This window comes from Taylorella equigenitalis ATCC 35865, from assembly GCF_000276685.1.
GTDB classification, from domain to species: domain Bacteria; phylum Pseudomonadota; class Gammaproteobacteria; order Burkholderiales; family Burkholderiaceae_B; genus Taylorella; species Taylorella equigenitalis.
Genome location: NC_018108.1, coordinates 1211101 through 1268771 on the forward strand (window position 1 = coordinate 1211101; position 57671 = coordinate 1268771).

60 protein-coding genes, 2 tRNA genes and 1 pseudogene (2 of these 63 only partly in view) are annotated in these 57671 nt (G+C 34.1%); 58 read left to right on the plus strand and 5 right to left on the minus strand.

Annotated elements, in window-relative coordinates:
* From KUI_RS05545 to KUI_RS05750, 43 genes are all read left to right on the plus strand, one after another.
* A protein-coding gene (locus KUI_RS05545) for a VirB4 family type IV secretion/conjugal transfer ATPase (protein ID WP_225972084.1) crosses the window boundary here: on the plus strand, positions 1–2183 show its 3' portion. The gene continues 106 nt to the left of window position 1, outside the view; only the last 2183 of its 2289 coding nucleotides appear in the window; its start codon lies off the left edge, out of view; it ends in the stop codon at positions 2181–2183.
* Positions 2184–2211: 28 nt separating this feature from the next.
* On the plus strand, positions 2212–2922 hold the full coding sequence (locus KUI_RS05550; protein WP_014840491.1) for a hypothetical protein: 711 nt from the start codon (positions 2212–2214) through the stop codon (positions 2920–2922).
* Positions 2913–3530: a hypothetical protein gene (locus KUI_RS05555; protein WP_013521313.1), complete on the plus strand. Its 618-nt coding sequence runs from the start codon at positions 2913–2915 to the stop codon at positions 3528–3530. The genes KUI_RS05550 and KUI_RS05555 overlap by 10 nt, the downstream gene beginning before the upstream one ends.
* Before the next feature lie 43 nt (positions 3531–3573).
* Positions 3574–4371, plus strand: coding sequence for a hypothetical protein (locus KUI_RS05560; protein ID WP_013521314.1), 798 nt, complete (start codon positions 3574–3576; stop codon positions 4369–4371).
* Between the two features lie 37 nt (positions 4372–4408).
* Positions 4409–4717 (plus strand): hypothetical protein, encoded by a 309-nt coding sequence (locus tag KUI_RS05565; RefSeq protein ID WP_126476011.1) that lies wholly within the window; start codon positions 4409–4411, stop codon positions 4715–4717.
* 11 nt (positions 4718–4728) lie between these two features.
* Positions 4729–5331, plus strand: coding sequence for a hypothetical protein (locus tag KUI_RS05570; RefSeq protein WP_013521316.1), 603 nt, complete (start codon positions 4729–4731; stop codon positions 5329–5331).
* A 44-nt stretch (positions 5332–5375) separates the two neighbouring features.
* Positions 5376–6158, plus strand: a complete 783-nt coding sequence (locus KUI_RS08490; protein ID WP_225972085.1) for a HEAT repeat domain-containing protein — start codon at positions 5376–5378, stop codon at positions 6156–6158.
* Positions 6159–6198: 40 nt separating this feature from the next.
* Positions 6199–6681, plus strand: a complete 483-nt coding sequence (locus KUI_RS08325) for a HEAT repeat domain-containing protein (RefSeq protein ID WP_014840496.1) — start codon at positions 6199–6201, stop codon at positions 6679–6681.
* Between the two features lie 113 nt (positions 6682–6794).
* Positions 6795–7454: a hypothetical protein gene (locus KUI_RS05585; RefSeq protein WP_013521319.1), complete on the plus strand. Its 660-nt coding sequence runs from the start codon at positions 6795–6797 to the stop codon at positions 7452–7454.
* Between the two features lie 85 nt (positions 7455–7539).
* A complete protein-coding gene (locus tag KUI_RS05590) occupies positions 7540–8244 on the plus strand; it encodes a hypothetical protein (RefSeq protein WP_013521320.1) in 705 nt (234 codons plus the stop codon).
* Positions 8241–9170 (plus strand): hypothetical protein, encoded by a 930-nt coding sequence (locus tag KUI_RS05595; protein ID WP_013521321.1) that lies wholly within the window; start codon positions 8241–8243, stop codon positions 9168–9170. The genes KUI_RS05590 and KUI_RS05595 overlap by 4 nt, the downstream gene beginning before the upstream one ends.
* A gap of 42 nt (positions 9171–9212) precedes the next feature.
* Positions 9213–9452, plus strand: coding sequence for a hypothetical protein (locus KUI_RS05600; protein ID WP_013521322.1), 240 nt, complete (start codon positions 9213–9215; stop codon positions 9450–9452).
* 30 nt (positions 9453–9482) lie between these two features.
* Positions 9483–9863 (plus strand): hypothetical protein, encoded by a 381-nt coding sequence (locus KUI_RS05605; protein ID WP_013521323.1) that lies wholly within the window; start codon positions 9483–9485, stop codon positions 9861–9863.
* Positions 9850–10479 carry a type IV secretion system protein gene (locus tag KUI_RS05610; protein ID WP_013521324.1) on the plus strand — a complete coding sequence of 210 codons (630 nt, stop codon included), beginning with the start codon at positions 9850–9852 and terminating at the stop codon, positions 10477–10479. The genes KUI_RS05605 and KUI_RS05610 overlap by 14 nt, the downstream gene beginning before the upstream one ends.
* Before the next feature lie 8 nt (positions 10480–10487).
* Positions 10488–11612: a TrbL/VirB6 family protein gene (locus KUI_RS05615; RefSeq protein WP_013521325.1), complete on the plus strand. Its 1125-nt coding sequence runs from the start codon at positions 10488–10490 to the stop codon at positions 11610–11612.
* 36 nt (positions 11613–11648) lie between these two features.
* The gene (locus KUI_RS05620) at positions 11649–12179 is read left to right on the plus strand and encodes a hypothetical protein (protein ID WP_013521326.1); all 531 of its coding nucleotides are present in this window, start codon (positions 11649–11651) and stop codon (positions 12177–12179) included.
* A gap of 51 nt (positions 12180–12230) precedes the next feature.
* The gene (locus tag KUI_RS05625; RefSeq protein WP_013521327.1) at positions 12231–12818 is read left to right on the plus strand and encodes a hypothetical protein; all 588 of its coding nucleotides are present in this window, start codon (positions 12231–12233) and stop codon (positions 12816–12818) included.
* A gap of 137 nt (positions 12819–12955) precedes the next feature.
* Complete coding sequence (locus tag KUI_RS08310; protein WP_014840498.1) at positions 12956–13126, plus strand: hypothetical protein; 171 nt, start codon at positions 12956–12958, stop codon at positions 13124–13126.
* Between the two features lie 6 nt (positions 13127–13132).
* Positions 13133–14098, plus strand: coding sequence for an ArdC family protein (locus KUI_RS05635; RefSeq protein WP_013521329.1), 966 nt, complete (start codon positions 13133–13135; stop codon positions 14096–14098).
* Between the two features lie 39 nt (positions 14099–14137).
* Positions 14138–15505, plus strand: a complete 1368-nt coding sequence (locus KUI_RS05640; protein ID WP_013521330.1) for a DUF2336 domain-containing protein — start codon at positions 14138–14140, stop codon at positions 15503–15505.
* A 68-nt stretch (positions 15506–15573) separates the two neighbouring features.
* Positions 15574–16068 (plus strand): hypothetical protein, encoded by a 495-nt coding sequence (locus tag KUI_RS05645; protein WP_013521331.1) that lies wholly within the window; start codon positions 15574–15576, stop codon positions 16066–16068.
* A gap of 9 nt (positions 16069–16077) precedes the next feature.
* Entirely contained in the window at positions 16078–16788 is a 711-nt protein-coding gene (locus KUI_RS05650; RefSeq protein ID WP_013521332.1) for a VirB8 family type IV secretion system protein, read from the plus strand.
* 24 nt (positions 16789–16812) lie between these two features.
* Positions 16813–17625 (plus strand): P-type conjugative transfer protein VirB9, encoded by an 813-nt coding sequence (gene virB9, locus KUI_RS05655; RefSeq protein ID WP_013521333.1) that lies wholly within the window; start codon positions 16813–16815, stop codon positions 17623–17625.
* Positions 17626–18789, plus strand: coding sequence for a type IV secretion system protein VirB10 (gene virB10 / locus KUI_RS05660; protein ID WP_013521334.1), 1164 nt, complete (start codon positions 17626–17628; stop codon positions 18787–18789). It begins immediately after the preceding gene.
* 57 nt (positions 18790–18846) lie between these two features.
* On the plus strand, positions 18847–19719 hold the full coding sequence (locus KUI_RS05665; protein WP_013521335.1) for a HEAT repeat domain-containing protein: 873 nt from the start codon (positions 18847–18849) through the stop codon (positions 19717–19719).
* A gap of 43 nt (positions 19720–19762) precedes the next feature.
* Positions 19763–20146: a hypothetical protein gene (locus tag KUI_RS05670; RefSeq protein ID WP_013521336.1), complete on the plus strand. Its 384-nt coding sequence runs from the start codon at positions 19763–19765 to the stop codon at positions 20144–20146.
* 3 nt (positions 20147–20149) lie between these two features.
* Positions 20150–20326, plus strand: coding sequence for a hypothetical protein (locus tag KUI_RS08315; protein ID WP_013521337.1), 177 nt, complete (start codon positions 20150–20152; stop codon positions 20324–20326).
* A 3-nt stretch (positions 20327–20329) separates the two neighbouring features.
* The gene (locus tag KUI_RS05675; RefSeq protein ID WP_013521338.1) at positions 20330–20947 is read left to right on the plus strand and encodes a hypothetical protein; all 618 of its coding nucleotides are present in this window, start codon (positions 20330–20332) and stop codon (positions 20945–20947) included.
* Positions 20948–21130: 183 nt separating this feature from the next.
* The gene (gene virB11, locus KUI_RS05680; RefSeq protein ID WP_013521340.1) at positions 21131–22147 is read left to right on the plus strand and encodes a P-type DNA transfer ATPase VirB11; all 1017 of its coding nucleotides are present in this window, start codon (positions 21131–21133) and stop codon (positions 22145–22147) included.
* A 22-nt stretch (positions 22148–22169) separates the two neighbouring features.
* The gene (locus tag KUI_RS05685; RefSeq protein ID WP_014840500.1) at positions 22170–24242 is read left to right on the plus strand and encodes a type IV secretory system conjugative DNA transfer family protein; all 2073 of its coding nucleotides are present in this window, start codon (positions 22170–22172) and stop codon (positions 24240–24242) included.
* A 63-nt stretch (positions 24243–24305) separates the two neighbouring features.
* Positions 24306–24794: a hypothetical protein gene (locus KUI_RS05690; RefSeq protein ID WP_013521342.1), complete on the plus strand. Its 489-nt coding sequence runs from the start codon at positions 24306–24308 to the stop codon at positions 24792–24794.
* Between the two features lie 41 nt (positions 24795–24835).
* On the plus strand, positions 24836–25246 hold the full coding sequence (locus KUI_RS05695) for a HEAT repeat domain-containing protein (RefSeq protein ID WP_013521343.1): 411 nt from the start codon (positions 24836–24838) through the stop codon (positions 25244–25246).
* A gap of 26 nt (positions 25247–25272) precedes the next feature.
* Positions 25273–25572 (plus strand): HEAT repeat domain-containing protein, encoded by a 300-nt coding sequence (locus KUI_RS05700; protein ID WP_013521344.1) that lies wholly within the window; start codon positions 25273–25275, stop codon positions 25570–25572.
* Between the two features lie 11 nt (positions 25573–25583).
* On the plus strand, positions 25584–26003 hold the full coding sequence (locus tag KUI_RS05705) for a hypothetical protein (RefSeq protein WP_013521345.1): 420 nt from the start codon (positions 25584–25586) through the stop codon (positions 26001–26003).
* A gap of 77 nt (positions 26004–26080) precedes the next feature.
* Positions 26081–27088, plus strand: a complete 1008-nt coding sequence (locus tag KUI_RS05710) for a PriCT-2 domain-containing protein (RefSeq protein ID WP_100248698.1) — start codon at positions 26081–26083, stop codon at positions 27086–27088.
* Positions 27085–27969, plus strand: a complete 885-nt coding sequence (locus KUI_RS05715) for a hypothetical protein (RefSeq protein ID WP_014840503.1) — start codon at positions 27085–27087, stop codon at positions 27967–27969. Before KUI_RS05710 ends, KUI_RS05715 begins: the two co-directional genes overlap by 4 nt.
* 167 nt (positions 27970–28136) lie before the next feature.
* Entirely contained in the window at positions 28137–28685 is a 549-nt protein-coding gene (locus tag KUI_RS05720; protein WP_013521348.1) for a plasmid mobilization protein, read from the plus strand.
* A gap of 13 nt (positions 28686–28698) precedes the next feature.
* A complete protein-coding gene (locus KUI_RS05725; RefSeq protein WP_013521349.1) occupies positions 28699–29928 on the plus strand; it encodes a relaxase/mobilization nuclease domain-containing protein in 1230 nt (409 codons plus the stop codon).
* 115 nt (positions 29929–30043) lie between these two features.
* A complete protein-coding gene (locus tag KUI_RS05730; protein WP_014840504.1) occupies positions 30044–30763 on the plus strand; it encodes an MFS transporter in 720 nt (239 codons plus the stop codon).
* Between the two features lie 731 nt (positions 30764–31494).
* Positions 31495–32046 (plus strand): hypothetical protein, encoded by a 552-nt coding sequence (locus KUI_RS05735; RefSeq protein WP_013521351.1) that lies wholly within the window; start codon positions 31495–31497, stop codon positions 32044–32046.
* A gap of 88 nt (positions 32047–32134) precedes the next feature.
* Positions 32135–32353 (plus strand): hypothetical protein, encoded by a 219-nt coding sequence (locus KUI_RS05740; protein ID WP_013521352.1) that lies wholly within the window; start codon positions 32135–32137, stop codon positions 32351–32353.
* A 56-nt stretch (positions 32354–32409) separates the two neighbouring features.
* Positions 32410–32850: a hypothetical protein gene (locus KUI_RS05745; RefSeq protein ID WP_013521353.1), complete on the plus strand. Its 441-nt coding sequence runs from the start codon at positions 32410–32412 to the stop codon at positions 32848–32850.
* Positions 32843–33553 (plus strand): nucleotidyl transferase AbiEii/AbiGii toxin family protein, encoded by a 711-nt coding sequence (locus tag KUI_RS05750; RefSeq protein WP_014840505.1) that lies wholly within the window; start codon positions 32843–32845, stop codon positions 33551–33553. The genes KUI_RS05745 and KUI_RS05750 overlap by 8 nt, the downstream gene beginning before the upstream one ends.
* 866 nt (positions 33554–34419) lie before the next feature.
* On the opposite strand, the pseudogene KUI_RS08155 reads toward KUI_RS05750, so the two are convergent.
* Positions 34420–34557 (minus strand): annotated as a pseudogene (locus KUI_RS08155) (replication protein RepA); the annotation flags it as partial.
* Between the two features lie 185 nt (positions 34558–34742).
* On the opposite strand from KUI_RS08155, the gene KUI_RS05755 reads away from it, so the two are divergent.
* Together KUI_RS05755 and KUI_RS05760 are read left to right on the plus strand one after the other, a co-directional pair.
* Positions 34743–35099: a helix-turn-helix domain-containing protein gene (locus tag KUI_RS05755; protein WP_013521356.1), complete on the plus strand. Its 357-nt coding sequence runs from the start codon at positions 34743–34745 to the stop codon at positions 35097–35099.
* Positions 35100–35776: 677 nt separating this feature from the next.
* The gene (locus KUI_RS05760) at positions 35777–36280 is read left to right on the plus strand and encodes a type III toxin-antitoxin system ToxN/AbiQ family toxin (protein WP_013521357.1); all 504 of its coding nucleotides are present in this window, start codon (positions 35777–35779) and stop codon (positions 36278–36280) included.
* A 33-nt stretch (positions 36281–36313) separates the two neighbouring features.
* Here the strand turns inward: KUI_RS05760 and KUI_RS05765 are convergent, their stop codons facing one another.
* Positions 36314–37147, minus strand: coding sequence for a replication protein RepA (locus tag KUI_RS05765; RefSeq protein ID WP_013521358.1), 834 nt, complete (start codon positions 37145–37147; stop codon positions 36314–36316).
* A gap of 159 nt (positions 37148–37306) precedes the next feature.
* Here KUI_RS05765 and KUI_RS05770 point away from each other — a divergent pair, with 159 nt between their 5' ends.
* Complete coding sequence (locus KUI_RS05770) at positions 37307–37639, plus strand: helix-turn-helix domain-containing protein (RefSeq protein ID WP_013521359.1); 333 nt, start codon at positions 37307–37309, stop codon at positions 37637–37639.
* Between the two features lie 543 nt (positions 37640–38182).
* Positions 38183–38455 (plus strand): helix-turn-helix transcriptional regulator, encoded by a 273-nt coding sequence (locus tag KUI_RS05775; RefSeq protein WP_013521360.1) that lies wholly within the window; start codon positions 38183–38185, stop codon positions 38453–38455.
* On the opposite strand, the gene KUI_RS05780 is transcribed toward KUI_RS05775, so the two are convergent.
* Together KUI_RS05780 and KUI_RS05785 are read right to left on the minus strand one after the other, a co-directional pair.
* Positions 38436–39632, minus strand: coding sequence for a tyrosine-type recombinase/integrase (locus KUI_RS05780; protein WP_013521361.1), 1197 nt, complete (start codon positions 39630–39632; stop codon positions 38436–38438). The genes KUI_RS05775 and KUI_RS05780 overlap by 20 nt on opposite strands.
* A gap of 218 nt (positions 39633–39850) precedes the next feature.
* Positions 39851–39926, minus strand: a tRNA-His gene (locus KUI_RS05785).
* Between the two features lie 121 nt (positions 39927–40047).
* On the opposite strand from KUI_RS05785, the gene KUI_RS05790 reads away from it, so the two are divergent.
* Positions 40048–40124 (plus strand) — tRNA-Arg (locus tag KUI_RS05790).
* A gap of 239 nt (positions 40125–40363) precedes the next feature.
* Here the strand turns inward: KUI_RS05790 and KUI_RS05795 are convergent.
* On the minus strand, positions 40364–40789 hold the full coding sequence (locus KUI_RS05795; protein WP_014840508.1) for an HD domain-containing protein: 426 nt from the start codon (positions 40787–40789) through the stop codon (positions 40364–40366).
* Between the two features lie 1197 nt (positions 40790–41986).
* Here KUI_RS05795 and dapA point away from each other — a divergent pair.
* The 10 genes from dapA to KUI_RS05850 all read left to right on the plus strand — a co-directional run.
* Entirely contained in the window at positions 41987–42886 is a 900-nt protein-coding gene (gene dapA, locus KUI_RS05805) for a 4-hydroxy-tetrahydrodipicolinate synthase (RefSeq protein ID WP_014840509.1), read from the plus strand.
* A gap of 12 nt (positions 42887–42898) precedes the next feature.
* On the plus strand, positions 42899–44227 hold the full coding sequence (gene bamC, locus KUI_RS05810; protein ID WP_013521365.1) for an outer membrane protein assembly factor BamC: 1329 nt from the start codon (positions 42899–42901) through the stop codon (positions 44225–44227).
* 91 nt (positions 44228–44318) lie between these two features.
* A complete protein-coding gene (locus KUI_RS05815; protein ID WP_014840510.1) occupies positions 44319–46271 on the plus strand; it encodes an SrfA family protein in 1953 nt (650 codons plus the stop codon).
* Positions 46272–46288: 17 nt separating this feature from the next.
* Positions 46289–49324 (plus strand): virulence factor SrfB, encoded by a 3036-nt coding sequence (locus KUI_RS05820; protein WP_013521367.1) that lies wholly within the window; start codon positions 46289–46291, stop codon positions 49322–49324.
* Positions 49317–52001, plus strand: coding sequence for a putative virulence factor (locus KUI_RS05825; protein ID WP_013521368.1), 2685 nt, complete (start codon positions 49317–49319; stop codon positions 51999–52001). Before KUI_RS05820 ends, KUI_RS05825 begins: the two co-directional genes overlap by 8 nt.
* Before the next feature lie 11 nt (positions 52002–52012).
* Positions 52013–53215, plus strand: coding sequence for a hypothetical protein (locus tag KUI_RS05830; RefSeq protein ID WP_014840511.1), 1203 nt, complete (start codon positions 52013–52015; stop codon positions 53213–53215).
* Positions 53212–55182: a vWA domain-containing protein gene (locus tag KUI_RS05835; RefSeq protein ID WP_013521370.1), complete on the plus strand. Its 1971-nt coding sequence runs from the start codon at positions 53212–53214 to the stop codon at positions 55180–55182. The genes KUI_RS05830 and KUI_RS05835 overlap by 4 nt, the downstream gene beginning before the upstream one ends.
* Before the next feature lie 4 nt (positions 55183–55186).
* On the plus strand, positions 55187–55888 hold the full coding sequence (locus tag KUI_RS05840; RefSeq protein WP_013521371.1) for an ABC transporter ATP-binding protein: 702 nt from the start codon (positions 55187–55189) through the stop codon (positions 55886–55888).
* The gene (locus KUI_RS05845; RefSeq protein ID WP_014840512.1) at positions 55885–57108 is read left to right on the plus strand and encodes an ABC transporter permease; all 1224 of its coding nucleotides are present in this window, start codon (positions 55885–55887) and stop codon (positions 57106–57108) included. Before KUI_RS05840 ends, KUI_RS05845 begins: the two co-directional genes overlap by 4 nt.
* Positions 57098–57671, plus strand: partial view of a formylglycine-generating enzyme family protein gene (locus KUI_RS05850; RefSeq protein ID WP_013521373.1) — the 5' end (the start) only. 971 nt of this gene lie beyond the right edge of the window; 574 of the gene's 1545 nt are visible here — the first part of the coding sequence; the start codon lies at positions 57098–57100; its stop codon lies beyond the right edge, outside the window. The genes KUI_RS05845 and KUI_RS05850 overlap by 11 nt, the downstream gene beginning before the upstream one ends.

Sequence of the window (57671 nt, forward strand, 5' to 3'; positions counted from 1 at the left end):
AAACAACAGGTAATCGCTTAGCACTTTGGACTACGCTTCAAAGAAAAAAAAGGCAGTTTGAAAGAGAGTACTCGGTTGATAATTTATTCACAAATGAGTTTCTTAGTAAGTATGTTGAGAAATTTAAAGAAAGTAGTTACTTTAGTAATTACTTTTACATAACTGGTGTTTTAAAGATTGATGATATAGACGAAGGTATAAAAGAGGCTAACGAGTTGATTGCTTTAATGCTTAATGGACTTCAAGCTTATACCCCTACTCTTTTAAAAGCGTACACAGAAGAAGATGTAATGTTCTCTGAAATATGGGAATTCTTTGCAACTCTTATAAATTACAAACACGAGCAAATACCAGAGACACACATTTCACAAAAAAATGTTATTGGTAATACGGATTTGCATTTTGGAACTGATGTATGTCAGTTAAGAACCCAAAGTGAAACCTTATATTGCGTATCGTTTGATTTAAAAGATTTTGGGATAAGCAAACCTAAAATCTTGGTAGATATTCTTAATTTGCCATTTGAATTTACACTGACTCAAAGTTTTGTGTTTGTGAATTCTGCTGAAATGCAAGGTGTTATAGATAAACAGCTTAATAACTTAGTCTCAGCGGGAGACTTAGCTATTCATCAACAAGAAGAGTTACTTTACGGAAAAGGGTTTTTAAGTGCGGGCGAATTAATGTTTGGTGAGTATCACTCATGCCTAGTGGTTTATGGTGAATCGCCTTCTGTTGCCTCACAAAATGGTTCAAAAGCGGTATCACGATTTTTAAATGCAGGAGGCTTTAGGTTTACAAAAGCAGGCTTATCCGCCCCCGCAACTTATTTTTCACAAATTCCGAAAAGTCCGCTAAGACCAAGAAAGTATCCGAAGACTACGCAAAATCTTGCCACAACATTCGGAATGCACAATTATTCAGCGGGTAAAGAAATAGGTAATCCGATAGGCGATGGCACAGCGATTATGCCCTTAAAAACTGTATCTAACACAATCTATGATTTTAACTTTCACTACTCTAATGTGAATGAAGATAATCTAGGCGATAAGATAGCAGGCCACACACTGATTTTAGGAGCAACTGGTACTGGTAAAACAACGCTTGAGACATCTCTTCTTACGTTTACAAATAGATTTAATCCTTATTTATTTGTGATGGATTTGGATGAGGGTATGAAAATCTTTTTAAGTGCTTTAGGCGGTACATACTTTACTTTTGAAGAAGGAAAGCCAACTGGGCTAAACCCATTTCAGATAGAGGATACCCCAGCAAATAGAGAGTTTTTATATACACTTGTAGGAGTATGTGGACGTAATGTTGATGGTACAGTTACAGCTGATGAAGAAGGACAGATTAAATTAGCAGTGGATACGCTATTTAACATAATTGATTTTGAAAATCGTAATTTTTCAACTCTTTTGCAGTCAATCCCTTATCAAAACGAAAACCCTAATTCGCTAAGAACAAGGTTATCAAAGTGGTGTAGAAGTACAGATGGACGATTTTCATGGTGTTTAGATAATGAAACCAATATCTTTAATCATCATGAATTTACAAAGATAGGTTTTGATTTAACAGATATTTTGCAAGATAAATATCCCCCTACAGAACCAGTTTTACTTTATCTATTCTATTTAAGATCACTTATGATGGAAAGGGTAGCTAAAGAAGACGGGATTCTTTGTACTGTGATTGAAGAGTTTTGGTATCCATTACGATTTAGCACAACTTCAGAATTAATTTTAAAAATGCTTAAGACAGATAGGAAATTGGGAGGTTGGTGTGTATTAACGTCCCAATCGCCTGAAGACGCAATTACTAGCGATATCTTTCCAGCAATAGTTCAACAAACCCCGACTAAGGTTTTCTTGCCAAATCCAGACGCTGTTTATGAAGGGCGTTATGAGTTTGTAGGAATAACACGAAAAGAGTTTGACGAGCTTGTTAAGCTATCTTTAGATAGTAGAACATTCTTAGTAAAACAATCTAAACAATCGGCTTTTGCAAAGCTAGATTTATATGGCTTTAGTGATGAGATGGCAGTATTAAGTGGAAATAGTGCCAACAACGAATTGTTAGATGAGATTATTAAGAGAGTGGATTCAAAAAATCCTGATGTTTGGTATCCAATATTTAAAGAGACAATTAATGAGAGAAGGAAAGCTAAAAAGCTAATTTAGTATTTAACAATGTAACCCACTCATTTGAGTGGGTTTTTTAATGGGGAATGAAATGCATGTAACTACCAAAAGAGACAGAGAATTGAAAGCCTTAATTTTAGGTAAGGATTTATTTTTTTCATCAAGTCAACTAATCGATTTAAAAATGCTTTATTTTGACAGCATGATTGATAAGGTTGCTGGTGAGCATTCAATTTATTTTTTACACAAAATAGGAGGTGAATTTTTCATCTCACATTTTGATATGGATAGTAGGTGCATAAATTTTATTGCCTATTTAAATGATTTAGAAGAGTTTAGAAATGTACTATTAGAACATTTATTAGAGGGTAATAAATGTGAAAAGAGTGATGAGACAAAGATTAAAACCTTAGGTCAATATTCATTATTAACGACAAACCATCTTAATAGAGTACCCCCTAAATATAAGGGTTCTGTGTATTTATTTTGCAATCCCTATTATGAAGAGTTAATGGTTTTAACTCTTGATAGACAAATTCCCTATTGCTTTAAGCCTTTAGATAAAGGACTACCAGAGGGCATTCTTGAGTTTGAGAAGTTTAAATATGCACTTAAATTTATTAAAGATAATAAGTTATGGGAAAGGTATAAAGAGTGCATAATCGTTTCAGCTGAAAAACCTTTTATATTTTCTAAAGAAGATACGGAACATGATTTAATAACTATAACCTCACCATTTGGTGAGGTTTTTTGTAAGGAGAGGTGGAAATGGAATTAAAACAAAAAGTTAAAGATTGGATAGAAAAAGATTTAATCCCAGACTATAACGAATTCGATGAAGTGGTAGATGAATATTTTAATTTATCAGAATACATCATAGGACCAGAGGATGATCATGAAGATTATCCAGTAGAGTTTAGGTTAATTAATTTAGATAATGAACTTTATGCTACTTTCTATGATAAGAGTGAAAAAAATATTTATACATTAGGAAAAGTAGAAAATGGGATGGATTTTGAAAATCTAGCCAGAATAGAAATTCAAGATTGGGATGGTGATCCAATCCCACATTTATATATGTATGGATTATTTGGGCGTGAACAATTTAATGAAGTAGAAGATAATTACGATAATCCAGTTTTTCTATTTTATGAAAATGATGGTTTTATAAATTTTTATCGTCGTGCTACAAATAAATCCCTAGAAGGATGGGATTACTTAAATGAAATAAACTGTTTAGAAGAAGCATTAGAATTTCCTTCATCTCAAGAAGCATTTGAGTATTTAGAAGATATGGGTGAGAAAATATATTACAACCATTTTGTAGCTACTGCAAAAGACCCTATAAATCTTTCAAGAGAAAGACAATCAGTTTTAACACTATAGCCTCTCTAAATTGAGAGGCTTTTTAATTTAAAGGAGAATGAATATGAAAATTGATGAATTAAGTTATGAAGAAAATAAGCTAGTGTATCAAGCAGTTGATCCCTATTTATCAGATAAGGATATAGAAGAATTATCTCATAATAAATTTTGGGAAGTAAGACAAAATATAGCTAGACGAGAGGATTTGAGTCAAGATCTAGTTGAGAAATTAGCGGATGATGAGCATGAGTATGTAAGACATGCTGTAGCAAGACGTCCTGATTTGCCCCAAGAGTTAGTAGAGAAGCTCTCAAATGATGAAAATGGATATGTAAGAAGTGCGGTAGCGTATCGTATGGATTTGTCCCATGAATTAGTTGAGAAATTGGCTAATGATGAAGATTGGCTAGTAAGAGAAGGGATTGCTAGAAAGGATGTTTTGACCACCTCTTTATTTGAGAAGCTAGCTAATGATAAGGATAGCGAAGTAAGGTGTGCGATTGCAGAACGAGAGGATTTGAGTCAAGATCTAGTTGAGAAATTAGCGGATGATGAATCTTGGTATGTAAGAAGTTCAGTTGCACGAAGAGAGAATTTAAGCCAAAAGTTAATCGAAAAATTATCTAACGATGAAGACGATGATGTCAGATACACCGTTGCCGAACGAGAGGATTTACCCGAATCCGTAATGCAAATTCTAGCAGATGATGAATATTGGGGAGTAAGGCAAGCCGTTGCCTCACGGGAGGATTTACCCTCTTCTCTAATAGAGAAGCTAGCTAACGATGAAGATTGGGAAGTAAGGCAAGCTATTAAAACAAACCGCAACATAGATAGAGAACCCCAAGACTTAACAATGTAACCCTTCCGAAATGGAAGGGTTTTTTATGGAGGCTTTTATGTTTGACTATGTGTATGAAGAAGAACCATTGCAAGATGATCTTTTCACGGTTAATGATTATGAAGAATATACAGCTTTAAATTTATCAGAGAGTTTGAATGAAAATCCAATTGATAACTTTGAAGTAGCAAAAATTAAAACTAATAAAAAGGTTTTTAAACCCAGACTTACGCAAGAGGAAAAAAAGGCTAAGTTAAACAAGGTTATTTTGCGTATTAAAGAAAGATACCCAGAAGCATACAAAAAGTTCCAAAACCAAAAAGACGATGAGAAACAATCTAAATTATTAGATGAATTAATTCTATAGAGAGGTAAGAAATGGCACAAGAAGAAAAAGAGAAAAGTAGCGAGCAAAAGTTAAAAGATTTTCTGCTTAACGTGCATGAGAATAATATAAGTTATATGACCCCAGAGGTAAAAAATAAATATGAGTATGCATATGAAGATTGTTTTACTCAAGGAAAAGATGGCTACTTAGTAGCTTATCTTCACAAAATAGATGATAAGTACATAGCTACAATGCTTGATGAAGCTAGTGATGAATTTAAGGTTATGAAGGTTTCTAATAAAGAGATTGATTTAAAAGAAGCACTAATTGAGTTTTGTATAGATTGTGTTGATGACCCAATAAAAGTATTAAATGATTTCAAAATCAATCCAACATTTTTATTTAATGATGTGGAATTAGATTTTAATGAAGAGGTATTTATCATACATGATGACCCATTAAGAGGAGCAAGAATGGTTGTTGATAACAATGTAACTATTCCCTACTCTTCTTCCCATTTTTCTAAATCTTTAATGTTTGAAAACGCTTCAAAAGCCCAAGAGTGGATTGATAGTAGAGAAGATAAAGGGAAGTATCTCATAATCCCAATAAACAATCCCTACACTTTTAATAATAAAGACTTAGTAATGTAACCCTTCCGAAATGGAAGGGTTTTTTAATGGAGAATATTATGCAAATGACTAAAGAAACAAAAGATTTGTTAAATAGCAAGGGTATGCAAGACCTAAAAGATTGGGAAAATTTAAAAGATAGCGCAATTAAATATGATCTTTCTTTTGATTTTGAAAATGGTGTGTGCATGCACCAATTAGGTGATAAACAAATAGTAGGTATTTTTAATACTAATATTGAAATCTATCAAAAAATAGGTGAGGTAGATAAAGATAATACCTATGAAAGCATTGTGGTTGATTACTTTTTTAAAGAAGTAGAAAACCCAATCGAAGAACTAGCCATTATAAATATAGAGTTTTTAAAAGAAGCAATTAATGAGGGTAAAGTAAACAAATACGCTTTAGCTACTGATAAACTAACTGATGATTTTATCCTTGAATTTTTAGCTAACGATGAAGATCCTTCTATTAGAAGGACACTTACTCTTAGGGAGTATCTTCCAGAAACCATACTTGAAACCCTAGCTAATGATTATCAAATCAATGTAAGAAATGCCGTTGCCTCACGGGAGGATTTACCCTCTTCTCTAATAGAGAAGCTAGCAGAGGATGAAAATAAGTATGTAAGGCGTACGATCGCCCAGCGGGATGATTTATCTCAAGATTTGGTAGCCAAATTAGCCAATGATGAGAGTGAAGTAGTAAGAAGTGCGATTGCAGGGCGTAAGGATTTGAGTGATGAGTTAGTAGAGAAGCTGGCGAATGATAAAAGTGAAGAAGTAAGACAATCAATCAAAACCAATCCCTATATAAAACGTGAAAAAACAAAAGAATTAGTAATGTAAACCCTATCTAAAAAGATAGGGTTTTTTATAGTAGAGATGTATGAACAAAGAATTAAGTTTTAAACAAATAATTAATTTAGCCTATGATTCTAGGACTACTGATGAGATTTTCAAAGTCTTAGCGGATGATGAGGATTGGCGTGTAAGACAACGTGTAGCTAGACGCAAGGATTTATCACAAGACTTAGTAGATAAATTGGCTAATGATGAAGATTGGAGTGTAAGGTGGGAAGTGGCAGAACGGGTGGATTTGAGTCAAGACTTAGTAGAGAAATTGGCTAATGATGAACATGAGGATGTAAGAGCTTCGGTGGCAGAACGGGTGGATTTGAGTCAAGACTTAGTAGAGCAGTTGTCTTGCGATAAAAGTAGTAAAGTAAGGCTTGCGGTGGCGGTAAGAAAGGATTTATCCCAAGATTTGGTAGAGAAGCTAGCCCTTGATGAAAGCATATGGGTCCGTGGTGCTATTAAAAAGTGCTACGGTATAACACAAGAACCAGAACCCCAAGACTTAACAATGTAACCCTTCCGAAATGGAAGGGTTTTTTAATGAAGAAGAGATAAGAATATAAATTAAATAAAACCGATTTTTTAACTGCCCATCTAATTAGATGGGTTTTTTATGGAGGCATATTTATGCAAATTACTATTAATAATGAAAAATTTGATGTAGATACTAAAAATCAGACAATCACATATGATGATAAACAATATCACCAAACTGGAACGTTTGAACAAAGGCAATTTACTGATTCAGAAGGACAAAAGGTAGATGATGATTTAAATAAAAAACTCACCTCTGCCCTTATTAGGGGGTACACAAACGATAAGAAAGCACGTGAAAAAGAACATGGTGGTATGGAAATCAAATCGTATGGAGATACTTTCTATGTGAACACAGCTGAAAAATCAGTACTTTTTAACGATGAGAAATTTACTCAAGTTGGAGATTTTGATAATAAGAAATTTATTGATTCTCAACGCAAAGAAGTTAATCCAAAACTTGAAGATAAACTTAAAGGTGCATTAATAAGTGCTTATGTTAAAGAGAAAGAGGCACGTGAAAGAAAAAACGATGGTAAAGAAATTAGTCTTAAAGGTACTAAATACTATGTAAATCTTGATAAAGGCACAATTAAATCAGACCACATAGATGTTACTCATAAAGATGATGGTTTTTATGACAATAAAACTAATGAAAAAGTGACTGATAAAGACACTCTTGATTGTTTAAATTTTGCTGAAAACATTATAAAAAAGCAAGAACGTAAGCAAACTCAAGACTTAGTAATGTAAGTTTATAAGGCTGATATATCCTTAGTGCATTCCCTCTATCCCCTTACACCTCTAATGTAGGGGGATTATTTTTAGGAGTTAAAAAATGAAAGTACAAAAAAAACTAAGTTCAGAAGCATTTGAATTATTAACAACATACGGAAGAACAATTGATTTATTAATATCAAATGACTTAATAGAAGAATTAAAAGAAACCGCTATTGAATTAAGGGAAGCAAGATTTACTAAAAATCTTGCTTTTTTACATAAGATTGAAGGTAAATACATCGCCTCTTGCTTTTTAAAAGATGATGGATATTTTCAAGTTTTTAGCATTAGTAAAGAAAAACCAAACTTAGATGAAGAGTTAAAAAATTATCTTTCCTTATACACAACACACCCTTTTTATTGGTTTAACGATTTTAAATATGATTCTTTTGAGTTTCTCAATCTAGTTGGTCCGGACTATGAAGATAAGGTAATAATTTGTTCATATGATGAGCATAATGTTGAAATGCTAGTAAAAAAAGAGCAAGAGATATATTTTGATCCTCAACTAGCATTATCTAATGATGAATTTGCTATGCCAATTTACTTTAACACCGCAAAAGAGGCTAAAGACTTTATAAAAAACAGATATTTTGATGATGTAGGTAATAAAAAGTATTACTTAGTAAATGGTAAACACACATTTAGAAATCAAAGAATAGAGCAACTATCTAACCAAAAGATTTTAAAAAAAGCGTGCGAAGAGCGTGAAGAAGAAAACCCCAACCCAAATCAAAGTGAAGGAAGGAGTCAAAGTGTATGAGTAATAGCAAATATCAAAGAAGCATTAAAAACGCCCAAAGTTATGTAGAAGAAAACATTAATCTAACAGACGATGAAAAAAAAGCTATAGACATGTCACAGACAAACATTAAAGATATGGTAGATGATATGTATCGTTTATATTGGCACCATATCAAACATCCTCAGACAGAATCAGATCGAATTGATGTAGATGTTTTCGTAAAGCAAAATGTATTTGAGTTTTTCCTTGATGGAGAAGGAAAATTTAGTTGTCCATGGGAAGAGAATGGGCGTTTACCATGGGTTGAAAATGAAAATGGTGATGAATATCTATATTCAAAAGAAGAGTTTGTTTTAGATAATTTAAAAAATACTTATTTTAAGGTAGCAAATCAAGTATTGGAATTTGAGTATTTAGATACACCAGATTATGAGAAGTTTTGGAAAAAAGTTGATTATCAAAAAGAAGCCTTACCTAAAACTTTAGATGAATTTAGTAAATTAGTTTTGAATTCTAAAGAATATAGTCAATTAAATCCAATAGATGAAGAACAAAAGATATTAGAAAAATTAGAACTTGCTAAAGAGTGTATTGTTAAACCCATAATTGATGAGTATTTTTATAAAAGACTATATTCGGATAAGTATCAATCTATTCCTTTTATTATTACTTCTTATAGAGATAAGGAAATCTATGATTTGATTAACAAACCCCTAGATGAGAAAGTATTCACCGATTCGGATTTGTTTAAAAAACAAATGGAAGATGATTATAGTAATTTATTTGCCCTTGATTTATATACACGGATATCAAACGATTTAACTGATGATGAAATTGACACATTTAAAGAGTTTTGTGCAAAAGCCTCTAAAGTAGTTAGTGATTTTGTATGTGAAACAACTCAAAATCATGTAAATAAAAAACCTAAGGAATTAGTAATGTAACCCACTCAAGAGAGTGGGTTTTGTTGTTTAAAGGAGCTATATATGAATTTAGAAGATATAAAACTTAAACTTGCAAAAAACAATGTAACCCCCTCTTTTCTAATCAAGAAATTATCTAACGATGAAAATACATATGTAAGGCGTATGGTTGCCCAGAGGGAGGACTTGTCGCAAGATTTGGTTGAGAAGCTAGCCCTTGATGAAAGCATATGGGTCCGTGGTGCTATTAAAAAGTGCTACGGTATAACACAAGAACCAGAACCCCAAGACTTAACAATGTAACCCTTCCGAAATGGAAGGGTTTTTTATGAGATGAAAAATGAACAACTAAAACAGTTATTAAACCCAATTAAAGAGTATTTACTATCGCTTAGTTATTCTGAAAGTTTAGAGAAACATAGATTGATATTTAAGAAATATCTAGTTTTAAGAGACGATGTAGGGCTATTTAGAGAACTAGCTAAGAAAGATTGGGGTTTTCTTAGTTATGCAACAGATAGGGTTTTAAAAGATAAAGAGGTGATATTGAATGCCATAGCTTATAACCCTAAAGCACAGAAGTTTATTCGTGAGTATTACGAAAAGGGTTTTGAAACTGATATTGAGTTTCAAATTAAAAAAGTAGAGGCTATTAAAAAGTCTCAAAGTTTAATTAAAAATGACACAAAGGAGGTCAGTAATGAAATTGTCTAAATTATTTTTATATACTGTATTAAGTGTAGGATTTGCCAATGTACACGCTGGAGGTATTCCTGTAATTGATACCGCCCAGTTAACCCAAGAGGCACAAAACTTTCTTAAATCTCTAGCAGAGATGAAAAATCAAGTTGAAAACCAAATTAAACAAATTACCGAACTTAAAGCACAAGTCAGTGCTTTAACAAGCCAAAGAGGCCTAGGTAATGTATTGCGTGATGAGTTAAAGTCTAATATTCCTGATTCTTGGAAAGAAATGTATGGAAAAGTAGGCAATTTAGATATTCTTAAAGGTGAAAACTTTGATCCAGAAGGTTCTGCTAAAAACCTAGTAGCAATGCTTGAGGGGACTGAAAAATCATTCGATTCAATCAAAGAAAGAATGAAGAAAATTGATGAACTTACCAATTTAATTAATACAACTAAAGATATTAAGGAAACTGGTGACTTACAAGCACGTATTCAATCCGAACAATTAGCTATAACTAATGAACAAATTAAATTGGACCAATTAGCAAGAGCTTATGAAATTCAAAAAGAAGTTAATTCAAAACAAAGAATTCGTCAAGAAACTTGTAGCTTAGCTAAATGGGCAGGGCGAACTTGCGAATAGGTGGTTAAATGGAATTTGTTCAAAGAATTTTTGACTTTATTACGACTGCTATGAGTAGCGGTTTGTACAATAGAGCCAATAACATAATTACAAATGTTGTTTACGCTTTCTCAATGGGTTTTACTATATACATGCTTTATGTTATATGGGATTTTTACCAAAGAGGCGTTGACGCTTCTTTAATGGATTTTACTAGGAAAGTTTTTGGTTGGTTATTAATTATTGCTATTGCTTTTAATGGTCCTAATTATCAAACCATTGCAACTTATCTTTATGAATTACCCGAATCTCTTGTTGGTTGGATAAATGGCACACCTATGGACGCAAAATATTTTACTGAAATGGTGACTGTTATTAATCAAAATATATCAAACCTTCAAGCACAACAAGATTCAGCAGGTTGGGCTACAAAAGTTTTGATTGGTATAAGCATGGGTATTGTAATGTTATTAGGTTATGGTGGATTATTTTTAACAATAGGCATGTATTTAATAGCTAAAGCAAGTCTAGCTGTAATTCTAACTTTAGGTCCTATATTCATTGGTTTTCTCTTGTTTAGTAATACTAGACAATGGGGTATGAATTGGATAAGTCAAATATTAAACTACTCTATAACCATAGGATTGTACTCAATAATAATTGTTATTCAACAAGATACAATGAAAGGGCTAAAACTCACAAATAAAGTTGAAAATCATTGGTTTTGGGGTGAATCAACTGCAGTAAATCTAGGCGATATTATGAATTTTACCTTAGCCATAATAGCTATTAGTGCTATTTTAATTCCAGTGATAATGTCAATTCCATCTATAGCAAGTGCTTTAGTAGGTGGTGCCAGTGCTTCTAGTCAAACTGGTGGATTTGGAAGAATGGCAATGGCAGGTGCTACTGGTGCAGGCACAGGTGCTGGTGCGGTGTTAAGTCGTGGAGCAGGTATGGCACTACGAAGTGCTAACTGGACAAGTGGAGGAACTCTTGGTAAAGCTGGTAATGCACTAATAAATTCTGGTTTAGCTCATAAAGCCGTAGGCGTAGCTAAAGCTACTAAAGGTTTCTTTAGGGACGGAGGAGGAAGGCGTTTAGGTCATAAATCCGCCTTAGAGAAATCACGAATGAATAATCCATCTAATTAACCCTTTACCCCAACCCCCCAAATATAAGGAAATTAAATGAAGAAATATCTTGCATTATTACTTTTACCAATATCTATTGCTTGCAATGGAGCTGATAAAGACATTGAAATGGTTAAAGCCTATGTAACTCAAACAAAACTTGAAACAAATGAAATTTGTTCTGATCTACTTTGGTATGAGTTTGATTCAACCTACACTAATGATGGTCAACTTGAGCTGGTTAAATTAGGCATACTAAAAAAAGTTGATTCAAAAAACCCTAGTAAAACAAAGGTAGCCCTAAATGAAGGGGCTAGTGCTTATTTGGAAAGGGGTTTTGGTGATGATAATTTCAGTATTTGTGCAACAGGTAAACCAATTAAAACCATAGAAAAAATAGAACGTGTTGGAACTAATAATGTAATAAAGGTGAGTTTGAAAGTTGATAACTCTAAAGTTAGTAAATGGTTTTTAGATAAATCCTTGGAAAAAACTAAACTTAAAAATATGCAGAAACAGTTTATAGAAGATGAAGTTCTTTATTTTGAAGTTGTTAACGGAATTGTTTGGAAAAGATATTCCGAATAACCCCTACCCTAACTAACAAACCCTCTACTCGTTTATATTAAGGAATTAAAAATGAAAAAACTATTTATTTCATTAGTTTTAGTCCTTCCCTTCGCTCAGGCTTTTGCAGAAGATAAGCAAATTTCAGAAATTAGACAGGATGTTTTAAAAACAATTCCAAAAGTTGAAGAAGTTTGTTCAAATCCAATACCTTTGAATTTTGGAGAAAATATAGTATCAGAATATATTCATCTTGGTTTTTTAAGAAAAACTAATAAGACAAGCCAATCTTCACTAGAGAACGCTGTTTTTAGTGATGGAAAATTAATTGAACTAACAGATGAGGGTAAAAAGTATGCAAAAACTGATTCAAATGGAAAATTAATTTTTTGTGCTGGTAAAGTTGGAATTAAAATCAAATCAATAGAAAAAGAAAAAGAAAACGATAGGCTATATAAAGTTGTTGTAGAAATTGATAAATCCAATCTTGCTGATTGGATTTATGATAAGGGATTTCAACATAGTAGCAACGGTCCATTTATAAAGAATTACACCCCTACAGAAGAAATTCATTTTCTCTTTAGGAGTCGTAAAGATGGTTCTAAAATAATTGAACATTACCATTTAAGTGGACATCCGTTTATATTTAAATATTTCTAACCCCAAATCCCCTCTGATTTAGAGGGTTTTTTGTTGGTATTGATTTTGTATCCCCTCTTATTTAGAGGGGATTTTTTATGGAGAGAAAAATGCGAATGCAGTTTTCGCTTACGGAAAGTGAAAAAAGAGAAAGGCGAATGAAACAGAATAAGGAGTATAAGCTCAAAAAACAAAGGGCTAGAGAGTATTCCTTAGAAGAAGATATGGATCTAGAGATTGAGATACCACTTTCTTATGAAGAGGTTAAAGCAATCGGATTAGATGATCCAGATTATGACACATATTCTGACTTAGTAGAAAAGGAGTAGCAAAAAATGGCAAGTATTAAGGAGAAAAAAGATGACTATATAGATAGACTTGTTGAAGTATTATCTAAGCAGATTGAAAAGAGTAATGCCCCTTGGCAAAAAGAGTGGACAGGCACTGAAAACACAATGCCAGTAAATGCAAAAGAACAAAAGTATAGAGGCACTAATATGCTTAATCTATACGTAATGCAAGATGAAAAAGGCTATACAGATAATAGGTACTACACATTTAATGAGATAAAGAAAAACGGCTGGAAACTAACTAAAGGAGCCAAAGCAGAACAAATCTTTTTTTATAGTGCAATTGAAAAAGAGACTAAAAAAGAAATTGATTCATATAGCCCTAACTATGAAGATAGAGTTAATGAAGAGGGTAAAAAAGAGAGAATCTTTGTGCTTAGGCTATATAGCGTTTTTAATGCTTCTTTAATTGAAGGTGTACCAGAACGTCCCCCAGTAGAAAAGTATGAGTGGGATAAGATTGATGAAGTGGAAAACATCATAAATGGTGCAAAAGAGGATGGATTAAAAATCTTTAATGAATATTCAGATGATTGCTACTACAACTTAAGAGATGATGAAGTGCATATGGCATTAGAGAATCAATTTAAAACACCCCAAAGTTATTATGCAACACTCTTACATGAGATAGGACATTCAACAGGACATCCAAATAGATTAAATCGAGATTTAAGTGGACGGTTTGGAAGTGAAAGTTATGCAAAAGAAGAACTAAGGGCTGAAATAAGTTCATGGCTAGTGAATATGGAGCTTGGCTTAGGTCATGATCCATCAAGGCATGCTAGTTACGTGAAAGATTGGCAAAAATCAATTAAAGATGATAAGAATTTTCTTAAAGAAGCAATAATTGACGCCGAAAAAATCAAACAAAGAGTAATGAAATATGGGCGTGTTTATGAAAGAGAAAACTCAAAAACCCATGAAGAAAAATCCCAAGAATTAGTAATGTAACCCTTCCGAAATGGAAGGGTTTTTTATAAGGAGCTATATATGAGTGTAGATTTAGAGAAACTATCTAATGATTATCAAATCAATGTAAGATACACCGTTGCCTCACGGGAGGACTTATCTCAAGATTTGGTAGCCAAATTAGCCAATGATGAGAGTGAAGTAGTAAGAAGTGCGATTGCAGGGCGTAAGGATTTGAGTGATGAGTTAGTAGAGAAGTTAGCGAATGATAAGGATTGGAGAGTAAGAGAGAAAATCGCCCAAAGGGCTGATATACCAGAATCAATAATTAAACAATTAGCTAATGATGAAGAGGAGGATGTAAGAAATGCCGTTGCCCAGCGAGATGATTTACCCTCTTCTCTAATAGAGAAGCTAGCTAACGATGAAGATGAGTATGTAAGGCGTACGATCGCCCAGCGGGATGATTTATCTCAAGATTTAATAGAGAAGCTAGCTAATGATGAACATTGGTATATAAGAAAAAACATAGCGGAACGGGAGGATTTACCCGCTGAGTTAATAGAGAAGCTTGCTAATGATAAGGATTGGGATGTAAGGTGTACCATCGCCGAACGAGAGGATTTACCTGAATCAGTAATGCAAATTCTAGCTGATGATGAGCTTTGGGAAGTAAGACAAAACATCGCCCAACGCAAGGATTTACCCTCTTCTCTAATAGAGAAGCTAGCAGAGGATGAATATTGGGAAGTAAGACAAAACATCGCCCAACGAGAGGATTTACCCGAATCCGTAATGCAAATTCTAGCGGATGATGAGGATAAATACGTAAGGCGAGCCATCGCCGAACGCAAGGATTTGTCTTCTGAGTTAATCGAGAAGCTAGCTAACGATGAAGATGATGAAATTGCATTTTCAGTAATGTATGAAAATTTTCATTCATTATCTTCTACTTGTCTGGAAAAATTAGCTAATAGTAGGAATGAATACTTCAAGCAAGAAATCGCCTATCATCACGATTTAAGTGCTGAGTTAATCGAAAAATTAGCTAATGATGAAGAGGAGAACGTAAGAGAGGCAATAGCTAAGCGTAATGATTTACCCTCTTCTCTAATCGAGAAGCTAGCTAACGATGAAGACGATTATGTAAGGCGTACGATAGCGGAACGGGAGGACTTATCTCAAGATTTGGTAGAGAAGCTAGCAGAGGATGAACATTGGACTGTTAGAGAGGCAATAGCTAAGCGTAATGATTTACCCTCTTCTCTAATCGAGAAGCTAGCTAATGATGAAGATTGGAGTGTCAGAGGCACCATCGCCCAACGCAAGGATTTATCTGAATCAGTAATAGAAATTCTAGCAAGTGATGAAAACGCAAATGTCAGATACGCTGTTAAAAAAAACCACGGGACAATCCATGAGGAAAAATCCCAAGAATTAGCAATGTAACATTTTTAAAAATAAGTTATGAACGCCCATCTAATTAGATGGGTTTTTTTATGGAAAAGAGAAACTGTATGAAGAAAAAAATAATCTATTTAATGCCCGTTTTAATTAGTGCGTGTGCAACGCATACGCCTGCACCTAAACCAGAAGGCAAGTTATTCCCAATTAATCCAAATCAAGAAAAAGTTACTGAAAGCTATGTAGAACCAGTTAACGAGCAAGCATATAAACCCACTTTTGATTTGGTAACTAAATCAATTGATGTCAAGACGAAAGAAAATATTATTAAGGATAAACCAACAATATATCCAAAACCTACTTTAAGGAAAAAGGTTGAAGTAGTGACTGAACATAAGACAAAAGATGAGGGTAACAAAGAAGTTATCAAAGAAATCGAGACTACTATAACTACAAAACAGGTAGTAGAACCTACTGAATTAAAGCCTACTGTCCCCTTACCTTCTACCCAAATAAAGCCTCTGACTAAGCCAAATCCAGAGGCTGTAGTAGAGACAAAAGTTAAATCAAACAAAGAATCTGACAAATTATTTGAACTTAAAAAGTAAGAGATGAAAATGAGAAAGAGAAAAGATAACAAAGTAACTAACACACCAAATGCCAATGCAAATGCGATAGCAAATAAGATGATTGAAAGTGCTAAGGAATTTGAAAAATCCAAAATCAAAGGCGTAAAAGCAATGAGTAGAGTTGCATGGACGATTACAGCATTAAGCATGGTAATGACGGCACTTGCAATATGTGCGGTTATGCTACTAACCCCTCTTAAAACGGTAGAGCCATATGTTGTTAGAGTTGATAACAACACAGGGCATACGGATATTGTTTATGCCTTAGATGAGCAAAAGATAGACAAAAAAGAAGCAATGGATAGGTACTGGTTGAAAAACTATGTAATTTTCAGAGAGGGTTATGACTGGTATACGGTGCAAGCCAATTACGATACAACAATAGTGTTTAGTGGTGAAAAAGAACAAAAGAGAATACAGCAGTTTTTCTTATCAGATGTAGCCCCTTACAAGGTGTTTAAAAATGATTTTAGGGTAGATGTGAAAATAACCTCTATATCATACGTTGGAGATGTAGCCCAAGTGAGATTTCAAAGGCAAATGTATGATTTGCGAGATCCAACAAAAGAGCCAACAACACAAAAGTTAATAGCAACTATTGGCTATGAGTATGCCAAACGTAAGTTATCCCATGACGATAGCTTAATAAACCCTTTAGGGTTTACGGTTGGGAGTTACACAGTAGATACAGAGAATTAAAAATTAAATAAGGAAAAAGAGAAAATGAAATACTTTTTATCCACTTTTGTAGCGTTTATTTTGCTTATAGCAGGCAATGCATACGCATTAGTTATACCGCAAGGCGGTAAGGGTGATGGGCGTATCCAAACGGCGTTTTACACCCCTACTCAAGTTTATAACATAAAAGCTAGTATTGGACGTGCGGTGCTTATTCAGTTTGAAGAAGATGAGTACTTAGATGAGGAAATGGGATTATTAGGTATGGGAGACGCTACTGCTTGGAACGTGGCAGTAAAAGCAAATAATGTGTTATTTAAGCCTTTATCAGAAAACCCAGATACTAACCTTATTGTTAATACCAATAAAAGAACATATGCGTTTGAATTAAGTGTGTTGCCTAAGGGCAAACAGATGGATACATATGTTTTAAGGTTTACTTATCCTAAAAAACAAATGATTTCAAGAGATGAAGAATTAAGAGATCAAGTATCTAAGGAATTTGCTAATAAATCAGTAAATGTTAAACGCATGAATCAAAACTATTGGGGATATGGTGATGATGAATTGGCACCTACAGCATTATACGATGATGGACGGTTTACGTACTTTGAATTTGATAATAATAAGGACTTACCTAATATCTACAAAATCATGCCAGATGGTACAGAAATGCTTCTTAATTTTACGGTTAAGGGTAATACATTAATAGTTCATCAGCTAAATAAAGAGTTTTACTTACGATTAGGCACGAAGGTATTAGGGATTGTAAATAAAGGATTTGATGTAAACGGAAGGTTTAACTACCACGGTACAGGCAATGAGACTGACGTAAGAGTTCTTAGGGAGAAGAATTAAATGAATAATGGATTTAATCAAGAAACAAATGATTTCACCCTAGCGGATAATATTAATGACCCAACTGTGGAAAGAGGTGAAGTAGATTTAAGCAATTCTAAAAAAGCTAGTTCAAAGGTTAGAAAACTTACCGCTTCTCTTTTGTTTGTAGCAGGCTTAGTAATATTGTTACTTTTATTATTTAGAAGCAACGATAAACCAAAAGTAGTAAATGAGAAGGAACCTGAGGTTGAAGTCAATCCAAGCCGTGATTTTGCAAACGATCAAAGGGATATACTTCAAAAGCAATTGCAAGCCCAAAGAAATCAAATGAAGCCCTCAGTAAAAGAGGAGGCTAAACCTACGGTAATCGGTGAAACACATACAACGGTTGTAGTAAAGCCAACTGAAGAGAATAAAGAGGAGGAAGAGAAAGACCCAGATTTAGAAAGAAGGCTTTCTGGTGAAGTTTTGGTTCCCTTTGATATAAAAAAGCAAGCCTCTAAAGATAGTGAGATTAGTGATAGAGATAATAGAGGGGTTAATACAGAAAGTATTATGTACAATAGAATGACTAGGACTGACACTCATAGCGTGGTAGCAACTTTAAGAGACGATCAAACGTATCTAATGAGAAAGGGTACAAATATAGCATGCACACTTCAAACCAAAATTATTACTACACAGCCCGGTTTCACACAATGCGTTGTAAATCGTGATGTATATAGTGCAAATGGTGAAGTCCTATTAATTGAGCGTGGTTCAATGGTTGTAGGTGAACAAGTCTCTCAACTAACCCAAGGGCAAGCTAGAGTATTTGTGATGTGGAACACAATCGATACACCGTATGGGGTTAAGATTGAAATTGATAGTCCATCAACAGGACCGTTAGGAGAAGCAGGAATAGATTCTCAAGTAGATACGCATTTTTGGAAACGCTTTGGGGGTGCAATTATGCTATCAATGATAGATGATGTAATGGTAAATCTAAGTAATAGATCTAAAAATTACAATAATTTTGAGAATACTACAGAAGCTACAAACGATATGGCTAGTGAAGCCTTACAAAACACAATCGATATACCGCCTACTGGATATGTCAATCAAGGAACACTTATAAATATTATCGTAGCCCGTGATGTTGACTTTAAACCAGTTTATGAAGTCGTTAAGATGAAAAAGTAGATAATAGAAAAAACAATTACCCACTCAAGAGAGTGGGTTTTTTATAAGGAGCTATATATGAGTGAAGAAAAAAGCGTGCGAAGAGCTAATTTGAGAGCAAAACATAAAAGAGATATATATCTACCCTCTTCTCACACACTAATAGAATTAACCGAAAAAGAGAAATTACTTTTAGTTAATTCATCAGTAACAACAGAAAAAACACTAGTAATCCTAGCACAAAATGGAAATTTACGTATAAGAGGCGAGCTATCAATACGTCCAAAATTACCCAAATCAGTAATGGAAATTCTCTCTAATAATGAGCATGAGGAAGTTAGACAATCCATCGCCCTTAGATTAGATTTACCAAAACATTTAATTGTGAAATTAGCAAAAGACCCATACTGGGAAGTTAGAGCTTTTGTAGCCCAACGGGCTGACTTACCCTCTTCTCTAATAGAAAAATTAGCCCTTGATGAACATTGGGCTGTTAGAGAGGCGGTGGCGGGCCGATACGATTTAAGTGATGAGCTTATCGAAGAATTAGCCAATGATGAATATGAATATGTAAGAGGCACCATCGCCCGCAGGGGCGATTTACCGCAACATTTGATAGAGCAATTATCAGAGGATGAAGAATGGATAGTAAGATTTTTCTTAGCCCAACGGGCTGACTTACCTGTATCGGTGATGGAAACCTTATCCCGTGATGAAGATTGGGAAGTAAGGCGTACGATCGCCCAGCGAGATGATTTACTATCTGAATTAATCGAAGAGCTAGCGACTGACGAAGATTGGCGTGTCAGACATACCATAGCCCAACGAGAGGATTTGTCTCAAGATTTAGTCTATAAGTTAGGAAACGATAAATTTTATTTAGTAAGAAGTGTTATTAGAAAAAATTACGTAATTAGCCCTAAGCCTAAAGACGAAACTTTAGAAGTTTAAACCCTTCCGAAATGGAAGGGTTTTTTATAAGGAAATTAAGTAGATGAATATAGCAAAAGAGACAGAAGATTTAATTGGACTAAATGTGAATGTGCATAGAGATAAGGTAGAAATGTGTTTACTTTCTTATTGTGAAAATGAAGAGTTATTACATAATGAAATAGCGGTTGTAGCGGATGAGGAAGGTGTAATTCTATATATCGACTTAGTCGAAGATAAATATTTAGTGGATTTACTTAAAAAAACCGAAGGTGCGGTAAGTGTAGATGTGTATAGATTTCAAGAGAAATCTTCTATTAATTATGAGTTAGACCGTGATTGGTTTTTTCAAGATAAAGAAGATTTAAATAAAAAAGGATACATATACTCAAATTATTTTTATCTAACTAAAGACGGGTTATTGAAATTAGAATTTGAGGAAATTTAGCTAATGAAAATAAATGAGAAGAAAGATAATCAATCCCAAGAAATGGCTACAAAGGAAGAGAGGAAGTGCAATAAACCTTCAAAACCATTTTCAATTATCTTAATGGCGGTGGTTATCGAAGAGCTAGGCTTTTTAGCAATGATTATTTTAATAATCGTCTTAATTATTAAAGGAGTTTAGATTATGAATATAGAAGATTATGGCAAAGAAGTAAGAAGCATATTTGAGAATACCAATGAATATATTCAATATGGGTTTAGTGAAGAGGCAATAGTTGAGTATTTAGATACAGCAATAGCCAAAAAAACTTCTAAATATAGAGATGATGGGTTTTATTTACATCAAGTAGATAGTAAACAATATGTAAGTCATTTTGACCCTACCGATAATTCGATTATTAATTATGGACCTGTATTGGCTGATACATTTGAAGAACAAGTTATGTGGATACTGGAGGAGTGGAATCACCCAGAAGGAAACCTAAGAGATTTTGGATATTCAATAAGAAGTGCATTACGTTCACATGATATAGATGATATAGATTATTTAGATGATATAGAAGACAATGAATATGTAAACCTATTTATAGATGATGGGTATGCGGTTTATGCATATATGGAAAATGAAAAAGGTGAAAGGTTTTTTGATTGTGTAGATACAAGATTACGTAATAGAAATCACAAAATTATTTCTTTTGATAAGTATGAAGCAAAAGAAACTTATGATAATTTGGATAAATCGAAATATGGAGATGTAGAGTATTTTCTAGTAATAGAAAATACACACGATATAACAATGTAACCCTTCCGAAATGGAAGGGTTTTTTATAAGGAGCTATATATGAGTGAAGATTTAGAGAAGCTATCTAATGATGAACATTGGCGTGTCAGGCGTACAATTAGTATTAATTACGGAACTACCCAAGAACCTAAACCGCAAGATTTAACAATGTAACCCACTCAAGAGAGTGGGTTTTTTAATGAGATGAATAATAAAGATATAAGTGTAAGAAATATGCTTGATAAGCTAGGATTGACTAGCTTATTAAGTATTGAAGGAACGACGGAATTAATGATAAACCGCCCTTTTGAGATTTTTTGCGAAAACTCAAAAGGTGTAATTAGGTATGAAATGCCTAATCTTACGCTAGCAAGGTTATATGAATTGGCTAATGTGATGTGTGTGTATAACGGTAAAAACATTATTCCTAAAGATCCAATGCAAAGTGTGACTTTACCAGATGGAGAAAGATGTCATATAGTAATCCCCCCAGCGTGTGAAGATGGAACTGTAGTGTTTTCTATACGTAAGCCATCAGTTAGTAGATTTAGCTTGACTGATTATGTTAACTCTAATAGGTTAAGTGGATTTCAAGATGTGGCTAATGCACAAAGAACTACGGAGGGTATTCTTTTACATCAACATGAACAGCAATTATTGCAATATAAAGAGACACAGGATTTAGGTTCTTTTTTTCGACTTGCTATTGAGAAAAAACTAAATATTTGTATGGTAGGCGGTACTGGTTCTGGTAAGACTACATTTACAAAAGCATTAGCTGATTTAATTCCTCTTGATACAAGAATCATAACAATTGAAGATACACATGAGTTAGATTTACCAAATCATGTAAATCACGTACACCTTTTTTATAAAGAAAACATTACTGCAAAATCGTTAATAGCAACTTGTATGAGGTTAAAGCCAGATAGGATTTTACTTACTGAATTAAGAGGTGATGAAGCGTTTGATTATTTAAGTGCGTTAAATACGGGCCATGCAGGGGGATTAACTTCGGTACATGCAAATGACGCCGAAAGTGTTTTTTACCGTATTACTCAATTAGCTAAAGAAAGCGTGGCAGGGCGGGCGATGGATTATAACTATTTACTTAATATAGTTAGGTCAACTATAGATGTTGTATGTTTTTTTGAAAAAACATACTTAACAGAGCTTTATTACGATCCGATAGCTAAACATACTGCCCTTAAAGGAAGATAATAATTATTTAGGAAAAAATTATATGAAAGAAAAGAAAAAAGGACTAGTCGTAGTCCTTATTTTTTGGCTTGTAATAACCCTTTTAGGGTTGGCATTTGGTGGGTTTATATTTGCATTATTATCAGGAGTTAAGGTGTTTCCCAATCCCGTTATATTGTTTAAATATATGGAATTTTGGGAACTTTTTTACTATAAGATAGGTGTAGGAATTGCTTTTGTATTCTCACTATTTGGGTTGGCTTTAGGGTTTATCGTAGTAAATAAAAAGCCCCGTAGAGAATTACATGGTTCTGCTAGATTTGCAAATAGTGTAGAAATCAAAAACTTTAATCTTTTTGATGAAAAGCATAAAGACCCAGAAATACTTATAGGAAAATTTGATAATAAATTTCTTAAGTGGTCTGGAAAACAATTTGCATTCTTAGCTGCGCCTACTCGTTCTGGTAAGGGTGTTGGGATAGTAATTCCAAACTGCTTAAATTATCGTGATTCCATGGTAGTTTTTGACCCAAAACTAGAAAACTTTCAAATAACAGGAGGTTTTAGAGAAAAGGTTTTAGGGCAAAAGGTTTATTTATTTAACCCTTCAACAAAAGATTTTAGAAGCCATTGTTGGAATCCGATGAGTTATATAAGTCGTGATAAATATCGCATGGTGGGAGACGCCTTGAATATGGCAAACATTCTATATTCAAGCACAGAAAGTGAAGGCGGTGGCGGTAATTCAAAGTTCTTTGCTGAAATGGCTCAAAAGCTATTTACAGGACTTGTGCTTTATATGGTAGAAAGAGAGAATTTAGAAAAAGGCACTGATAATTGGGACGATTCAAAAGTACCTTCAATGTCATTGTTGCAAAGCTTAACAACACAGTATCCATCTGAATACTCATCGTTTGCTAATTGGATTAAAAAATGCGTAGCAGTTGATAAGAATTACTCACAAGCATGTAAGGAAAACTTGATGAGTTATGCAACAACATCAGATCAAACTGGTGCGTCTATACTTTCATCACTAGTAGCCCCACTAAGTGTATTTAGTGATCCGATTGTTCAAAGAGTAACTAGTTCAGATGATTTTGACTTACGGGAAGTAAGAAAACAAAAAATGACTATATATATTGGTATTCAGCCAAATGATATAGCTAAGTTTTCAAGACTTATTAATCTGTTTGTCTCACAATTAATATCATTGAATACAGAAGAATTGCCAGAGCAAAATAAATCATTAAAGTATCAATGTTTATTGTTGCTTGATGAGTTCGCAGCTTTAGGTAAAGTGGATATCATTGAAAAATCCGTCGCTTACATAGCAGGTTATAACTTAAGGCTTTTATTAATTTTCCAAAACATGAGCCAGCTTAATAGGATATATACAAAAGATGGTGCAAGAAGTTTGTCTACAAACTTTGAGTGCCAAATAATATATCCTCCTCGTGATAATGATGACGCTAAGGAATATTCTGAGATTATAGGGTATGAGACATATAAATCAGAAAGTAAATCTAAAAACAAAGGACAGATTGGTAGTTCCTCAACAAGTATAAGCGATCAGAAACGTGCGGTTATGAATCCAGAAGAGTTAAGACAGATGGATAAGAGCGATTGCATTATTTCAATGACGGGGATTTATCCAATACATGCTAAGAAGATTATCTACTACAAAGACCCATTTTTTAAAAAGAGATTGGGTTTTGAGCCATCACCTATTCCGTTAATTAAAGAATTTAAAGAAAGTGATGTAAATAATAGTGATAAAACCGATACTGGTAAATCGGGTGGTATTAATATTGAGCATGCTAAGCAACAAAAGGAAGAAAATCTTGAATATGTAAGTTTATTAGAACTTATGAATGATAGTGATATTGATGTTAAGGAAGTAGTAGAGGAAATTAAAGATACCTTTATAGAAATGCTTTTTCCATCACTTGATGAAGAAGAAAAGGAGAAAATTCAAAAAATCATACCAAGAATTCAGCACGCTTGTGCAACGTCACTTAAAAATACGACTGTTGAAGAAATCATTTCCATAAAAGAGGAAATTAAAGATTCAAAAAATTTAAGTAAACGTGAAAGAAAAAATGACTATGATTTTTGATAATAAACAGCTGTGTGTAAAACCCACTCAAGAGAGTGGGTTTTGTTTTTAAAGGAATGTAATATGCACTTAAAAAAAGAAAAATTAGGATATGAAGAAAGATATACTTTATCTAAAGACCCAAATACTTCTGAAGAGATCCTAAAAGGGTTGGCTAACGATGAATTTATACACGTTAGATACAATGTAGTTCTTAGAAGTGACTTACCTAAATCTATATTAGAAATCCTTGCTAACGATAAATCTTATTCAGTAAGGCAAGCCGTTGCCTCACGGGAGGATTTGCCCTCTTCCCTAATCCAAAAATTAGCAGAAGATATATCATCTCAAGTAAGAGAGGCTATCGCCTCACGTGAGGATTTGCCCCAACATCTGGTAGAGAAGTTAGCAGAGGATAAAAACACAAATGTAAGGCGAAAAGTTGCATGGCGAGATAACTTACCAAAAAAAATAGTAAAGCGATTAGCGAATGATAAATCATCTCAAGTAAGAGAAGTAATAGAAAGAATCCAAGGGATATATCAAGTAAAACCTAAGGAATTAGTAATGTAACCCACTCAAGAGAGTGGGTTTTGTTTTTAATGGAGAATTTTATGAAAATAGAAGAAATAGAAACTCTAAGTTTTGATGAAAAAATAGAGTTAGTACATTCTATGGAAACTTCTGAAGTACAGACATTGATTTTAGAAGAATTAGCTAACGATGAAGATTGGTTTGTAAAAACCGCAGTAGCTAGTTTTTGTTCTCTACCCTCTTCTCTAATAGAGAAGCTAGCTAATGATGAACATTGGGCTGTTAGAGAGGCAATAGCTAAGCGTAATGACTTGTCGCAAGATTTGGTTGAGAAGCTAGCGAATGATACTCACTGGGCGGTTAAATCAGCTATTGCCTCAAAAGAGGAACTATCCCCTTCTTTAGTCGAGAAGTTAGCCAATGATAATTCATGGAAAGTAAGAAAGTCTATTAGAAATAATTATCCGGAGTATTTTGAAGAAAGCCTCTAAGGTAAGTATTTAACAAGGGGGAATGTATGAAAAAGGAAGATATACGGACTGTAGAGAATATAGATGATATGAGTAATATGAGTGAAATAGCCTATTTAGAGAATTTAAGTTTTTCTAAAAAACGTGCACTAATCAAAGACCCAAACACGTCTATAAAAATAATAGAACACTTATCAAATGATAAAGATAAGTGGATTAGATATGCCATTGCATGCTTAGGCAATCTTCCCTCTGAGTTAGTCGAGAAGTTAGCCAATGATAGCGAAAAAGAAGTTAGACGCATTATTCAAAACAATTATGGAAAAACAAAAGGTTTAAAAATTTAAAGGAGTTTAAATTGAGTGAAAAATTAGATACTAAAGAAGTAGATTTAAAAAATTTATCTTATTTAGAGAAAAAAGCATTATTAAAAACCCCTAATCTTTCTATTGAGATTTTAGAAAAGTTAGCATGCGATGAAAATGAGGTAGTCAGATTTGATGTAGCAAGTCGAGAAGACTTGCCAGAACATATTGTCAAGAAACTCTCATACGATAAAAAAGAGATGGTAAGAGAAGCGATAGCTTCTCAAGCCAACTTAAGTGATGAGCTAGTAGAACTTTTAGTAAGTGATAAGTTTTCACAGGTTAGGGCAAAAATCGCCCGAAGGGATGATTTATCTCAAGATTTAATTGAGCAATTAGCATATGACAGTAATTATCATGTAAGAGAAGTTATCAAAAAGAATTTTAAAGCTACATATCAAAAAAGATTCTAAGTAAAAAATACAAAACCCCAAGACTTAACAATGTAACCCTTCCGAAATGGAAGGGTTTTTTATTTGGAGTGAAGGATATGGAAGATATAGATAAAACTACAAGGGCATTAGATTTTATAGATTCATCGGATCGTACAAATTGGATAAGAATGGGTGGCGCTATAAAAAGTGAATACGGTGATTCTGGATTTGAGATATGGAATGGCTGGAGTAAACGGGCAAGTAATTATGAAGAGAAAAGTGCAAAAAGCACATGGCGAAGTTTAAAAGAAGGGAGGATAAATATAGCCTCTCTTTTTTATGAAGCAAGAAAGCATGGTTATAAGGATATTAATAAAACTTATTCCTCTCAAGAGTTAGCCAAAAGGCAGGCAGATTATGCCCTTATAAGAAAAAAAAGAGAAGAAGAATTTAGAGCAAGCCGACTTCTAGAGGCAAAGCAAAAAGAAGAATCGATTAAAGAGAGTTTAAATCGATGGAATGATGGACTTTACTTTAGAGAAAAAGATTGTCACCCATACTTAGTAAATAAGGGCATTAATGACAAAAAAATAAGTAAGTACTTAAAGCAAGAAGGTGCAAATCTTTTAGTCCCACTTAAACGGTATGGATCAGTGGTAGCAATACAGACTATTAGTCCAGAAGGTGTAAAACGCTTTAACAAAAATGCAAGCGTTAAGGGCAATTTCCTAACTTTAGGCAATTGGCATAAAGCCAAAGAGAAAGGAGAAATCCTTTTATGTGAAGGCTTCGCAACGGGTGCAAGTCTTCATCTGGCAACTGGAAAAGATGTTGCGGTTTGTTTTACGGGCAACAACATGGTTGAGGTTGCAAAAGAGTTTGAAAAAGCAAACATACAAATCTACGTCTGTGCAGATGTAGATAGATCAAATGCTGGGTTTAGGTACGCTGAAAAAATTAAGAAATTTAATCCAAAAGCAGAAATTATCTTCCCAGAATTTACAGAAAAAGAGTTATCCGCCCCCAATCCCCCAAGTGACTTTAACGACTTAGCTCAACTACGTGGACTAGAGGAATTAAAGACATATTTTATTAAACCCCAAGAAATGGAGATGTGCTTATGACAAAACAGAAAAGTTATATATCAAGATACTATCAAGGCGAAAATTGGAAAAGTGTAAAAGAGGAATTTCAAACCCCAAGCTCTTATGCTTCACGCTTATTTACTGATATTAGATATCAGGAAAACGATAAAGGAGTTAGAGGTGTAGATTTAGAAAAATGGGTTAAAGAGAACAAAGAGAAATACCCAAAACTTTATGATGATTTAGAAAGTTTAGGAGAAAAAAGAGAGAATCTTTATAGAACCCGTCTAACTGGTAATCCAGTTAATGATGAACATTTTCAAGACCAGCTTTACTACGTAATGAAATGTGCCAAATCCCATGTGTTATTTAATCAAGAGGTTGAAAAAACAATTGCACGTGAACAGGAATTAGCACCTAAAGATTTAACTCAAAAAGAGGTTAAAAATGAAAATCATATTGATGTTTCAAGCATGTTAGCTCAAGTCTCACGTCCATCAGAGGCTCAAATCAATTCATCAGTTAAGGCTGATTTTGATGATGACGCAAGATTTGGAGATATCACAACAATTGGTGAAATCCCAAGTGAACTAATTGTGAAATTAGATGATTTAAAAGGAATTGAGAATAAGGATATAAAACAACTTGCAAAAGCAAGTATTGCTATTGATATGTTTAATGCCGTAATTGATACGATTGATAACAAAAAAAGGGATGACGTAAAGAGAAACTTTACTGAAACTCTGCAAAAAGCCCTTGATAACAATAAGATAAATCTACCCCCTGCCTTTAAAGAAGTATTAGAGAAAAGAGAGAGACAAATCCTTGAAAAAAGAAATCAAGCTCAAAAAGCTAAGTCTCTTAATAAAGATTATGAAGAACCTGTAAGGAACTATCCAACTATAAACATGGTTAGATAGATATTTTTTAATTTTGCCCATAAGAGATGATGGGCATTCAGGTGGTGTAAGTGTAAATACAATTCAAAAGTCGATGGCGGTGAAGGTGCACTATACACATTTGACTAACTTACATTCAAACTTTTTCACTTCTTAGGCCCCCTCTTTAATTAGAGGGGGATTTTTTTATGGGAAAAAATAATATGCAAAAGTCAATTAAATTAAATAATTTTTCTGAAAAAGAAATAGAAGAACTTCAAAAGATTGCCCTTATAAAAACTGGCAAATCCTCCCTTCCTAGTTTAGTAAAAGTATTGCTAAAACAAGAATTAAAAAATCAAAACATTATTACCAATAATAAATACATTGGCTCTAAAACTAATGATGTTGTGAAAATCAGATTAACTAAGGAAGTAAAAAAGGTATTAGAAGCTAATGCTCAAATTGAAGGAATTACAGTCAATAAATATATCGTAGCCCTTCTTAATAATTCTTTAGTTAAAAATGCCCCTAAGCATTTAACATTTTTACAAAGACAGGAATTAAAACAAAGCAATTATCAACTCTATCAAATCGGAAATAACATAAACCAAATCGCTAAAAAACTAAATTCCGAAGGCTTTACAACTAGTGATGAAATAAAAAAATGGTGTAAAGACTTAGTTAACTGGAAAGAATACTTTGACCTACACAAAACAAAGGTAGGCAAACTGATATCAGCAACACCAATCCTTTAAGGAGAATGTAATTATGGCAGGATTAAAAGGCGAATCAGCACGTAAAAAAGCTGAAGATTTATTATTTGGCTACTCTAAAGCTGTTTATACAAAGCCCTCACGCCCGTCTTCATCACGCCCTAAAAAAACATACTCACCTAAGAGAGGGACTTTTAAAAGCGGTAAATCTGCTGTTAAAAACTTAGTTTATGCTTCTAAAAAATCACCAGAAGTCACTGTAAAGGTAACGCGCCCTAAAGGTAATAGTGCAAAAACCATTAAGGGTGTTAAAAACCATCTAGATTACATCTCAAGAAATGGAAAACTAGAACTAGAAGATAAAAATGGCAATAAACACTTAGGTAAGGGTGTAACTAAAGCTATAACCAAAAACTGGAATGAAATCGGATTAATTAAAGATGAAGCTAATAGAAAACAACACCTTAGTATAGTACTGTCAATGCCAAAAGGAACTGATAAAGAAGCCCTATATAAAGCAAGCACTAATTTTGCAAAAGATTTATTTAGTGATAATCATGAATATGTATTGGCACTACACACAGACACTGAAACACCACATGTTCATTTAGCTGTAACGATGATGGGACACAATGGTACTAGACTTAATCCCAGAAAAAATGATTTGTTTGAGTGGCGTGTACTTTTTGCAGAAAAATTAAGAAATGAAGGTATTGAATGTTGTGCAACAAAGAGAGTACACAGAGGTATAACCCAAACACAAAAAAGTGGTATTGTTAAAAGAATTGATGATAGAGGCGATTACTCTTTTGTTAAACATATGCAAGCTATTAACCTTAAAGAACATATAAAAAACGGTACATTTCCTACTAATGAACTGATTAAGAATCAGCAATTCTCAAGAGAGGAAATAGTAAAGGGATATAAAATTTTAGCTAGACAATTGTTTTTAGAGGGTGCGAAAAAAGAAGCAAAAGCTATTAGCACTTTAAGTAAAGAAATGGAAAACAAATCGTTTACCACTCAAGAACAAGAAGAGTTTTTTAAGGCAAAAAAAGGTGAATTTACTAACACCTTTAATGTGTATAGTGCTTTAGAGGATATAAAAAATATAACCAATAAAGATGATATTTTTAATTATCTTAAAGGTAAAAATTTAAGCGATACTCAACTAAAACAATTATCAAAACATTGTTTTATTACGGGCAACAAAAAACAAGCAAGTATAGTTAGTAAATACGCTAAAGAAATTAGTCTTCTAAAGGATATTGAGTTAGTACTTTAAAGAAATAAGTAGTATCTTTTTATATACAAAATTATATTGTTTTTAGGTTTAACTTTTCTTTTTATTATTAATATGTTATAAGTATATTTAGTAACTAAACCGTTTAGGTGATTGTATGAATACTGAATTTAAATTTCTACCTATAGATAAACCCAAACTTGTTTCTATTGAACCCAATAAACCTATTAATTCTATTCAACCAAGAATACAAGAGACTCAAAAATCCATACCTAAAGAAGTCCTAAATTCTATACCTAATGAGGTCCAACAACCTGTGTTTATTGAGTCTCAAAAACCTGTTTCTATAGCTACAAAAAAACCTAAACCCTTACGCAATCAACCTGTACCTAATAAGGTGCAAAATCCTACACCTATTGAGTCTAATAATTCATCTTATATTGAAACCAATAAAGAGATGAAAAAGGCTATAGTACAAGCTAATAAAGACTTAAAAAGAACCGAATATGGCGGAATACTTTTTATAATTTATATATTAACATTTGGTGTTGTACTTGGATGTTCTATTTGGGCTGGTGTTGAGTATATTCATCAATACATTTCCCCCCATCCTAGGAACATAGATTATGAGATACCTAAGTTAATTATTTTTGTGCTTTTAGGTTTTTACTTATCTGGAATAATATTTTATATATTTCCTGTTCTGTTTGCATTAATAACATTTGCCATAATTACTGGATATGGCTATCTGTGTTTTACCTACCTAACCGCTTGGTGGGCTATCTTACTATTTATAGTAGGCACTCTAATAATTATAGGCTTTCATACAGAGTCTATCTATACCTACGAATTTAAAGAAGAGATGGAGATCCAGTAGCTTTATACCCTTCTACTAACCGCCTCCAGCAAAACTAGGAAGCGGTTTTTTTTACTTCTACATATCCTCTCTCTAACCTTCCACACTCATCCCCATCCCCACTTCCAAACCTTAACTTCCAAGTCGATTTTAATCTCAACCCTAACCCTCTCTTTCATACTTCCAAGCACGTTATTAAAAAAGGAATAGCCCGTTGGGCGTTTGCGGTAGCAATTTTACCTTTTGCTTGAAAAGCAAAATTATTTTGCACTGACAAACAAAACTTGTTTTTGTTTGAAAGGGTGCGAAATGGCACCTAGTGCCTATCCTGCATATAGTACTTTTTCTCTTATATTTATATTGGATTTTTTCCGTTTTTTTTTAATTTTGAAGGGATTTTGAGGGATTTTGGGAATTTTTATTAAAGAAATCATTGATAAATCATTGTCAAATCATTGTCAAAGCATTGGAAATTTCAATAAAGTATTGTCAAGTTATTGTCAAAATTATTAAATTCTTGTCAGGATTACTGTTTATTCACAATTTATTGTCAGTTGTTTTGATAAATTATTGTCAAGACTATTACTAACTAACAAATCCTTAATAACAAGTTAAATAAATCATTGTCAAATCATTGTCAAAGTATTGGAAATTTCAATAAATCATCGATAGGATTATTAAACTCTTGTCAAAAAATTAGTTATAATTTCAATCATTGGATAAATCTTACCAAATTTTGAAAGGATATAATCATGAATATAACTGTAAAAGAATTTATGGATCAAACAAAATGTTCCAAAGCCTCTATAAATAATAGACTTAGTGAATATATTAACGAGATTAAAGAACTTAGGGAAAATGGATATACATTTAACAATATAGTTAAATTTTTATCATTAAATGGTATTAATACTACAGTCAGTAATGTCCAATATTTCTACAAAAAGCATATTGATAAAACAGATCATCCTAAAGTTGACTATGAGAACATGTCTTTAATACAAAAACTTAGGCTTCAACTTGCTGAAAAGAAACGCCTAGAGGCACAACAGGGTAACCAGGTCAATGATAATAAAAATACACAAGAAACTAATATTTCTGAACAAAAACCTACAGTAAAAACTGATATTAATAATTCCCTTTTTAATACTGAAAAAGATAAACAAGTAGTAACCAAAAGACCACCAGAACAAATACAACAAGATAAAGAAAGACTAGGTGATAGGTATGACGAAAGATATGCAGAAAACGGTGGCGAATATCGTCCAAAATGGTCTACTTTTACTAAAGAAGATATATTCTAATAAATTTGTTACGTTGTGTTTTTTATCTGTTTGGTTTTTAATATATTGTTGTTTAATATATACTTAATTATTTTGTGAGGAATCGAAAATGAAACCATCAGATGAAGCTATTAAATTTGTTGAAGAAAACAAAAACAATATCAAACGCAATATGTTACACCCTTATCTTAATGATATTGAATATTTAAGAAACAATAAAATAACTATTGTTGGAATACAAAAATTTCTTAAAAACTTAAAAGGTGTAGAAACATCTACTGCTACTATTAATAAATTTATTAAGAAGTTTATTGAAAATAAAAATTGATATGAATTACAAAACAAAAATATTAAATTTGTTATAATTTAAAAGCATGCTTAAAAATGAAAGTAGAGCAAAACGGTTTAAATTCCAAAGATAAAGAAACTTTTCAATATATATCTGGATGGGAAGCCTTAAACATCAAAAATGAGAAAGGTTTAACAGCCGATTGGCATCCACTAAATTATTTTCAAAAGAATAAGCCCTTTAAGTTATACACCCTTGACAAAAGTATGCCCTTAGGTACTAAGGGCATAAAACTTAGATACATACCATTTCTCAAAAAGCAATATTATGTTGCCTCTTTTGCTAGAGCAATTGCTGATTTAGTTTATTTTGATGATAGTTATGGTTTAAAAAATTGTGTATACGATTTTTTAGATGATGAAGATACCAATGAGCTTTATTCGTATTTGAAAATAATTAATCAAACAAAAAACGTTGAACAATTCATGAAATATGAATTAACAAAACTTTACTTTAGGGATAAAAACTATGCTTGAATATCAAAGTGACCGAATAAATCTTATAAAAGAAATCTTACCTCTTTTAGGTGATAAATATATTTTAAAAGGCGGAACTGCTTTATACCTTTACTACGGTTTAGATAGGTACTCTGAAGATGTTGACTTAGATAGTAAAACATCAAATATGAACTTTATAAATATGTTAAAAAATCACAGAGAATATAAAAACTGGAATGTAACGATTAAAAAAAATACAGAGACAACTTTTAGATTAATGATAGATTACGGAGCGGTATCAAAGAAAGGTGCATACCCCCTTAAAATTGAAGTTAGTTCAAGAAATACTCAAAGGTTAAGAGATTTTCCTTCTTTATATCATAAACATGGCAATGTCAATGTCTACGATATAGACGAACTAATCCACATGAAGACTTCCGCATTCACTGGTAGAGATAAAGTTAGAGATTTATATGACTTGAATTTTCTATTTCAAAAATACCCAGAAGGTTTCTCTGAATCCTTACTAAAAGTAATTATTCCGAAACTTTATTATAGCGGGGAAGAAGAGTTAGATATTTTATTAGAAGATGAATTCAAAAAACATAATTTATCTATTAGTAACTCTTACGATTTTAAAAACTTCACAGAAAATTTAGAAAAAATTATGACTGAAAGATTAGTTTTTTTAGAAAAATCAAAATCTATCGTTTCCCCAAAACCACAAGATATAACAATGTAACTATATATATCAGTCTCTAAAATTGATTTATTAAGGTTTTTTAAAGAATTCTACTTTCAAGATAATCTTCCAGATTCGGCTACAAAAACCTTTTTCTACCCTCTTCTCACACACACCATCTCAAAAATAAAACCCCTAAAATTTTTAAACTTAGAAATAAAGAAAACCGATTTTAAACGGTTAAATTTAAACGATTCAACCATTACCTATATCATCATAGCCATACACCTTAAACTTTTGAATTTTGACCGTTTAAAATGCGTTTAAAAGGCATTTTAAACTTTAAAAACCTTTCGATTTTTGAAAAAATTTTTGGGGCCGAAATTTTTTAGCTTAGTATTGTGTATAGAAGGTATACACTATCCTCTTTTAACTTAGTATTGTGTGTAGAAGGTATATACTATCCTCTATAGTATGAGAAAAAAGGGTGACCTCACTCCTCAAATTAATATACTGCTTATAATTTTCTCCACGTCCCCCTTCTACTTCTTATTACGTTCTTAATGTAATTACTATTAAAAAAAAGAATATGTTTATATTAACCTTTCTTCATAATGTATATTGTTTTGTAAGTTGTCTTGTAATAACGTCTTGCCCCAAAAAAAATTTAGCGTAACCATTTGATTTTTAAGGATTTTTTAAAAGTTATCCACAGATTTGCGGTACAGTTATGCCATCGGTGCGGTACAGTTATGCCATCGGTGCGGTACAGTTATGCCATCGGTGCGGTACAGTTATGCCATCGCCCGAAGGGATTAAAAAAGATAAGGATTTAAAGCGGATAGTATTGCCAACTTCCACTTATTTTATTAATTAGAAATAAAAAAAACCTCTTAATAGAGGGTTAAGATTGATTTAAAAGTTTATTATCCAACTAGCTTTCCGCCTTTAACATTTAATTGAAGTTTTTGACAAAAATCCTTTTGATTAGCACCAAGATAAATATCTTTGGATTGAGTTTTTACGGCTTGTGTACATATCCAAGCTAGTAAAAGCCTAGGATAAGTTCCATAAGGTAAGCCATCTTTTGTTCAATGTTTTTTAAGTTTAGATTCATAGAAATTTTGCAAGGTATACCTGACACAAATTATGTGTAATAGATTTATTAATATCAACTACTTGATTACATAAAAACAAAACAAAAATGTTATTCATAAATTATTAAATACTCTTAAATAAGGATATAAACATGTTTAATATGAATGATAGATTGCAATTAGCAATGAAAGAAAGAAATGTAAAACAAGCTGATTTGGTTAGAATCACAGGTTTATCAAGATCTTCAATTTCAGCATGGGTAACCGGCTCTACCAAAACTCTTAGAGGAGAAAATTTGTTGAAAGTGGCTAATTTCTTAGGTGTTAACTTGGATTGGTTGACTTATGGTATAGGACAAATGGATTCAACATGGCCTTTTAGACGTGTCACCCCTAACCAGTTAAATTCACTTTCAGAAGAACACCTAGAGGAAATAGAGGAAATTATTCTTTTAAAACTTTCTAGAAAATATAAGTACCTCTCTAACAACAACTCACATAAGTTGTAACCTAACCAATGCATAAATTTTTTAAAGCAATATATTGACAAATAAGTAGGTTTTGACTAACATTCAAACTGTTATGCTCTTTAACAGTTTGAAAACCACCCCATTACTCTAATTTTTTAGAGTGATTTTGCCAATGGGGATATTGTCTCTGCTAGATTTGTGTGTAATTTAGCGGGGATAAAGGCGGTTAGCGGTCAGCCTAAATGACGGAATTGAGAAGATTCGTATGTAACAAAAATTCATATCGCTATTCATTGTCTGGCACACAATAAGCCGAAATGTCCGATGTGATGGCTTCTAATAATCACGATCGAAATAGCTTCGACCAACTTTGAATTTTGGGAACGACGGAACGAAACGATGTAAGCGGAATGATGGCAGTATAGTCTCTGCCCTATATTTTTAAGAAGTCTTTATATTTAAAATAGATAGAGACTTCTTACAGATGTAGATATATTGTGAATTTTTAGAGCGTGATATTGACTTCATAACTTAAATATATATACAATGTGTGAGCAGTTAAAAATTGGTGACGTACTGCCTTAACGTACGGTTAAATTCATTGGTGACGTACTGCCTTAACGTACGGTTAAATTCATTGGTGACGTACTGCCTTAACGTACGGTTAAAAAATATTTAACTGTTAGGGCAATCTCTTTGATTGCCCTTTTTCTATTATGAAAATTTATAACATTAACGACGAATATATAAAAAAGTTAGCTTCGGTAGATACTAAAGTTTCTCATATTAAAAACAAAAGGCCTTATGTTGGAGTAGTTTTTGAGATTCATAATTTTCAATATTTTGCCCCTCTATCTTCAAAGGATTTTAGAAATAAAAAATCAAATGATACTTTTCATTTAATTTCCGAATCTGAAAATTTAGGAGTTATTCATATTAATAATATGATTCCAGTAATTAATCTTAATATGATTTCTGAAATAGATATTAATAACATTAAAAATATTTCTTATAAAAATCTATTAGATAACCAAGCTAGGATACTGAGAAACGAAACTTTTACTAATATCTTAATTACTAAAGCAGAAAGCCTTTACCAATCTGTTACAAAGGAATCAAATATTAATCGTCAAGATAGGTTTTATAAAAAATTATCTAATGATTTTAAAAATCTTGAGGAATACATATTAAAAATTGATATATCCGTCCCTACATTATAAAAATATCCTTATTAGGGGTAGAACCTGAGTTTATTATCCAACTAGCTTTCCGCCTTTAATCGTTAAAAATTCTGAGTCATGTTCTATCACAGAACTAAAATTAATGATTTCATCAATTTTATTAAGAGAGGTTAGAAATCTTTTTCTAAAATTACGCAGTGCCTCTTGATTAGCTTTATCAGTTTCCTCTGAATATTCCCCATATCCAGATCCAAATTGTGATTGTAAGTCACACCATTTAATTTTTACTGGTCTACCCCCAGAAGTATATATAGAATATGCACGATAAGCGGCCCAAACATAAGCGTCGATAGCCATGGGTGATTTACGAAGTGCATTTAACACGTTCATGTCAATTGGTACTGGATTAGAAATTAAGTCATCAAAAAACTCTTGTGTAAGTTTGATATGAGCTTCCCATTCCCCTTTTTGTGGTTGCCAAAATTGAAAAGAAGTATCCGCTAATACTAAGTTTTTCCAAGCACTAAAGTTTTCTTTAGTGTTGTTATATTCCACCCTAAAAATAGCTTTAAATAACTTCTCTGATTGTTCTTTAAGTAGTGCAATTGAACTTCCCCCTTCTATATTTAATTGAAGTTTTTGACAAAAATCCTTTTGATTAGCACCAAGATAAATATCTTTGGATTGAGTTTTTACGGCTTGTGTACATATCCAAGCTAGTAAAAGCCTAGGATAAGTTCCATAAGGTAAGCCATCTTGTGGCTTAGCAAATACTGACAATGTGAATAAACCATTAGTTCTTTCATAATAGTTAGTATTAATGTTTGAGTGTGGAAGTGAAATTTGAGCAAGGGTTCTATTGTTAAACCCTAAATTTTGTTCAATGTTTTTTAAGTTTAGATTCATGATTCACATTAAGATAAAGATTGACTAAATCCCTGCCTAATTAGTTCGTTAATATTTTTTTCACTAAGCATAAAAGTACCTATTGAAAACTATATTTTATTACTTAAGTAATAAGAAAATCAATCCTAAAGTAATAATGAAAAGGTGTAAAAATTAAACATGAACGGATTAAACGCTACTCTTGGGGACAGAGTTAAAATCGCCCGAATTAACTCTAAGTTAAGTCAAATTGATCTTGCTAAAAAAACAGGATTATCACAAGGTACGATTGCTCACATTGAAAATGGTAGAAATCGTGATACCAAACACTTAATGGATTTAGCAAAAGCTCTTAGTGTACGAGCAGAATGGCTTTATTATGGAGAAGGCAATGTAAAAGACACATGGCCTTTCAGAAGAATTTCTCAAAATGAATATCTTCAGCTTAATGAAGTTTTAAAAGAAGACATAGAAGATTACGTCCAACTTAAATTATCTAAGTTAAAAAAATAAAACATAAGTATTGTTTAAATACTACTATGCACTAAAAAAAATACTTAAGTATTGAAATAAAATATTTCCTATGTAATAATCAAACTGTTATGCTCTTTAACAGTTTGAAAACTGCCCCATTACTCTAATTTTTTAGAGTGATTTTGCCAATGGGGATATTGTCTCTGCTAGATTTGTGTGTAATTTAGCGGGGATAAAGGCGGTTAGCGGTCAGCCTAAATGACGGAATTGAGAAGATTCGTATGTAACAAAAATTCATATCGCTATTCATTGCTTGGCACGCAATGAGCCGAAATGTCCGATGTGATGGCTTCTAATAATCACGATCGAAATAGCTTCGACCAACTTTGAATTTTGGGAACGACGGAACGAAACGATGTAAGCGGAATGATGGCAGTATAGTCTCTGCCCTATATTTTTAAGAAGTCTTTATATTTAAAATAGATAGAGACTTCTTACAGATGTAGATTTAAACCCCAGTAAATAGGGTTTTATTTTTGAGTGTGAGTTTATTTTTTTTCACATTTTTAAAAGAGTGAAAATATGAAAACAGATACATTCGCAAAGGCTCAAAGCTTACCAGAAGTAAATGTAGTAAAACAACTTCAACTTCTATCAAAAGAAGATGTAGCAAAGATTCTTAGTGTCTCAACTAAGACAATCAATAATTGGATATATAAGGGATTTATTCCGCCCCCAGATATAAGATCAAAAAGATTAGTTAGATGGAAATTAAATAATCTTGAGAAGTTTTTAGATGATCCGATTAAGTGGCGTGATACTAATACTAATGAATCTAAATTACCAAACCTTTAGATACTAAAAGGTTTCCCCATAATTGCCATACTTCTTTTTGATGTTCTAATTGCTTTGAGTGGTTATACGCTCTCTCAACTTGATTGCCAACACTATGTGCTAAACACAATTCAATAATGTATCTTTTATCAGGATACTTAGTGTTTAATATAGTACTTGCAAGTCCTCTAAAGCCGTGTATATCTTGTCTTTTTTTATATCCTAATGAATTAAGTATCTTATTCATGGTTCCGTCGGATATAACGCCTTTATTGCTTACATTTGGAAAGAGATTTTCAGAGTATCCAGTTAGAGGTTTTAGCTTTTCTAAAAGAGAGATTGCTTGAGTTGATAGCATTATTTGTCTCTCAAGTATGCCAGCTTCTTTATGATGTTTTATTCCCTTCATTCTTTCACTTGGAATATTAAGAATACCTTTTTCAAGATCTAAATCAATCCATTTAGCATATCTTAGTTCAGAGGCTCTAGGAAATAACAAAATCATAAGTTTTAAGGCAATTAGAATATAAGGTTTAGAATTAGAAGTTTCTAAATCATTAAATAATTTAGGCAATTCCTCTTCATCTAAATGAGGATGTGACTTTTGGATATATTTAGTTAAGTATTTCTTAATACTTGGTGAGTAGCAAGAGTATTGAATTGATCCCTTATCAACAGCAAAATCCATAACGCCTTTGATAACACTAAGCACATTTTCGGGTACAGATTTTGGGGCATTTTTATTTAGATCTAAAATTAAATCTAAGATATCCGCCCTTTCAATATATTGAACCTGCATGCTTCCTAAAGTAGGTAAAACCCAGTTTTCAAGTATTCCTCTAAGTTTAACAATCCGCCTTGGTGCAACGTTAGGAGTGAGAATTTCTAAATACTCTTTAGATAATTCACTAAAGGTGTGAGTTTTTTTGATTACGGTTTTTTTTCTTGGATTAGGGTCAAACCCTTCTTTTAATAATTCCTTTACCTCTAAAGCACGCATTCTAGCTTGAGATAAAGAGACTTTAGGATATTGTCCAATTGTGAGAACCTTGCGTTTACCTTCCCAGTAATAAGCAATTCTAAAGGTTTTAGTTCTTGGAGGACGTAGTTCTAGATACAATCCGTAACCATCAAAAACCTTTTTAGCCTTATCAGTTACTGGTAAAGATTTAATTAAAAAATCAGTTAATCTTCTCATTTTTTCCTCTTAAAAATCCTTAAAAATCACACTGATTTTAGGTCCCATTTGTTACCATTTTTGTTACCATTTTTGGTTTAGTTGTAGGGGGTAATAAGGGGCATTAAGAGGTAATAAAGTTAGTTAAAAAACCCTTGCAACTATATGATTTTTAAAAAGAAAAATTTTACTAAAAGTCACTAAAAGTTATTAAAAGGAAATATGGGGAAAATTGGGAATGGGGTGGCTGATGGGGCTCGAACCCACGACACCTGGAATCACAATCCAGTGCTCTACCAACTGAACTACAGCCACCATTGGCATAGAAATGAAATTTTAATGCTAAATAGACAACAAAATCAACTAAATTGGCTTTTAAATTTAATATAATTCTAGTTATGTTGCAAAAAAAATAATATAATAACCTCCTTTAAGAATCCCCGTAGCTCAACTGGATAGAGCACTCGCCTTCTAAGCGAGGGGTTGTGAGTTCGAGCCTCGCCGGGGGTGCCAGATAATCCTTTCAAAAACAAGCTATATCTTGAAACTTATTAAATATAGATATGGCTTTACCCACAGTTTTACCAACATTTAATAAAAAGTGCCTAATATTTTTTTCTATTTTTTTGAGTTGCGGTTTTCGATTTCTAAATGAAATTGATTTACGAAGAAAATCCAATCAATCTTCGTAATTAATTCCTGTTTTAGTTATGAATGCAAAATGTTCGGTTAGCTATAAAAACAGAAGCAATTTAACTCAACAAAAATTGACGGGCAAATTTATATTTTTGAAGTCGTCTTAAATCACTGTCTGTGATCGCCTTTAAACGACCTAAATCCATGTTATGTTCTAAGTCAGCAAGTTTAACCACCCTTGCTATATTATTGTTTTTAACTCTGGTTATATAATCCTTGTATTTTTCCTTATGACGTTTGGTTATAGCTTCTACGGCCTGAGCCACTTCAGTACCAAATATGTCAGAAATTTCTTCAATCGTAATATCAGTATCTTCAACAGAATCATGAAGCCACGCAACTGCTTGGACAATTTCCGAATAATCTAGTAGCTGTTCAGCTACAAACTTTAAGTGATTAACGTATGGAGCACCAGAGATATCAACCTGATTTGAATGTAACTTGTAAGCTAAGTCACGGGCTTTTTTTACTAACTCTCCCAAATACAATTCCTATTTTATTTTTATGAATACGGTTTTTTAAAATATTGATAACCTAATTATGTTTTTTTGAAAATGTATCAAAAACTTAATCAAAGCAGTCTATATCATCACATTTTTTATTGACAAAATAAGCGTTTGAAAATTGCCAATAACAACTTGCAGGGCTTAAGGAAGGGATATTATGGAAATAAAAAAGCCAGACTAATTTCTGTCCGAAAGTCTAGCTAATTTTTGACAAGATACACCTATCCCATCGGGCTATAATAATATACAAATTTCCAAAAAAATCAAGCAAAGTAAATTTTTAAAAAAATATTTTTACTGTTGTGGTTTTTTTCAATTAAGAGAAATTATATTCAAAATATGAAGATAACACTTGCTATTAATTATTCATTAATGAATATTAGTACCTAAAGAGTGAGGGTAACTCACTCATTAGGCAAAGCCACAAAGCCTTACAACCAGGGGTTAACTTTTGGGAGTATTAAATGAGAGAACTCATTTTGATACTTACTTTAATAAGAATAGTAATAGAGTTGGTCTCAACAATTCTTGAAATACTAAATTAAAGTAGACTTAAGGGGAAAGCCAAAGGCAAGTACCCTTATTTCCCTGATAGCCTAACACCAAATTAATGAGGATATCAATATGGAAAACACAAAACAAAACTATAACACTAACAGTCAAAGCCCTGCTAGCAAAGCTGCTAGGCAGAGAACAGCTCACGAATATGATAAGAAAATGATTGAGCTAGGTTTGATAAAAAAATTGGTCTCAGGTTGCCAACTGAAGTTTATGAAGCCTTTGAAAGCCTTTCATCTGAGAAAGGCATGACACGTCCAGCTTGTTTAAGAATGCTTATTGAACATTACAGAAACACAGCACAGAAACACTAACCTGTCTTGGCGACGGGTTTCTTGTGTCAATTGTCAAATTCCTCCTAAGGGAATAGTCTATTAAATTAAGTAACTTCTTTTATATTACAAGGATTAATTCAAAAAAACAAAAAATATTTAAGTTACATATTAATCAAGTATTTCTAATAGTACTATTAGACCCTGGCTATGATTGACCATGTTAAGTTGTTATTTTCAATTAAATTAAAGACTTCAAAAAATTTCTAAATCCTTAATACAAATTTATTACAGTCCATAATTATTTAGTTAAACTAATTCATTATTTTACTTTGTCAAAATTATGATTGATAACTCTAGCTATCCTGTTTTTAAAGGTAGTCTTGTTGCGATGATTACCCCAATGACTCCTACGGGAGATATAGACAGGGAGGCCTTTAAAAGATTGATAGATTGGCATGTAGAGGAAGGCTCTGATGCTTTGATTATTGTTGGAACTTCTGGAGAATCACCTACCATCGATTTCCAAGAGCATGTTGAATTGGTAAAACTAGCTGTTGAGCATTCAGATGGGCGCATACCAATTATCGCAGGCACAGGTGGTAACTCTACCAAAGAAGCAATTTTCTTAGCTAATCATGCTAAACAATCTGGAGCTACTGCAGGTCTATCTGTTGTGCCTTATTACAATAAACCTACTCAAGAGGGACTTTATCAGCACTACAAAGCTATATCTGAAAACTCTGATCTTCCTATAATTCTTTATAACGTCCCTGGTAGAACTGTTATTGATATGAAAAATGATACTGTTCTAAGACTGGCAGAATTACAAAATATTATTGGGATAAAAGATGCTACAGGTGATTTATCACGCATTACTGAACTTGTTTCACACAAACCCGAATATTTTCAAATATATTCTGGCGATGATCCCACTGCAGCTGCTTTAATACTGATGGGGGCTCAGGCGAATATTACGGTAACGGGTAACATTGCTCCCAAATTAATGCATGAACTGTGCTTTGCAGCTCTAGAGTGGGATATAACTAAAGTTAGAGAAATTAGTTCAAAACTTGATCATCTAAATCATCTTTTATTTATGGAACCAAATCCCATACCTATAAAATATGCGGTTCACAAAATAGGCAAATCTCAATTAGGATATAGATTACCTTTAACTCCTATTTCAGAAGGTCTAGCTAGTAAAATTGACCTAGCTTTAAAAAATTTAAATTTGATTTAATACAGGCTCTATATGAATATAAAAAATAAAACACTCATACTATCTGCCCTAATAGCTGGGTTTGTTCTTGCTGGCTGTGAATCTACAGGCGAATTACTGCCAGAAAAAGAGGTAGATTATAAAAGTGCAGTGAGAGGAGACCCTTTGTCATTGCCACCTGATTTATCTTCGGCAGCCATTACTCCTCAATACTCAACTAGAGATGGTCAAGCTTCTGCTCTAACATTTAACGAAGCCCTAGAAAAGGACAAAGCTAACAAAGCTAAAGGAAATGTAGTACTTCCACAAAGCGATAATATGCGCATTATTTCTGAAGGGTCTAGACGCTGGTTACAAATTGATGCTGACCCTAACGACGTTTATCCTTTGTTATTGTCTTTTTGGGGTGATTTAGGTTTCACTATAGATCAAGATAGACCAGAAGTTGGAATTATCCGTACTGACTGGGCAGAAGATAGAGCAAAAATTCCTGATACACTTCTTCGTAGGACATTGGGTAGCATTATCGATAACGTGTACGATAGTGGAGAACGTGAACGATTTACTACTCGTATTGAGAGGGTTAACGGTAGGTCAGAAGTGTTTATATCAAATGAGCGCATGGAAGAAACTGCAATGGACAGAAATCAAGACACATTTAAGTGGCTTCCTGCTCCAGAAGATCAGGATTTAAATGCCTTAATGCTTGCTCGCTTGATGAAGCATCTAGGTGCTAGCGATTCATTAGCTCAAACCGCTTATCAGGGCATTGATTTCAAAAAATCTAAAAAACAAAAAGAAGATGAAAGAATCCAAAGAGCTAAGGAACGCGAAAAAGCTTATAAGGAAAAATTAAAAGAGGAAAAAGCTAATGCTAAATCTGCAAAAGCTTCCGAAATGTCAGATATAAATTCCTCTACTACGGAAGCACCAGTTATTACGGGCGGTCCTTCTACTACACCTATATCTAAAGAAGAAAAAGTAGCTCAAATCGTCAACTCTTCACGTCCTGTGACTTTTAATCCAGATGATGTGGCATTAGAGCTTCCTCATAGTGGTAATAGTTTTGAGGTAGTAAAAAATGCCATAACTAAGGCAGGTTTTAATGTTCAAAGTCTAAACGCCTCTAGCAAGACGATTGATATCTTATATTTAGATACTGATACTGGAGAAAAAAGAGAGGCATCTAACCCTCTAAGTAGATTGTGGGGAGACAAAGGTAATCTGACCCCTCTTCCTTACAAGATTGTTGTTAACGACGAGGCAACCAGAAGCTTTATAAGGGTTATGGATCCAAAGGGAAGTCCTGATAACTCAAACACAGCTAAGCGAATTCTTACTGTAATTAACGATAATCTGTAATTAGCCTAAATTAAGACTCCAATTGAAAAAGTGGAGTCTTTTTTTTCCTATATAATCTAGAAGGTACCAAAAAGTAACGGAGCAGTAACATATGAGTGCATTACTTAGAAGTGGTGAGCTAAAAAATTACACGGCCTTAGGTCAAGATGGGCAACCTGTATATACCGTTGCCACCCAGTTCAGAAATGCCGTTAAATTTAAGTGCGGTGAGAAATTCGCAAATTTCCTTGCTGTTCCACAACGAAATGAAATTGGCAATGTTATCGATTGGTACGTTCCATTTGAGAGCTCAAGAGCTGATGGATCACATCAGATAATCCCTTGGACTTCTGCTACTGATGAAGAGCGACAAGTTGCACTTGCTGAACTTGAAGATTTCAAAATCAAAATGGAGCAGTTAGGTAAAGATTTTGCAAAATCAAGCAGTAATGATCAGCAGATATTTTCTAGGCTTCTTTACTTGCCAAATGGTGATTTAAAAGATCAATTAACTGCTATTAGATTTCCTAATAATGAGCATATCTACCTAGTTGATGGTAGACCTGTTATTACATTCTGGGGTTTTATTGATAAAAACCGAGCCCCATATTCGGATCCATTCATACAATTGCATTCAAATTTTCAACCTGTTCAGCCGTCACCGACAGTGGCCGTTCCTGCGGCATTGCCACCTAAGAAAAGCTATTGGTTGTGGTGGCTTCTATTGTTATTGCTACTTTTATTAATTGCGGGTGGTGTTTACTGGTTTTATTTTAAAGACCACGGCAAGAAATCTATTGGGGGAATAAATGTACCTGACAAAACTATTATTCAGAATGAAAAAGGTGTTAAATCAAAAGACCCTAATAAAATAACAGGTAGCGACACAAACAACCCTCCTACTCCTACTCCTACTCCTACTCCTACTCCTACGCCCAACCCTGTAACTACAGACAAAAATATAAAAGTAACTGAGGACCCTAATAAAATTACAGGTGTTGATAATCTAACTATCGATACCGACTGCAAAAATCCGATTACATATTACAAATTATCTAGTACATCTTGGTTGGATGAGAAAGGTAAAGTTATCACTGTTAAACCTAGAGACTGCGATAAGGTATTGCCATTTAAAGATAATAATTTGTATACCTATAGAGATGGAAGATGGTATTACACCTCAAATGGCAGTGTAGTTAGTGATATAGATTTACTAAATAGTCTTAAGCCTGTTGACCTATCTGATTTATCTACAACTGGAGAAACAAATATTGTTGGGTCAGATGGGGTTATTGATCCTGCATTAGGGGTAGGTAAAGATAGTAAAACTAGTACCACTGATGATACTACTTCGGATAGTAAAACATCTGGTACAAATGAAGACAAATCAGAAGATAAGGACAAAGATCCTAATAAGGGCGAGACTCCAGTTCCTGATCCACTAGCAGATAATAATATAGTACCTGATTCAAATTTAAATGATCCTACAAAACCTAACGATCCTACAAAACCTGTAGATGAAGAAAAACCCTCGAACAAGGGAGACACTGCAGATCCAAATAACCCTAATGACCCTAAAAATCCAAACGATCCCACAAAACCATTAGTAGCTCCAGTTGACCCTGGAAGTTTAGATACTACGACTAATGGACCAGGAAAAACTACTACTGCTAGCGGAAATCCAGATACTAAACCTTTGGAGTTGACCGAGCAAAACCTCAATTCTGGAGATCTAAAATTCCTTAAAGGTAATTGGTCATCAAACTCAGGGCTTCAAGATGGTGCTACTGGTCGTCCTCTTCGTCTTGCTTATAACTTTGACGATAAGGGCAATGGTACTGTAAAACTTAATCGCGGTGATGGTGTGTCATGCGAGACAGGCGTTAACTCTAACACAGTAAAAGGTCAGTTACAGATTAATGCAGTCGGTAATGCAAAATGTACTGACGGTAGTTCTTATGAATTACCAAAAGTTACATGTAAAGCAGGTAATAGTGGAAATGCTGATTGTAGAGGTTCATACGGTGAGGGTAAATCATTTCCAATCCAAATCAAAACTAACTAAGCGAAATTGAGATTATTATGCTAGCTGAAATACATCCATTCGGAAAAGAAATTCCACTAATTATGAATAGTGGTATCCAGTTTATTGATTTTGGATTAAATATCGACTGGAAAGATAAAGCATGGAAGGAGAAGAATACAGGTTATTTTCTTCCACCTTCTAATAACGATCCTATCAGAAGATTAGTTTTGGATAGAAGTGGTGATGGATATTCTGATCCTGCATTTCCAGGAAAAATTATTTCTAATCCCGTTGATTTTAGTGTTGAAGAATCTTTAAAGCTTTTTAATGGTGTATGGGTACCTATTCCAATTCTGAGAAGCATGCCACCAAATAGATTCGACAATGGTCCATTTAACTGGGCTAGGGCTAGAATTGTTCAACTCCCCCGCCCCGATGAAGATGGGCATACTCACAGAGTTGTTCTAGCAATTGATACGAAGATATTTTCTCATAGTTCTGATACCGCATATTTAGGTCCTATGGAAGATGATATTCGTGCGGGTTCAGTATTCACATATGCTTTTCAGTCTAATCATATATCTTGGTTTCTTGATCTTAAGTGGGTTAAGGATTGGTTAGTTGAACTATTTAAAGAGCTAGCTCCAGAACCTGACAGGTTAAAAATATATGAAGATGATATCGAACAAGAGCTTAATAATCATAGTCACGAAGCCCATTATCTCAACATTTTGGCTTTGATTGGTGAAGAATTAAATATACCAAATTTCAAAATCATTGCCCACAATAGAACGGATATCAATCAGGGAATTGCTGTTGATTTGATCTTAGATGTTGGTAATTCTAGAAGCTGCGGGATTCTAGTTGAAGATCATGCCCAAGAGCAGGACAGCCTTAAAAAACGTTATGAATTGTCTATTCGTGATTTATCTATGCCCGAATATGCATATGCGGAGCCGTTTGAGAGTCGCGTAGAATTTGCCCAAGCATTCTTTGGCAAAGAGCACTATTCTGTTCAAAGCGGTCGCAGAGATGCATTTCAGTGGCCGAGTATAGTACGAGTAGGCAAGGAAGCAAGTCGTTTAGCAAGTCGCCGTAAGGGCAATGAGGGTTCTACAGGTTTATCAAGTCCTAAACGTTATTTGTGGGACCTGGCACCCTATGAACAAGCATGGAGATTTAACTCTTCTTATGTCGAATCAGATAACGAGCCTTTTGCAACTGCCGCCCCTCTTTCAGGCTTCATAAATGGTCAGGGCGAGGCTTTGTACGAACTTTCAGATGATATAGATGAGGAATTTGAACGCAAAATGCCAGTGTTCCAACCTCATTATTCACGTGGTTCTTTGATGACTTTCTTGTTATCTGAGGTCCTACTTCATGCATTGCTTCAAATAAATAGTCCAGCTCAAAGGGCGAAACTTGAACATGCAAAATCTCCTCGCTATTTAAGATCCATTATCCTTACCGTTCCCCCAGCTATGCCATCGCCTGAAATCAATAATTTCAAGAATTGCATGCACCAAGCTATTGGTCTAACATGGAAAATGATGGGATGGGACAAAACGGATGATCCTGTCGATTTTGCAAATAGATTTGACGAAAAATATTGGCCAACATTGCCAGAAGTACTTGTTCAATGGGACGAAGCTACTGCCAGCCAAGTTGTTTATCTATTCAACGAGACACAAAATAACTATGGCGGACGTGCTGAGAAATTCATTTCGGACATGGTACGACCAGACAAAACCACCAATAAAAACGCCGTCACAATTGCAACTGTTGATATCGGTGGAGGTACGACGGATTTAGTTATAACGGACTTTACTTTGGATTATGGCAATGAGGACGATGACGGCCTCCCACATTCATACGGCACTAACGTTTTCATAAAACCAATACAAAGATTTAGAGACGGCTTTAAAGTTGCGGGAGATGATATTTTGCTTGATATCATCAGAGATGTTGTTGTTGAATCTCTTAAAAAGCACTTAATTTCTGAAGGAATTAGAAATTATGATTCCTTGTTGTCTGATTTGATTGGGTCAGGTGCAGATAGTGTACAGATTAGGCTTTTAAGACAGCAACTTACATTGCAAATCTTCAGACCAATTGGTCTTAAAGTCCTTCAAGCATATGAACAATACGACCCACTTGAACGCAAAAATAAACTTATGGGTGCTACATTTGGTAGTGTTTTAGAGGGACTTGAACCGCCAACTCAAAAAGTTCTGGATTTTGTAAACATACCAATTTCACGTGAATTAGGTAAAGATTTCAACATTCTTGATATACCGCTTCAAGTTAATTTATTTCAAATTCACAAAAACTTTTTGCAAGGTCATTATGACATATGCAAAACATTTAAATCGCTGTGCGAAATAATATATTTTTACCAGTGCGATGTGTTGTTGATTACAGGCAGACCTTCACTACTTCCTGGAGTTCAGGCATTCTTCAAGAATCAGTTACCATTGCCATCAAATAGAATTCTTCCGCTTCATGGATATAAAACTGGAAACTGGTATCCATTCCACAAACAAGGTAGAGTTGACGATCCTAAAACTACAGCTACAGTGGGTGCGATGTTGTGCTTTTTGAGTAAAAACTCACGAATTCCAAGTTTTTATTTCAGATCCATGGCATTAAAACCTTATTCGACAATTAAAAATCTTGGACTGATAGATAACAATAATACGATTTCTAAAGAGAACGTTTACTATTCGGACATTAATCTTGATAAAGAGGATTACGAGCTTCCTGATCAATCATTCCCTATACGAGGAAAAACTCGAATAGGATTTAGGCAACTTAATACTGAGCGTTGGGCGGCTTCACCACTTTATACAATTACGATTGAAAGCAATGAGTTGAGAAATCAAATTGCCGAAGGTCAAACCGTTAATGTAACTTTGAAATTAGACAAACGAAATAGACATAATAAACAAGTTGAAAACTTCGTTATCGATCAGGCTTTTTTATCGAGTGGTCGTAAAACAAATGGTTTGAAACTAAGTTTGAATACACTTTTAGATTCTGGTCTTAATGACTCGCAATATTGGTTGGACAGTGGGAGCCTTATAAATGAGTAATCTTTCTGAATCTTGGGACAGCGTTTACGAAGGTGCAAAAAAAGCTATCGATTGGGTTCAATCCACTCGAACCGAAAGCCCACGTGTTGCCAGTGAAGCTACTAGTTTAATCGAGAGCCTTAGACGTCTTCGTGTTATGGCTAGAAAACTGGGGCACTCTTCTGAACACCCAGTATCTGTAGGGTTTTTCGGGCTATCACAAGCTGGAAAGTCGTATCTAATTTCATCCTTAGCGGCTGATGATGAAGGAAAATTAACGACAACATTCGATGGTCAAGAACTCGATTTTATGGACCATATTAATCCAACTGGCGGTGGCAAGGAGGCTACAGGTTTAGCTACTCGCTTTACTAAGCGTGCGGATGTTGGTATCAAAGGTTATCCAATTGAGCTTAGATTATTTAGTGAAATAGAAATCGTTAAGATATTGGTTAATAGCTTTTTTAATGACTTTAATTCTAATAAGCTTTTGTATGAACCTGATCAGCAGAAGATTAATAAGCTAATTAAAGAACTTACACCTAAGGCACAAAAAGAATATGTGCCAGGTATTGTTGAAGAAGATATTGTAGACCTTCAAGATTACTGTAATAACAATTTTGCTAAATCTGTCTCTGTATACAAAGCAAATTATTGGACTAAAGCTGCACAGTTGGCACCTCATTTAAGTCTAGAAGACAGGGCCGAGCTTTTTTCTATTCTTTGGTATGGCGAAAAGTTGCATGAATTAACTGAGACATATGTACAATTTTCTAAGATTCTAGCTAGCTTGGGACATCCTGAATTTGTGTATGCCCCTATCGATGTTTTAGTTCAAAAAAATGAGGATGGTACATTCTCCAAAACTTCAAGCATTATGAATGTAGACATGGTTGAAAGATTGGGGAAACCAGCAGATAACATTTCAGTGGACGTTTTACCAATTAGTTACAAAGGTGAGCAAGGAAAAGCCGTTAATATTTCTCTTGCACAACTTGCAATTCTAACTACTGAGTTTATATTTCCACTTAAAAATGAGCCACGTTGTGATGTAGTAAATAAAATCGATTTATTGGATTTCCCTGGGTATCGCGGTCGCCTTGAACTTGTTGAATTCGACGAAAATGAAAATTCAATAGGTAAGGTAATTCTTCGTGGTAAAGTTGCTTACCTTTTCGAGAGCTATACTGATAGTCAGGAGATGAATATCTTAATTATGTGTACTCCTAGTGATGCACAACTCGAGATTAATGATGTCGGTCCCGTACTTGAAAAGTGGATTGATAAAATCCAAGGTGAAACACCACAAATTCGTGCAAAACGACTACCTGCTCTACTTTGGGCATTTACAAAATTTGATAAACGAACTGAAGTTAGTATAAACACAGCTGAAGAGAACTTAAAACAATCTTGGGGTGGAGAAGGACTTTTAAAACAAACACTACTTGAGCGCTTCGGCAATTTCGTTTGGGTGAGGAATTGGGCTGACGGTAAACCTTTCAATAATATTTTTCTAGTTAGGAAGCCAGGGTATTCTGGTGGATTTATTGAAACTGCTGACGGTCGCGATGTTAAATATATGGAAGCACAAATGCCTAAAATGGAAGTGCTTCGCTCCACATTTATAGAAAACTCAGATATACAAAAATTCGTAGCTAATCCCGATGAAAAATGGGATGCCATGCTTAAATTAAACGATGGCGGTATGGAATATTTAAGCCAATATTTGGATAAAATTTCCGACCCATCTATAAAATTCAATCGTCTTACTGAACAGCTAAACCGTGAAATTGAAAATGTTGTTCGTAGGTTTGGTGCTTGGTATGAAGGTGAAGGTGATCGTGCGGTTGAGGATAAAAAACGCATTGCCAACGATATATATGCCCTACTACGTCAGCAGGCTGGCATTTTGGGTGAATTTTTAGATAATTTGACATTGCCACAAGAGACTATTCGCTCGCTTTATTTTACTGTAGATTTTCAGGAAGTTAAGGATGGGGAAGATACAAGCTCGTCCAGCACTGACTTTTCTTTTGATGGCATGGATGGTATAGATTTGTTTGAAGACGTGCCTACAAGTGCAACATCAAATGAAGCCAAAAAAACAAATATCGCAGAATTCTCGCAATCAGTGTTTGACGGATGGGTTGATCATTTAAGAGGGTTAACTGCGGATGAGAATTTCCTAAGATATTTCAATCTGTCTGTTCAGAACAAAAGTATTATCGATAACTTTATCAGTGAGATGATAACTGCTGCAGTGCGTCTTAAACTACTTGAAAAGTTGAGTGATACTTTCTATGAGACCGAAAGAGCTGGACATAAACGTGAGCAACTGGCCTCTCGTCAAGTGATTAATGCATACACCCATATAGCGGATTTCATTTCGTGGTTGGGATTCGGTGACATTGCCATAGAAGATAGACCTTTGAGCAAAATTAGACCTAGTAAGTCTTTGTTTGAGCCCCCTGTTTTCGAGACCACGCCAAATAATGACAAGATTCCGCTTTTGTCAGAAACACCTGAAAAATTTACGATGATTTATCTTATGGATTGGTTTACTGCATTGGCTGAGATTACTGTTGGCAATGCTGGACATAAGGTCGATCGTGAGATTTCTCCAGCGATGAACACTTTGCTGGGTGAGATTCTTAATCAGTTTGAAGCTGCACGAATTGAAGATGCAGTAGAGGTATAAAGAGGAAAACTGTGGCATTTATAGCATCACTAAAAGATAACAAACCAGGCTATGCCGATTTTGAAATTAAACGCTGGTCAGGACCTACTGACTGTCCGCTTGAATTTACAATTAAGCGCAATCAGGACGAAAAATTTCTAGCAGGTCATGATGAATGGAAGATAGAACCTGTTTGGCATACTTTGGGCTATTCTGAATTTAATAACATTTTAGTTGGTACTTTTGAGCCTTGGGTAACTGATAGTCTTATTCATACTGGTGGTCAATCCCAGTTCCTTATGTCTCTTAGAGATTCAGGTGAATCATTTAAGGATCATGGTGTCGTTAGGATGTCTAATAGTATATTAGCTTCTACGGCGGCAGGGACATTAAATAGGTCAGAGCTTCACAATCCTACTCCTGTATCACCTCAAATGCCTGAACCAGAGCCCTACATTGAGCCAGAGCCAGATCCAGAGCCTGAGCCTGAGGCAGTATATGAGCCTGAGGCAGTTCAAGCACCCGAATTTATTGAGCCTCAAACATTAGATAATCCAAACGAGGGATTTATTGAAGAACCTCAAACTAATTACGCAAATGCCAATTTTCCGACTATAGAAGATGATAGTAATAAAAGAAAAACTAGTCCGATAGTTTGGATAATTTTGTTACTGCTAGTCTTATTATTAATTGCTGGAGCTGTTTGGTGGTTTTTTTTCAAAGATCAGAAAAAAGCTACCCCAACTCCAGCACCTACTCCGACACCTAAGCCTGCCCCTACACCGAAACCTGTACCGAAACCTACACCGAAGCCTGCTCCAGCTCCTGCTCCAGCTCCTGCTCCAGCTCCAGCACCAGCACCAGCACCAGCACCAGCTCCTGCTCCTGTTGTGGCTGAATCTCCATGTTCGGTTAAAAGTGGATCAGACGTTATGACATTTATCCAGGCATGTCTTAAAACCAATCCTGATACGGATCAGATTTTAAAAATTATTTCTGAAGCTAAAAATGCTAAAGAATGTGATTTGGCACGAAGACTATATGCTAACAAAGCTCAAAGCGGAAACAGTGTTATCGCATTTGCATATGCTAAAGAATATGACCCCGCATCATCCGTTAAGGATGGATGCTTCAAGGAAGATAAAGCAACAGCTATATATTGGTATGAAACAGGTTTACTAGATGATCCAAATAATGCTGAAGCTAAAACTCGACTGCAGGAGTTACAAAAATGAAAAAGATTTTAATCGCAATGATTATTTCCACCTTGGGAGCGACTTTCGCTCAGGCAGCTGAACCCCTACTTCAAGATGGCAAAAAAACTCTTTATCAAAGGGTGCTTTCTACACCAGAGTGCTCTATTACACAAACCATTGGGCAAAAAGGTAAGCCAGTCCCTGCATTTTCTCGCTACTATATTTACGAAAAAAAATCTGAAAATGGTGCCGAATGGCTTAATGTAGGAGCTGACCCATACGGTAAAACTCTTGGGTGGTTAGAGGAATCTTGCACTATCCCATGGAATCTGCAGATGACTCTTACATTTACAAACACTGCTAATCGTGACAGATTACTATTTTTCAAAAACAAAGAGGATCTTGAGGCGGTAATGTCCGCAGCAAAACCTGCAGATGAATATGCAAATATTAAGAAAAATCTTGATACTGATGGCAAATCCGAGAAAATTATTTCCATAGAACCAAAAGAACCAGTAGATTTCCAAAAAAACTTCTATCTTTTGCCTATTTTGCAAGGTGAAGAAGTTATGAACAATGATGGTTTCTATCAAAGGGTTTTAGAGGTCGCTTCTGTAAGTAAAAAAGAAGAAAAACCTAAAGAGCCTGAGCCTAAACCCGATCCGAAGGCACAACCCTCTAAATTAACAGAATTTAAGGCCGCCGTAGTTTTTGTTATCGACTCAACAATATCTATGGACCCATATATTAATAAAACACGCGAAGCTGTTCGTGAACTTTATAAACAAATAGAAAAGGATGATTTGCTAGATCAAGTCAAATTTGGACTAGTCGCATTTAGATCAAGTACTGAAGCTGTTCCAGATCTAGAGTACACATCAAAAATGTACGTGAATCCTAACGAAGTTAAGGATGGCAAAGACTTTATGGATAAAGTAGCCTCCTTAAAACAAGCAAAAGTATCCAGCAAAGAATTTAACGAAGATTCATATGCAGGTATAAATCAGGCTTTAAATGATATAAATTGGAATGACTTTGGGGCTAGGTATATAGTTTTGATTACTGATGCAGGTGCTATTGATGGCAATAACCCCCTCTCTTCTACAGGCTTTGGTGCACAGCAACTTCGCCAAGAAGCTCAACATAAAGGAGTCGCAATTTATACACTTCATCTTAAGACACAAGCCGGATCTAAAAACCATCAAGAAGCAGAATCTCAATATAACGAACTTTCATTTAACGACTATTTGAATAAATCGCTTTACTATCCTGTAAATGCAGGTGATGTAAACGAGTTTTCGCAAAAAGTCTCTCTTCTTTCAAAAGCACTTTCAGAACAAGTTAAGTTAGCCTACACTGGTGAAATGTCAGCTGGAAGCTCCATGTCATCTGAGTCTAAAAATACAACTAAGCCTGAAGAAGCTAGCGAAGAAGATAAAATGGTTGAAGATTCTGCCTTATTAGGTAAGGCGATGAGACTGGCTTATTTGGGACGTACAAACAATCAAAAAGCCCCTTCGTTTTTCAAAGCTTGGATTAGTGATAGAGATTTTTCAAAACCAGATATTCCTACAGCTGAGGTTCGTGTATTGCTAAGCAAAGAGCAACTGAGTGACCTAAGTGAAGTAGTTAAAAAAATATCTGATGCTGCTACCCAAGGATTACTGGCTCCTGATGATATGTTCAAACAGCTTAGATCAGTTGCAGCTGCGATGGGACAAGATCCAGAAAAAATCAAAGAAGGTATTACAACAAAAATCGCTGATTTAGGACTTTTAGGTGAGTATCTTGACGGACTTCCTTATAAAAGCCAAATTTCCAACATAGATGAAGAAACTTGGAAAAATATGGGTAGCCTTCAACAAGAAAAATTCATAATGGATTTACAAAAAAAACTAAGGCTTTACGCTAAGTACAATGAGGATTCGAGTCGATGGATTCCACTTAACCCTGATAGCGATCCAAAAGATCATGTATATCCAGTGTTACTGGAAGCATTGCCATAATTAAATGCTTGAAATAAATAAGCTTGAAGTTACTAGGGGTGAGGGTTCCCAATCATTTTTAATTGAGCTCCCTTATTTTTCTGTAAATAATGGAGATGTCGTTACTCTGTGTGGTCAGAGCGGATGTGGCAAAAGTACTATTCTAGAGGTTATTGGACTAATTCTTAAACCTAATAGTTTGCAATCCTACACATTGAATGACGTGGATATTGCCACACCGATAAACAAAGCAGATCATTCAAAACTTGCTAAATTACGATCGAAAAATTTCGGGTTTATTCTTCAAACTGGGGGTTTGCTCCCATTTCTTTCAAGCATAGAAAACATTAAACTTTCATGCAAAATTATTGGTGTTGAATTCGATGAATCTTGGATATCTCCAATAATCGATAGGCTGGAGGTGCGTAGCCTTTTGAATAAATATCCAAGTCAGCTTTCAATAGGTGAACGTCAAAGAATTTCTTTTTTAAGGTCTATTGCACATAAACCTCATGTGTTGCTTGCAGACGAACCTACAGCTGCACTAGATCCTCATAAAGCTGACGAACTGTTTAATATCATCTTAGAATCAGTCAATGCACTAAACATGTGTGCAATCATAGTTACGCATGATTGGGGGTTAGTTTCTAAGTTTCAATTACCATGCTATACAGCCGTGGTTAACAAAGACAAATCTATATTTTCCCAAGTACAGGTTGCCTTATGAAACTCGGACTTTTAATTCTATTAGTTTTTAAGGACTTGAGGCATGATTGGAAAGTATCATTTTTTGTGATATCTGCATTAGTGGCTGTTATTGCCCCCCTACTACTTTTATTTAGTTTAAAGTATGGCATAGTTAGTCAGCTTCAAAATCAGTTATTAAATGACCCTAACAATCTCGAAATAAAAATACATGGTGTCAAAAGTAATGTATCAATTGACAAAAATTGGCTAGATAGCATGCAAAAAGACCGTCGTGTCAAATTTGTGATTCCAATGACGCGATCACTTAATATGCAGGCGAATCTACGCAAAGATAATAAGCACTTTTATAACGACGTTGAACTTATTCCTAGTAGAATTGGGGATCCGTTGATGCCTAGGGGTATTATGATTAAGTCTCCCACAGATTTGATTATTAACGAAATTATTGCCCAGAAACTAGATGTTAAATTGGGCGATTCAGTAACTCTATTTTTTGGCAGAAATTTCGAGGGGAAAAACGAGATATCCAAAATAGATATGAAAGTTGTGGGAATCCTTAAGGAAAGCTACCTAACTCGTCCTGCTGCCTTTGTATCTCTAGAATTACTTGAAACTATAGAAGATTATAGAGACGGCTATAAAATCACAAAATTCGTGGACAAACCCTCTGAAGGTCGGGACAGAACCAAACCACGCGAACGATATGCAAAAGCTAGAATATACGCAAATTCACTTGACGACGTAGCTCCATTGGCGGCCGATTTAAGAAATCAGGGTATAGACAGCCGAACCAAAGCGGATTCCATAGAAAGCGTAAAATCAATTGATAGAGTTCTGAATACAGTTTTCTTAATTATTGCATTGACTACAATAGTTGGAACTATTTTGTCACTTTTTGGATCCTTTTTGGCCAATATAGACAGAAAACGTAAAGACATATCGCTAATGAGTCTTTATGGATTTAATCGTTTGGGAATACGTTTTTTTATAGTTTTACAAGCTGTAATTCTTTCTTCGATTGCTTATATAAGTTCATATTTTTTATATATTTTAAGTAGTAACATAATGAATAGTGTCTTAGGTAAAAACTTAGAAGATAGCAACTTTGTTAGCCTTTTAAAACCTGAGCACGTGGTCATCGGTTATATTGCCACATTAGCTATATCTGTATTTGTAGCTCTAATTGGAGCTCAAAGGGCTGTAGGTATTCAACCTTCGGAGAGTTTACGTGAAGCTTAATGGAAAGTGGATTTTAATAATTTCCTTAATCGGACTAAATAGTCAAATTCAAGCAGCTTGGGATGAGAAATTTTTCGACCCAAAACCTAGCGACAATACTTTAATTCTACCTATGCCTTGTGATGGGTCGATGGCTTTTAGAATGGTCCATACAGATACAAAAAAACCGCTTGAAGATAAACCGATTATTCTTGGGGATGATACCTCTGAGCAGGGTTTTTCTGAACATGCCACTCCTAACTATATCTCTGGTAGCTTCTCCGATAAAGCTGGGGATCGATATTTTCTAATGGGTAAGTACGAAGTTTCTCAGCTTCAGTACGACTCCGTCATGAAAGGAATAGATGGTCAGTGTCCCACAGCTAACATGAAAGGCAGATTACCTGCTACCAATATTTCATGGTTTGAGGCAGTTCATTTCACAAAAAAATATACCGAATGGTTGCTTGCCAATCATCCCGATAAACTGCCAAAAGATGATGGTTCTTCAGGCTTCGTGAGACTTCCTACAAACACTGAGTGGGAGTATGCTGCTCGTGGAGGAAATCAAGTAAGCGAATCAG

Bases quoted from the DNA above. Each gene is read 5' to 3' on its own strand.
- virB9 (WP_013521333.1), top strand. From the start codon at position 16,813: ATGAAATACTTTTTATCCACTTTTGTAGCGTTTATTTTGCTTATAGCA.
- KUI_RS08310 (WP_014840498.1), top strand. From the start codon at position 12,956: ATGAAACAGAATAAGGAGTATAAGCTCAAAAAACAAAGGGCTAGAGAG.
- KUI_RS05735 (WP_013521351.1), top strand. From the start codon at position 31,495: ATGAATATAACTGTAAAAGAATTTATGGATCAAACAAAATGTTCCAAA.
- KUI_RS05665 (WP_013521335.1), top strand. From the start codon at position 18,847: ATGAGTGAAGAAAAAAGCGTGCGAAGAGCTAATTTGAGAGCAAAACAT.
- KUI_RS05590 (WP_013521320.1), top strand. From the start codon at position 7,540: ATGAAAGTACAAAAAAAACTAAGTTCAGAAGCATTTGAATTATTAACA.
- KUI_RS05650 (WP_013521332.1), top strand. From the start codon at position 16,078: ATGAGAAAGAGAAAAGATAACAAAGTAACTAACACACCAAATGCCAAT.
- virB10 (WP_013521334.1), top strand. From the start codon at position 17,626: ATGAATAATGGATTTAATCAAGAAACAAATGATTTCACCCTAGCGGAT.
- KUI_RS05560 (WP_013521314.1), top strand. From the start codon at position 3,574: ATGAAAATTGATGAATTAAGTTATGAAGAAAATAAGCTAGTGTATCAA.
- KUI_RS05740 (WP_013521352.1), top strand. From the start codon at position 32,135: ATGAAACCATCAGATGAAGCTATTAAATTTGTTGAAGAAAACAAAAAC.
- KUI_RS05625 (WP_013521327.1), top strand. From the start codon at position 12,231: ATGAAAAAACTATTTATTTCATTAGTTTTAGTCCTTCCCTTCGCTCAG.
- KUI_RS05675 (WP_013521338.1), top strand. From the start codon at position 20,330: ATGAATATAGAAGATTATGGCAAAGAAGTAAGAAGCATATTTGAGAAT.
- KUI_RS05585 (WP_013521319.1), top strand. From the start codon at position 6,795: ATGCAAATTACTATTAATAATGAAAAATTTGATGTAGATACTAAAAAT.
- KUI_RS05765 (WP_013521358.1), bottom strand. From the start codon at position 37,147: ATGAATCTAAACTTAAAAAACATTGAACAAAATTTAGGGTTTAACAAT.
- KUI_RS05640 (WP_013521330.1), top strand. From the start codon at position 14,138: ATGAGTGTAGATTTAGAGAAACTATCTAATGATTATCAAATCAATGTA.
- KUI_RS05715 (WP_014840503.1), top strand. From the start codon at position 27,085: ATGACAAAACAGAAAAGTTATATATCAAGATACTATCAAGGCGAAAAT.
- KUI_RS05750 (WP_014840505.1), top strand. From the start codon at position 32,843: ATGCTTGAATATCAAAGTGACCGAATAAATCTTATAAAAGAAATCTTA.
- KUI_RS05815 (WP_014840510.1), top strand. From the start codon at position 44,319: ATGAGTGCATTACTTAGAAGTGGTGAGCTAAAAAATTACACGGCCTTA.
- KUI_RS05725 (WP_013521349.1), top strand. From the start codon at position 28,699: ATGGCAGGATTAAAAGGCGAATCAGCACGTAAAAAAGCTGAAGATTTA.
- KUI_RS05760 (WP_013521357.1), top strand. From the start codon at position 35,777: ATGAAAATTTATAACATTAACGACGAATATATAAAAAAGTTAGCTTCG.
- KUI_RS05775 (WP_013521360.1), top strand. From the start codon at position 38,183: ATGAAAACAGATACATTCGCAAAGGCTCAAAGCTTACCAGAAGTAAAT.
- KUI_RS05730 (WP_014840504.1), top strand. From the start codon at position 30,044: ATGAATACTGAATTTAAATTTCTACCTATAGATAAACCCAAACTTGTT.
- KUI_RS05825 (WP_013521368.1), top strand. From the start codon at position 49,317: ATGAGTAATCTTTCTGAATCTTGGGACAGCGTTTACGAAGGTGCAAAA.
- KUI_RS05700 (WP_013521344.1), top strand. From the start codon at position 25,273: ATGAAAAAGGAAGATATACGGACTGTAGAGAATATAGATGATATGAGT.
- KUI_RS08490 (WP_225972085.1), top strand. From the start codon at position 5,376: ATGACTAAAGAAACAAAAGATTTGTTAAATAGCAAGGGTATGCAAGAC.
- KUI_RS05645 (WP_013521331.1), top strand. From the start codon at position 15,574: ATGAAGAAAAAAATAATCTATTTAATGCCCGTTTTAATTAGTGCGTGT.
- KUI_RS05555 (WP_013521313.1), top strand. From the start codon at position 2,913: ATGGAATTAAAACAAAAAGTTAAAGATTGGATAGAAAAAGATTTAATC.
- bamC (WP_013521365.1), top strand. From the start codon at position 42,899: ATGAATATAAAAAATAAAACACTCATACTATCTGCCCTAATAGCTGGG.
- KUI_RS05670 (WP_013521336.1), top strand. From the start codon at position 19,763: ATGAATATAGCAAAAGAGACAGAAGATTTAATTGGACTAAATGTGAAT.
- KUI_RS08315 (WP_013521337.1), top strand. From the start codon at position 20,150: ATGAAAATAAATGAGAAGAAAGATAATCAATCCCAAGAAATGGCTACA.
- KUI_RS05755 (WP_013521356.1), top strand. From the start codon at position 34,743: ATGTTTAATATGAATGATAGATTGCAATTAGCAATGAAAGAAAGAAAT.
- KUI_RS08325 (WP_014840496.1), top strand. From the start codon at position 6,199: ATGAACAAAGAATTAAGTTTTAAACAAATAATTAATTTAGCCTATGAT.
- KUI_RS05570 (WP_013521316.1), top strand. From the start codon at position 4,729: ATGGCACAAGAAGAAAAAGAGAAAAGTAGCGAGCAAAAGTTAAAAGAT.
- KUI_RS05635 (WP_013521329.1), top strand. From the start codon at position 13,133: ATGGCAAGTATTAAGGAGAAAAAAGATGACTATATAGATAGACTTGTT.
- KUI_RS05710 (WP_100248698.1), top strand. From the start codon at position 26,081: ATGGAAGATATAGATAAAACTACAAGGGCATTAGATTTTATAGATTCA.
- KUI_RS05610 (WP_013521324.1), top strand. From the start codon at position 9,850: ATGAAATTGTCTAAATTATTTTTATATACTGTATTAAGTGTAGGATTT.
- KUI_RS05695 (WP_013521343.1), top strand. From the start codon at position 24,836: ATGAAAATAGAAGAAATAGAAACTCTAAGTTTTGATGAAAAAATAGAG.
- KUI_RS05615 (WP_013521325.1), top strand. From the start codon at position 10,488: ATGGAATTTGTTCAAAGAATTTTTGACTTTATTACGACTGCTATGAGT.
- KUI_RS05845 (WP_014840512.1), top strand. From the start codon at position 55,885: ATGAAACTCGGACTTTTAATTCTATTAGTTTTTAAGGACTTGAGGCAT.
- KUI_RS05690 (WP_013521342.1), top strand. From the start codon at position 24,306: ATGCACTTAAAAAAAGAAAAATTAGGATATGAAGAAAGATATACTTTA.
- KUI_RS05780 (WP_013521361.1), bottom strand. From the start codon at position 39,632: ATGAGAAGATTAACTGATTTTTTAATTAAATCTTTACCAGTAACTGAT.
- KUI_RS05835 (WP_013521370.1), top strand. From the start codon at position 53,212: ATGAAAAAGATTTTAATCGCAATGATTATTTCCACCTTGGGAGCGACT.
- KUI_RS05605 (WP_013521323.1), top strand. From the start codon at position 9,483: ATGAAAAATGAACAACTAAAACAGTTATTAAACCCAATTAAAGAGTAT.
- KUI_RS05620 (WP_013521326.1), top strand. From the start codon at position 11,649: ATGAAGAAATATCTTGCATTATTACTTTTACCAATATCTATTGCTTGC.
- KUI_RS05840 (WP_013521371.1), top strand. From the start codon at position 55,187: ATGCTTGAAATAAATAAGCTTGAAGTTACTAGGGGTGAGGGTTCCCAA.
- KUI_RS05600 (WP_013521322.1), top strand. From the start codon at position 9,213: ATGAATTTAGAAGATATAAAACTTAAACTTGCAAAAAACAATGTAACC.
- KUI_RS05770 (WP_013521359.1), top strand. From the start codon at position 37,307: ATGAACGGATTAAACGCTACTCTTGGGGACAGAGTTAAAATCGCCCGA.
- virB11 (WP_013521340.1), top strand. From the start codon at position 21,131: ATGAATAATAAAGATATAAGTGTAAGAAATATGCTTGATAAGCTAGGA.
- KUI_RS05565 (WP_126476011.1), top strand. From the start codon at position 4,409: ATGTTTGACTATGTGTATGAAGAAGAACCATTGCAAGATGATCTTTTC.
- KUI_RS05820 (WP_013521367.1), top strand. From the start codon at position 46,289: ATGCTAGCTGAAATACATCCATTCGGAAAAGAAATTCCACTAATTATG.
- KUI_RS05595 (WP_013521321.1), top strand. From the start codon at position 8,241: ATGAGTAATAGCAAATATCAAAGAAGCATTAAAAACGCCCAAAGTTAT.
- KUI_RS05685 (WP_014840500.1), top strand. From the start codon at position 22,170: ATGAAAGAAAAGAAAAAAGGACTAGTCGTAGTCCTTATTTTTTGGCTT.
- KUI_RS05720 (WP_013521348.1), top strand. From the start codon at position 28,137: ATGGGAAAAAATAATATGCAAAAGTCAATTAAATTAAATAATTTTTCT.
- dapA (WP_014840509.1), top strand. From the start codon at position 41,987: ATGATTGATAACTCTAGCTATCCTGTTTTTAAAGGTAGTCTTGTTGCG.
- KUI_RS05745 (WP_013521353.1), top strand. From the start codon at position 32,410: ATGAAAGTAGAGCAAAACGGTTTAAATTCCAAAGATAAAGAAACTTTT.